The 57671-nt window shown below is 40.8% G+C and carries 47 protein-coding genes (2 of these 47 cut by a window edge); 37 read left to right on the top strand and 10 right to left on the bottom strand.

Going from position 1 to position 57671, the window contains the following annotated elements:
- The 5 genes from ACFVSW_RS07875 to ACFVSW_RS07855 all read left to right on the top strand — a co-directional run.
- Positions 1-262, top strand: partial view of a VOC family protein gene (locus ACFVSW_RS07875; protein ID WP_387314334.1) — the 3' portion only. It extends 134 nt beyond the left edge of the window; the window shows 262 of its 396 coding nt (coding positions 135-396); the start codon falls outside the window, past its left edge; it ends in the stop codon at positions 260-262.
- A 24-nt stretch (positions 263-286) separates the two neighbouring features.
- On the top strand, positions 287-658 hold the full coding sequence (locus tag ACFVSW_RS07870; protein ID WP_387314331.1) for an MmcQ/YjbR family DNA-binding protein: 372 nt from the start codon (positions 287-289) through the stop codon (positions 656-658).
- Between the two features lie 349 nt (positions 659-1007).
- Positions 1008-1976 carry an NAD(P)-dependent alcohol dehydrogenase gene (locus ACFVSW_RS07865; protein WP_387314328.1) on the top strand — a complete coding sequence of 323 codons (969 nt, stop codon included), beginning with the start codon at positions 1008-1010 and terminating at the stop codon, positions 1974-1976.
- Between the two features lie 207 nt (positions 1977-2183).
- The gene (locus tag ACFVSW_RS07860; protein WP_387314325.1) at positions 2184-3293 is read left to right on the top strand and encodes an FtsZ/tubulin family protein; all 1110 of its coding nucleotides are present in this window, start codon (positions 2184-2186) and stop codon (positions 3291-3293) included.
- Positions 3294-3443: 150 nt separating this feature from the next.
- Positions 3444-4199, top strand: coding sequence for a class I SAM-dependent methyltransferase (locus tag ACFVSW_RS07855; protein WP_387314322.1), 756 nt, complete (start codon positions 3444-3446; stop codon positions 4197-4199).
- A gap of 97 nt (positions 4200-4296) precedes the next feature.
- Here the strand turns inward: ACFVSW_RS07855 and ACFVSW_RS07850 are convergent, their stop codons facing one another.
- The gene (locus ACFVSW_RS07850) at positions 4297-4764 is read right to left on the bottom strand and encodes a cupin domain-containing protein (RefSeq protein ID WP_387314319.1); all 468 of its coding nucleotides are present in this window, start codon (positions 4762-4764) and stop codon (positions 4297-4299) included.
- 501 nt (positions 4765-5265) lie between these two features.
- Here ACFVSW_RS07850 and ACFVSW_RS07845 point away from each other — a divergent pair.
- The 3 genes from ACFVSW_RS07845 to ACFVSW_RS07835 are packed head-to-tail and all read left to right on the top strand — an operon-like array spanning position 5266 to position 7503.
- The gene (locus ACFVSW_RS07845) at positions 5266-6045 is read left to right on the top strand and encodes a transporter substrate-binding domain-containing protein (RefSeq protein WP_387314316.1); all 780 of its coding nucleotides are present in this window, start codon (positions 5266-5268) and stop codon (positions 6043-6045) included.
- 35 nt (positions 6046-6080) lie between these two features.
- Positions 6081-6746 (top strand): amino acid ABC transporter permease, encoded by a 666-nt coding sequence (locus ACFVSW_RS07840; RefSeq protein ID WP_387314313.1) that lies wholly within the window; start codon positions 6081-6083, stop codon positions 6744-6746.
- A gap of 13 nt (positions 6747-6759) precedes the next feature.
- On the top strand, positions 6760-7503 hold the full coding sequence (locus ACFVSW_RS07835) for an amino acid ABC transporter ATP-binding protein (RefSeq protein WP_387314310.1): 744 nt from the start codon (positions 6760-6762) through the stop codon (positions 7501-7503).
- Between the two features lie 88 nt (positions 7504-7591).
- On the opposite strand, the gene ACFVSW_RS07830 is transcribed toward ACFVSW_RS07835, so the two are convergent.
- Positions 7592-8740 carry an acyl-CoA dehydrogenase family protein gene (locus ACFVSW_RS07830; RefSeq protein WP_387314307.1) on the bottom strand — a complete coding sequence of 383 codons (1149 nt, stop codon included), beginning with the start codon at positions 8738-8740 and terminating at the stop codon, positions 7592-7594.
- A gap of 403 nt (positions 8741-9143) precedes the next feature.
- On the opposite strand from ACFVSW_RS07830, the gene ACFVSW_RS07825 reads away from it, so the two are divergent.
- Positions 9144-10844 (top strand): metallophosphoesterase family protein, encoded by a 1701-nt coding sequence (locus ACFVSW_RS07825; protein WP_387314305.1) that lies wholly within the window; start codon positions 9144-9146, stop codon positions 10842-10844.
- 147 nt (positions 10845-10991) lie between these two features.
- On the opposite strand, the gene ACFVSW_RS07820 is transcribed toward ACFVSW_RS07825, so the two are convergent.
- Positions 10992-11900: an EamA family transporter gene (locus ACFVSW_RS07820; protein WP_387314303.1), complete on the bottom strand. Its 909-nt coding sequence runs from the start codon at positions 11898-11900 to the stop codon at positions 10992-10994.
- A gap of 375 nt (positions 11901-12275) precedes the next feature.
- On the opposite strand from ACFVSW_RS07820, the gene ACFVSW_RS07815 reads away from it, so the two are divergent.
- The 5 genes from ACFVSW_RS07815 (at position 12276) to nagE (ending at position 20583) form a co-directional block, all read left to right on the top strand.
- Positions 12276-14189 (top strand): Xaa-Pro dipeptidyl-peptidase, encoded by a 1914-nt coding sequence (locus ACFVSW_RS07815; RefSeq protein ID WP_387314300.1) that lies wholly within the window; start codon positions 12276-12278, stop codon positions 14187-14189.
- Positions 14190-14403: 214 nt separating this feature from the next.
- Positions 14404-16005 (top strand): FMN-binding glutamate synthase family protein, encoded by a 1602-nt coding sequence (locus ACFVSW_RS07810; protein WP_387314298.1) that lies wholly within the window; start codon positions 14404-14406, stop codon positions 16003-16005.
- 343 nt (positions 16006-16348) lie between these two features.
- Positions 16349-18064: a metallophosphoesterase family protein gene (locus ACFVSW_RS07805; RefSeq protein WP_387314296.1), complete on the top strand. Its 1716-nt coding sequence runs from the start codon at positions 16349-16351 to the stop codon at positions 18062-18064.
- 384 nt (positions 18065-18448) lie between these two features.
- The gene (locus ACFVSW_RS07800; protein ID WP_387314294.1) at positions 18449-18937 is read left to right on the top strand and encodes a PTS sugar transporter subunit IIA; all 489 of its coding nucleotides are present in this window, start codon (positions 18449-18451) and stop codon (positions 18935-18937) included.
- A gap of 197 nt (positions 18938-19134) precedes the next feature.
- Entirely contained in the window at positions 19135-20583 is a 1449-nt protein-coding gene (nagE, locus tag ACFVSW_RS07795; RefSeq protein WP_387314292.1) for an N-acetylglucosamine-specific PTS transporter subunit IIBC, read from the top strand.
- Between the two features lie 49 nt (positions 20584-20632).
- Here the strand turns inward: nagE and ACFVSW_RS07790 are convergent, their stop codons facing one another.
- Positions 20633-21451 carry a PRD domain-containing protein gene (locus ACFVSW_RS07790; RefSeq protein WP_387314289.1) on the bottom strand — a complete coding sequence of 273 codons (819 nt, stop codon included), beginning with the start codon at positions 21449-21451 and terminating at the stop codon, positions 20633-20635.
- Between the two features lie 240 nt (positions 21452-21691).
- Here ACFVSW_RS07790 and ACFVSW_RS07785 point away from each other — a divergent pair, with 240 nt between their 5' ends.
- A complete protein-coding gene (locus tag ACFVSW_RS07785) occupies positions 21692-22306 on the top strand; it encodes an SAM-dependent methyltransferase (protein WP_387314285.1) in 615 nt (204 codons plus the stop codon).
- 153 nt (positions 22307-22459) lie between these two features.
- Positions 22460-23458 (top strand): DUF418 domain-containing protein, encoded by a 999-nt coding sequence (locus ACFVSW_RS07780; protein ID WP_387314283.1) that lies wholly within the window; start codon positions 22460-22462, stop codon positions 23456-23458.
- A 340-nt stretch (positions 23459-23798) separates the two neighbouring features.
- Here ACFVSW_RS07780 and ACFVSW_RS07775 read toward each other — a convergent pair whose 3' ends face one another.
- Together ACFVSW_RS07775 and ACFVSW_RS07770 are read right to left on the bottom strand one after the other, a co-directional pair.
- Complete coding sequence (locus ACFVSW_RS07775; protein WP_387314280.1) at positions 23799-24284, bottom strand: hypothetical protein; 486 nt, start codon at positions 24282-24284, stop codon at positions 23799-23801.
- A gap of 130 nt (positions 24285-24414) precedes the next feature.
- Entirely contained in the window at positions 24415-26064 is a 1650-nt protein-coding gene (locus tag ACFVSW_RS07770; protein WP_387314277.1) for a M20/M25/M40 family metallo-hydrolase, read from the bottom strand.
- A 302-nt stretch (positions 26065-26366) separates the two neighbouring features.
- On the opposite strand from ACFVSW_RS07770, the gene ACFVSW_RS07765 reads away from it, so the two are divergent.
- The 4 genes from ACFVSW_RS07765 to ACFVSW_RS07750 are packed head-to-tail and all read left to right on the top strand — an operon-like array spanning position 26367 to position 29993.
- Positions 26367-27317, top strand: coding sequence for an ABC transporter permease (locus tag ACFVSW_RS07765; protein WP_387314275.1), 951 nt, complete (start codon positions 26367-26369; stop codon positions 27315-27317).
- Positions 27310-28260 carry an iron chelate uptake ABC transporter family permease subunit gene (locus ACFVSW_RS07760; RefSeq protein ID WP_387314273.1) on the top strand — a complete coding sequence of 317 codons (951 nt, stop codon included), beginning with the start codon at positions 27310-27312 and terminating at the stop codon, positions 28258-28260. The genes ACFVSW_RS07765 and ACFVSW_RS07760 overlap by 8 nt, the downstream gene beginning before the upstream one ends.
- Positions 28257-29018: an iron ABC transporter ATP-binding protein gene (locus ACFVSW_RS07755; RefSeq protein WP_387314270.1), complete on the top strand. Its 762-nt coding sequence runs from the start codon at positions 28257-28259 to the stop codon at positions 29016-29018. The genes ACFVSW_RS07760 and ACFVSW_RS07755 overlap by 4 nt, the downstream gene beginning before the upstream one ends.
- 18 nt (positions 29019-29036) lie before the next feature.
- The gene (locus tag ACFVSW_RS07750) at positions 29037-29993 is read left to right on the top strand and encodes a siderophore ABC transporter substrate-binding protein (protein ID WP_387314267.1); all 957 of its coding nucleotides are present in this window, start codon (positions 29037-29039) and stop codon (positions 29991-29993) included.
- 55 nt (positions 29994-30048) lie between these two features.
- Here ACFVSW_RS07750 and ACFVSW_RS07745 read toward each other — a convergent pair whose 3' ends face one another.
- The gene (locus ACFVSW_RS07745; protein WP_387314264.1) at positions 30049-30585 is read right to left on the bottom strand and encodes a ribonuclease H-like YkuK family protein; all 537 of its coding nucleotides are present in this window, start codon (positions 30583-30585) and stop codon (positions 30049-30051) included.
- Positions 30586-31006: 421 nt separating this feature from the next.
- Between ACFVSW_RS07745 and ACFVSW_RS07740 the strand changes: the two genes are divergently transcribed.
- Entirely contained in the window at positions 31007-33388 is a 2382-nt protein-coding gene (locus ACFVSW_RS07740) for a M14 family zinc carboxypeptidase (protein WP_387314262.1), read from the top strand.
- Positions 33389-33485: 97 nt separating this feature from the next.
- On the opposite strand, the gene ACFVSW_RS07735 is transcribed toward ACFVSW_RS07740, so the two are convergent.
- A complete protein-coding gene (locus ACFVSW_RS07735; RefSeq protein WP_387314259.1) occupies positions 33486-35885 on the bottom strand; it encodes a M14 family metallopeptidase in 2400 nt (799 codons plus the stop codon).
- Between the two features lie 517 nt (positions 35886-36402).
- Here ACFVSW_RS07735 and ACFVSW_RS07730 point away from each other — a divergent pair.
- Positions 36403-36567, top strand: a complete 165-nt coding sequence (locus ACFVSW_RS07730; protein ID WP_387314256.1) for a hypothetical protein — start codon at positions 36403-36405, stop codon at positions 36565-36567.
- Positions 36568-36920: 353 nt separating this feature from the next.
- The gene (locus ACFVSW_RS07725; protein WP_387314254.1) at positions 36921-37511 is read left to right on the top strand and encodes a biotin transporter BioY; all 591 of its coding nucleotides are present in this window, start codon (positions 36921-36923) and stop codon (positions 37509-37511) included.
- Positions 37512-37664: 153 nt separating this feature from the next.
- On the opposite strand, the gene ACFVSW_RS07720 is transcribed toward ACFVSW_RS07725, so the two are convergent.
- Positions 37665-38912 (bottom strand): GGDEF domain-containing protein, encoded by a 1248-nt coding sequence (locus ACFVSW_RS07720; protein ID WP_387314252.1) that lies wholly within the window; start codon positions 38910-38912, stop codon positions 37665-37667.
- A 338-nt stretch (positions 38913-39250) separates the two neighbouring features.
- Here ACFVSW_RS07720 and kynU point away from each other — a divergent pair, with 338 nt between their 5' ends.
- The 5 genes from kynU (at position 39251) to ACFVSW_RS07695 (ending at position 43554) form a co-directional block, all read left to right on the top strand.
- Positions 39251-40543: a kynureninase gene (kynU, locus tag ACFVSW_RS07715; RefSeq protein WP_387314249.1), complete on the top strand. Its 1293-nt coding sequence runs from the start codon at positions 39251-39253 to the stop codon at positions 40541-40543.
- Positions 40544-40825: 282 nt separating this feature from the next.
- Positions 40826-41206, top strand: coding sequence for a GntR family transcriptional regulator (locus ACFVSW_RS07710; protein WP_387314247.1), 381 nt, complete (start codon positions 40826-40828; stop codon positions 41204-41206).
- The gene (locus ACFVSW_RS07705; protein WP_387314244.1) at positions 41203-42099 is read left to right on the top strand and encodes an ABC transporter ATP-binding protein; all 897 of its coding nucleotides are present in this window, start codon (positions 41203-41205) and stop codon (positions 42097-42099) included. Before ACFVSW_RS07710 ends, ACFVSW_RS07705 begins: the two co-directional genes overlap by 4 nt.
- Complete coding sequence (locus tag ACFVSW_RS07700) at positions 42086-42838, top strand: hypothetical protein (RefSeq protein WP_387314242.1); 753 nt, start codon at positions 42086-42088, stop codon at positions 42836-42838. The genes ACFVSW_RS07705 and ACFVSW_RS07700 overlap by 14 nt, the downstream gene beginning before the upstream one ends.
- On the top strand, positions 42835-43554 hold the full coding sequence (locus ACFVSW_RS07695) for a hypothetical protein (RefSeq protein ID WP_387314239.1): 720 nt from the start codon (positions 42835-42837) through the stop codon (positions 43552-43554). The genes ACFVSW_RS07700 and ACFVSW_RS07695 overlap by 4 nt, the downstream gene beginning before the upstream one ends.
- A 66-nt stretch (positions 43555-43620) precedes the next feature.
- Here ACFVSW_RS07695 and ACFVSW_RS07690 read toward each other — a convergent pair whose 3' ends face one another.
- The gene (locus ACFVSW_RS07690; protein WP_387314236.1) at positions 43621-44682 is read right to left on the bottom strand and encodes a YeiH family protein; all 1062 of its coding nucleotides are present in this window, start codon (positions 44680-44682) and stop codon (positions 43621-43623) included.
- 220 nt (positions 44683-44902) lie between these two features.
- On the opposite strand from ACFVSW_RS07690, the gene ACFVSW_RS07685 reads away from it, so the two are divergent.
- The 9 genes from ACFVSW_RS07685 to ACFVSW_RS07645 form a co-directional block, all read left to right on the top strand.
- A complete protein-coding gene (locus tag ACFVSW_RS07685; protein ID WP_387314234.1) occupies positions 44903-45787 on the top strand; it encodes a LysR family transcriptional regulator in 885 nt (294 codons plus the stop codon).
- 266 nt (positions 45788-46053) lie between these two features.
- Positions 46054-47346, top strand: coding sequence for an AAA family ATPase (locus ACFVSW_RS07680; RefSeq protein WP_387314232.1), 1293 nt, complete (start codon positions 46054-46056; stop codon positions 47344-47346).
- 376 nt (positions 47347-47722) lie between these two features.
- A complete protein-coding gene (locus ACFVSW_RS07675; protein WP_387314230.1) occupies positions 47723-48955 on the top strand; it encodes a Zn-dependent hydrolase in 1233 nt (410 codons plus the stop codon).
- Between the two features lie 169 nt (positions 48956-49124).
- Complete coding sequence (locus ACFVSW_RS07670; RefSeq protein ID WP_387314228.1) at positions 49125-50582, top strand: PstS family phosphate ABC transporter substrate-binding protein; 1458 nt, start codon at positions 49125-49127, stop codon at positions 50580-50582.
- A 207-nt stretch (positions 50583-50789) separates the two neighbouring features.
- Positions 50790-52343: a response regulator transcription factor gene (locus ACFVSW_RS07665; protein WP_387314227.1), complete on the top strand. Its 1554-nt coding sequence runs from the start codon at positions 50790-50792 to the stop codon at positions 52341-52343.
- Between the two features lie 11 nt (positions 52344-52354).
- Positions 52355-54127: a sensor histidine kinase gene (locus ACFVSW_RS07660; protein WP_387314224.1), complete on the top strand. Its 1773-nt coding sequence runs from the start codon at positions 52355-52357 to the stop codon at positions 54125-54127.
- 178 nt (positions 54128-54305) lie between these two features.
- Complete coding sequence (locus ACFVSW_RS07655; RefSeq protein ID WP_387314222.1) at positions 54306-55595, top strand: ABC transporter substrate-binding protein; 1290 nt, start codon at positions 54306-54308, stop codon at positions 55593-55595.
- 408 nt (positions 55596-56003) lie between these two features.
- Complete coding sequence (locus ACFVSW_RS07650) at positions 56004-56864, top strand: carbohydrate ABC transporter permease (RefSeq protein ID WP_387314639.1); 861 nt, start codon at positions 56004-56006, stop codon at positions 56862-56864.
- Positions 56861-57671: the 5' portion of a carbohydrate ABC transporter permease gene (locus ACFVSW_RS07645; protein ID WP_387314219.1), read on the top strand. 14 nt of this gene lie beyond the right edge of the window; the window shows 811 of its 825 coding nt (coding positions 1-811); its start codon is at positions 56861-56863; the stop codon falls past the right edge of the window. Before ACFVSW_RS07650 ends, ACFVSW_RS07645 begins: the two co-directional genes overlap by 4 nt.

The following is a 57671-nucleotide window of genomic DNA, read 5'->3' as shown; positions in this document are numbered from 1 at the left end:
TGGAGATGAAAATGAACTTGGAATCAATGGTGCTTTGATGCAGCGGCAAAGTGCTCCGCCGGAACCGAACCAAGCTTTAAATGGATTTGCTTGTACAATGGGAGTGGAAGATTACGATTTAACGGAAGCAAAAATCATTGAGAATGGCGGCAAGGTCGCAATGTCCAAATATGCTTTACCTGGAATGGCGTGGCAAGGGTATTATATCGATACCGAAGGCAATATATTCGGAATTCACCAACCCGATGTGAATGCAAAATAGACTCTATGATAGGTGCTTAAAAACATGAAATTACAAGAAACGGAAGGCATGCTTGAAAACTTACGCAATATCTGTCTGGCAATGCCCGAAGCTGTTGAACATATCGATGGTTTCGGTCACAATACTTTTAAAATCAATGGAAAATCATTCGTGATTTCAGGTGAAAGCGACAAAGGATTCAGCTTATCGTTCAAGTCAGATCGGGAAACACAAGAATTGCTGCTGCAGAAGGAGTATTTCTTCAAAACTCCTTACATAGGACAGCACGGCTGGGTATCGATTCAAAATCCGCATGCGGAAGACTGGGATGAATTGACCGATTTAATTCAAGAAGCCTATTTACGTGCGGCACCGAAGCGTATGGTTAAGCAATGGAATGAGCTGCATAAAAAGTGAAGAAAACATGTTGAAATGGTCGCTAAAATTGTATTAAAAAGCAATTGAATCATCGAGGCAGCAGATCTGTCACCCCTTAAACCATGACCTTACATTAAGAAAAACGGAAACCGTTGCATTGTCCAAAAGACAGGCGCGGTTTTTCTTTATTTATTTTCCCTTTTTTTAAAAGCCTCATTAAGAGAAATTTGTCACAAATAATATTGGAAGGTTTTATGACTTATTAGTGCAAAAATATTTTTTACATGAATATCTTTTTGAATAGGGACTCTTTCATAGGTTTTTAGTACTAATTTTTAATTGTTGGAGGGTAAATTGGACAAACCGAATGAAATGAGGAGGGGGAGTTTTGAAAGCTATAGTTTCTAACAAATATGGTTCACCTGATGTTCTTGAATTAAATGAGGTCGAAAAACCTATTCCTGAGGACAATCAAGTACTGGTAAAAGTTCACGCAGCATCGGTAAATTTCGGTAATTTGGTTCTTTTGCGAGGGAAACCGTTCGTAGCCCGCTTTGCGTTTGGGCTTCTAAAACCAAAATACTCCATACCAGGTGGGGACATAGCAGGCAGGGTTGAGGCGGTTGGCAAAAACGTTAAACAGTTCCGACCAGACGATGAGGTGTTCGGAGACCTATCCAGGTCTGGTTGGGGAGGGTTTGCCGAATATGTAGCTGTTCCCGAAAATGCATTAGCACTTAAACCAGCCAATATGTCATTTGAGGAAGCTGCAGCGGTACCGATGGCGTCAGTAACAGCGCTGCAGGGTCTACGGGATAAAGGCAAGATTCAGTCGGGGCAAAAGGTTTTGATAAATGGTGCTTCTGGAGGTGTGGGGACTTTCGCGGTACAAATTGCCAAATCATTCGGGGCAGAGGTAACAGGTGTGTGCAGCACGAGAAATTTAGAAATTGTGCGATCGATTGGTGCTGACCATGCCATTGATTATACAAAAGAGGATTTTACTAAAAAAACGCAGCGTTATGACCTGATTCTAGGTGCAAATGGATCTCACCCGATTTCAGCCTATAAGGGTGCATTAAGTCCCAATGGGGTTTTTGTTCACGTCGGGGGTTCTGGCGCTCAATTATTCCAAACTATGACCCTTGGACCTTGGATTTCAATGACCGGAAGAAAGAAAATGGGCAGCCTTTTACAAAGAGCAAACCAAAAAGATCTGTTATATGTGAAAGAACTCCTTGAAGCTGGCAAAGTAAAACCTGTTATTGATAGACGTTATAAGTTGAGTGAGGTTCCCGAAGCTTTCAAGTATTTTGAAGCAGGGCACGCACAAGGAAAAGTTGTCATCACCATGTGAAGGGTGACAAAATAAAGCAAAACTCTAAATCCCTTTGTAAAACTAACATTGAATCGAAATGTATTACTTATGTAAATCGCCCCATTTCTCGGCCGGTGATTGGGACAAGGAGCCTGTCCCCTCTAACTAATTTCATGCATTTATAAATGAAAAAGTCTAATTTTATAAATCATGAGTATTATTTTAGAAAGAGAAGGAGGCGATCTGATGAAATCTATTGGGATTTTAGGCGTAGGCCAGGCAGGCGGGAATATTGCTGAGATAGCATCAACTATGGGTTTTCAAACAGCGCTTATCAACACGAATCAGCGCGATGGCTTAGTGAACACGAAGGTAGAAAAGAAATATTTTGTTCCAGGGTATAATGGTGCCGGGCAGGATCGATCAATTGGATTAAGGGCGGTTAATGAAAATTATCGCGAGATCATTGACTTTGTTCATCGTTCCTTTAAGAATATAAAGCTTTTGCTAGTGGCTTTTTCTACCGACGGAGGCACCGGATCAGGTATGAGTCCGTTATTAATTGACCTGTTTTTAGACCAACTCCCTGGAGTCAACATTGGTGCGATTGCAATTGTGCCTGACCGTAACGTGTTAGCAGGTAACCGAATCAATGCTGCCGAGTGCATCGAGGAGCTTTCCAAAATAGACTCGCTCTCATCAGTGTTCCTAGTCGACAATGATCAGATGCGAAAGTTGAACCCGCAATCCAGTAAACATCAAATCTACCTTTCTACTAATCATCAAGTTATGGAAGCAATTAATAATGTGCTCCAAGTAACGAAAAAGAGTTCTGTTTATGGAAACTTCGATGAAACAGACCTGATGAATATCCTCTGTACAAGAGGAGTAACGATTATCTCATCAGCAACATTAACAGATGCCAAGACGACGTCAGACGTTGCTAGTAAAATACAACAATCTTGGGCGAACTCAATCTTTTGTCCGGTGGAATCAACAGGTGTCATTCGCGCAGGTTTAATCTATGAAGGGTCAGAGAAAATGGCTAAACTCATTAATGTCCCTGCGGTTTTTGAAAGGGTGGGAGAACCGCTGGAATTGTTCGAAGGAACCTATATCTCTGAAGCTGATCCTACGATAACGACAATCTTAGCGGGGCTCCCGTTTCCAGCACGGCGAATGCTGGCAATTGAAGAATCGCTCGAAAAGAACAAGGACCGGTTACAGAACTTAGTTAATAAAGAATATACTCAGAAATATGAGTCGCGAATATCTTGGGCTTCCAACCTGAAGGCTAGACCGCAGGAAAGAAAGACAGGAAGTATTTCATCGAAGTTATCGAAGTATCAGAAGTAAATATTTTTAGGGTCAGACCCCCGGCAGACTAAAGCGTTTCCGTGCCGGGGGTCGGGCCCTTTGTTTTATATATTAAAATTATCTGATAATATAGTTATAAGTGAAAGTTAAAATTTTCCTTCTGTATAATAGTAGAGAAAGGGTGATTGTATGAAATCGACGGAAAAATTTACGGATAAGGCAGAGGTGTATGCAAAGCATCGTCCTGGCTATACACATGAATATATCGAATATTTACTTACCGCAACTAGCTTAAATGAAGGAAATGTCGTGGCAGATATCGGATCAGGTACTGGGATATTAAGTGGGCAATTACTTGAAAGCGGCTTAACTGTCTTCGGGGTGGAACCCAATGATGATATGAGAAGGAAAGCAGAACTTGCGTTGAAACAGAATGGCCGTTTTATTTCGGTGAACGCGGCTGCAGAACACACCACTTTAGATGATCAAAGTGTTGATTTAGTAACCGCAGCACAGGCATTTCACTGGTTCGATAAAGAAAAGTTTAAACAGGAATGTCAACGGATATTAAAGCCAAATGCGAAAGTTGCCCTCGTATGGAATAGTCGGGATGGATCAAGTGTTTTAAACAAAGAAAGTGCGGAGATATGTCAAAGATATTGCCCTAATTTTAAAGGTTTTAGTGGCGGAATAGAGGAAACCGAAGACGTATTTAAACAGTTTTATAAAGATGGAAAATATGACTTTCGCCGTTTTCGCAATGATTTGGAATTTGACTTTGCAGGGTTTTTGGGTAGGTACTTATCTGCTTCTTATGCTCCGAAAAAGACCGACAAGGAGTATGAGCCCTTTGTTTCTGCCTTTACCGATTTATTTAAAAAATACAGCAATAACGGAAAAATTATCATTCCCAATGTCATTCGCAGTTATTTGGGAGAGGTATAAAGCATTTATATAAAAACTCCCATTTCATTTGAATGGGAGTAACCTCTATACAAGGCTTTTTATTTCCATTGAAACCATTTGTACGCTACAACAATCTTTACTTCATTTCTATCCCATATTTCGCAGCAATCGTGGTCAAGGTTTGAATTGCTTCAGGGCTAGGTGGACCATCTGGAGCAGGAGGTAATTGTTCTGGGACAGGCTCACTAAGTTCGTTAATAAACTGCTCAAATCCAGCGGGATAAACAGTTAGTAATACTTTTGCTGTTTCCGTGTTAACTTTAAAGGTATGCTTAATCCCTTTAGGAGCATATACATACGTTCCTGGAGCAGCGTGAATAACAGTATCATCTACGTAGTAAGTTATTTGACCTTCAAGTACATAAATAGTTTCATCTTCTCTCGTATGAGTGTGTGGTGGTGGTTCAAACCCTTTTCTTTCCTCAGTTAAAATTGTCGCATACTTGCCTTTTGTATCATCTCCGCTAACTAAGACGGTAGCTTTGTTTCCTAAAAACAAAATTGTGTTGTCCTCAGATGCTCGACGAAAAAATGGTGTCTCCAAAATTTCGACCTCCTCCGCAATTAAACCTTGGAATAATAATATGCTGACGTATACACTATTATTCTTCTTGTACTTTTAAAAGGACAAAGCTGTTCTTGAACGAACCTGACCTTTACTTTAAGTACATCATTTCATAATCTTTTATTAACATAAATATCCAATGATTTTTCATGAACCCGGTACTCTTCTTATGGTCTTTTTTTTCTATCACTTTGAAGTGCATCAATGACAAGACGGCACATTTTTCATTTTAAGATGGTTTTGAATTTATATGAAAATAGAAGACTTACAGATCACCTGCAACTCTTCATTCATTAACGAGCCCTAAGAGGGCTTTTTTTCATTATATAAGAATAGATAAATTCGACATCGAGAATGCCTAGCTTCAAAAGGAACCATTACAATACTGGGTTTTACGGCTTTTTCCCCCATGTGATTAAAACTCATAAGTTATGGGTAAATAACAGTATCGCATAAAAAAGAGAGGAGAAAAAATCAAGCATGAGAAGACCATACATATGTTTGCTATTTAGCTTGTTTATGATTAGTATGCTGACTGCCTGTGCCCAAAAAGACCAGCTTTCAGATGGAACCAAGCTGATAGACAAGGAAAAATTTACTTTTGCAGCTTCTGGTGAATTTAAACCCTTTAGCTATCTGAATGATGACCTATCGATGACAGGTTTCGATATCGAGGTAGGGAACGCTGTCGGAAAGGAACTGGGGCTTGAACCAATCCAGAAGAGAATGAAATTCAAAGGGCTCATAGAGGGTATCAAAACAGGCAGAGCAGATGCAGCCGTTGCCAGCCTCACCATCAACCCCGCTCGTGCCAAACAAGTTGCCTTTTCCACTCCGTACTACTACTCAGGACCACAAATCTTTACAAGGCCTGACAGCAAAATTAAAACAGTAGAAGACTTAAAAGGGAAAGAAGTGGCCGTAGCGAAAGGGTCCACCTATGCAGAGGCTGCCAAAAAATATACGAGCAATCTTAAAATGTACGATAGTGATATTACGGCGTTAAAGGCGCTTAGCATTGGGCGGCATGATGCTGTTATTACCGATTTTGTAACTGGGAAAAGTGCAAAGATGGAAGGTTATGAAATTAAAGGGGAGCAGCTAATTGAGCGAAGCGAGCAGGCGATTGTTGTTCCAAAGGACAATCCCGAGCTCCTTAAGCGAATAAATGATGCACTTCAAAAGCTTCGTGACAATGGCACACTAGCCCGAATCAGCAATAAGTATTTCGATGAGGATATAACGAAAAAACCAGAATAATAGATTGATAACCAGACAGAAAGGAAGTCGTGAGTTTGCCAAGTTTTTCACATTTTTTTCATATATTGAACAGCAGTAAGGGACTTTTCATTGATGCAATGTTTTTAACCTTAAAGCTTACTTTAGTTTCTATTTTGATTGGAATTATATTTGGATTGTTCTTTGCACTGTTAAAAATTTCGAGGATTAAAATACTTGAATATGTTTCAAATGCTTATGTATTCTTTGTGCGTGGAACGCCGCTTATTGTCCAGATTTTCATTCTGTATTTTGGCTTCAGCGGCATATTTCTTATTCCCGATTTTTGGGCAGCTGCTCTTGCGCTTGCATTTCATAACGGTGCCTATATTGCAGAAATCTTCCGCGGAACAATTCAGTCGGTTGATAAAGGGCAAATGGAAGCGGGCCGTTCCCTTGGAATGACTAGAGGTGTTACGATACGTCGCATTATTCTACCGCAGGCCTTCAGGAGGGCACTGCCTCCCCTTGGCAACCAATTTATTATTGGTCTAAAAGATTCATCGCTTGCAGCCTTTATTTCTATGAATGAATTGTTTAATGTTTCGACGACGCTAGGATCCAATAATTTTGATGAAATGACCTACTTGCTAATTGTTGCCATTTATTATCTTGTGTTAGTTGCATTGTTAACGATGGCAGTGAGCATGTTTGAAAAGAAATTAGCAGTCAGTGATCGATAGGAGGATTAAGATAGTGAGTGCACGAGAAATGATTCGAACAGAAAACTTAAATAAATCTTTTGGGAAATTGCATGTGTTAAAGGATATTGATATGTCTGTCTACGAAAGTGAGGTTGTTTGCCTTGTCGGTGCCTCGGGTTCTGGTAAGAGTACATTACTAAGATGTCTTAACTTTCTGGAGAAAAAGGACAATGGAGGGATTTTTATCCGCGGGGAAAAGGTATCACCAAATACCCATAACCTTAACGATGTCCGTCAAACGGTTGGGATGGTCTTTCAACATTTCAACCTCTTTCCACATAAAACAGTTCTTGAAAATATCATTGAAGCACCGACCGTAGTTAAGAAACTTTCTAAGACTCAGGCGACTGAAGAAGCTATGGAGCTTCTTCGAAAGGTGGGCCTCGAGGATAAGGCGGATGTTTATCCGAGCAAATTGTCCGGTGGGCAAAAACAGCGTGTTGCGATTGCAAGATCACTTGCTATGAAGCCGGATATTCTGCTTTTTGATGAGCCGACATCAGCCCTTGATCCTGAGCTAGTAGGAGAGGTGTTAGCGACCATGAAGGAGCTTGCTGATGAAGGAATGACTATGGTGGTTGTGACCCATGAAATGGGCTTCGCCCGTGAGGTTGCCGATTGGATTGTTTACATGGATGATGGCAAAATAGTTGAAAAAGATAGACCATCAGAATTCTTTGATCATCCGAAGGAAGAACGTACAATAGAATTCCTTAAAGCGACTATGCTTAAATAGAAACGCTTCATCTAAATTTAAAGGGATCAGACCCCCGGCGCACTAAAGGATTATAGTGCTGGCGATCTGATCCCTTTATTTTTCCGCTTTATTGTTTAATTGCAGACAATGCTAATTTTTTTATCGTCATATCATCCATTGGCGGATTGTGCAGCCCTGCCCTTACATCGCGGTAGTACCGCTGCAGGGGATTTGTGCGTTGAAGACTTTTTGCCCCGACAATCCTCATCGCTTTATCAACTATTGTTATCGCCGAATTTGTAACCGTATGCTTGACAACCCCCAGCTCATTTTCAAGGTATTCTCGGCGCGCTTCGTCATCATAAGCCGTTGCAACGCTATAGATAAGATGTCTCGCTCTAATTAACTCTAGATCAATTTCCCCTAACAGTTGTTGGACATTTGGTAATTGGCTAATTGGTCCATTTAGACTATTTGGTGCATGGTGATTGGCAAAATGGACAGCGTAATCGCGTGCCGCTTGGGCAATACCTAGATAACAAGCAGGAATGTGAAGGATCCAGCCATTTAGTTTGCCACCGCGCGGCAGTTCCGGAAGCTCAACAAGCTGTGTATCATCAACCGTGACATTTTGCAGGACAAGATCATGGCTTCCTGTACCCCGCATGGAAATAACATCCCAGGTCTCATCAATCGTTAGTCCTTCTAAATCCTTATGCAGGAGAAAGAAGCCTACCTTTTGCTTTTCTTCAATCCAAGCTGAGGTTAGAAAATATGTTAAGACCGGCGACATGGTCGTAAAAGTTTTCCGTCCTGTTATCACCCATGCTCCATCCTTCTTGACAGCTGTTGTCCCAGGACGTCCGCCTCTAGTTGGACTGCCTGTTTGCGCTTCACTTACGGAGCGGTTTACTAGTGCCCCATTAAGAACTTCTTTTGCAAATAAATTCAATTTCTCAGGTTCCCAAAGTTTTCTTTCAAAAATCTCCCCGACGACCCCAAGATTCCAGCCAATCGAAAGAGCGGTAGCTCCATCGAAGCTTGCTAGTGTTTCTTGAAGGAGGACCATATCATAGACTTTTAAATCGTCTCCGCCGAAAGCAGCTGGAAGGGTAATACTTGTATAGCCCATCTCCACTAAATCCTGAATATTTTCTTTTGGAAAAGATGCCAATTCATCAATTTCTGCCGATTTACTTTTAAAAATAGCTTCTTTCTGATGCAATTTTTGTAACCATGTCTGTTGAATTTCTGTTTTGACGAATAAATTAAGCACGATTTCCCTCCTTGTTACCTGTTAGTTTATCATCAGTGTTATTTTATAATCCCGATATGTTTTATAGGAAGAAATAATAACGAAGCGCAATCAAACTGTCAAGAAATTAAAAAATTTTATAAAAATTCCGACTACTCATAAATGTAGTATTAATGATTCTATCACGAAGATTCATATAGTCGCTGAAATTTTTACATAATTACTACCCGAGCTTAACAATACCTCAATGAATCATATGTATCGTATTAATAAAAGAGAAATAATTTAATAGATTCAAAATATGAATTGTTTTATAATGGAAATGTTCGAAAAATGAAATTAAATTCATCATTGAAGCTCTATTAGTTAACCCTGCTGAAGGAACTTGATATCTTTCAGCATAGAATAGAAAGGAGCAAGAATAATGAAAGATAAAATTATTGGCGAAGAAGTAACACCGAACCATCCTAAGGAAATGAATCGCCGCGCTTTTTTGCAAAAGACAACGATGGTTGTCGGCGCTGCTGTGGGCGCAACACTAGTAAACTCATTAACGGGTTTGCCTGTCAGTGCCATATCCAGTTCGTCGGTGTTGAATTCCAATGGAAACAACCCGGATTTAGTTTTTCCGGTTATTAGTGATGTACATATTAAGTCAAGCGACAATCAAACGTTGGACAAGTTTGTCACGACATTAGAGCAATTAAATCTGGCTGCTCCCAAACAAGATGCTTTTGTCGTAGTCGGCGATTTAACGGATAACGGCTATACGGTAGAGTATGATAAATTTTTCAATGTCTATAATTCTAAAAAACAAACACAAGCTGTTTCGATGTTTGCCATCGGGAATCATGATTACTGGAATGGCTTATCGGTTGCCAATGCTCAAAACCTATTCCTCGAGAAATCGGGGATGGAATCGATCTACTACCATAAAGTGATTAAAGGCTATCATTTTATTATCCTTGGGACGGAGGATGGAGTAACAGAGGGAACGTTTTCAGAGCGGCAAATTGGCTGGCTGGCCGAACATCTCAGAGAGGCGGCAGCTGAAGACTCGCATAAACCTATTTTTGTTTTCCATCATCAGCCTATCAAAGGAACAATTTATGGAAGTGAATGGGGCTTTAAAAAAAATAGAGATCTGTTCTATGATACTTTGAAACCCTATCCACAGGTCATTTCTTTTTCCGGTCATACCCATTATCCGTTAGATGATCCAAGAATCATCCATCAAAAGGATTTCACCTCGATTGGAACCTCAACGGGTGCTTATTTATGGCTGGAAACGGGAAGGATTCAGGGGGAAGTACCGGAGGGAGCAGATATCTTGAATCAGGCGCTGATTGTCGAGGTACACCATAACAAGGTATTGATTAAGCGCCGCGATATTCATAACAATGATTGGACGGGGGAGCCGTTTGAAATCAGCTTCCCTGCTAAGCAAAATAAATTTAAATACACGGACGATCGCGATAAAAAAGCCCCTTACTTTACAGCTGATGCGATGATTTCCATCGCTCATGACAAAACGGCAGCTGCAGGTCTCGCGATCATGCTTACCCAGGCAAAGGATAATTTGCTTGTCCATGATTATAAGCTAAAGGCTAAGAACGTGGAAACAGGAGAAGTTGAGAAGGAATTTCTCGCCTTTTCTGAGTTTTATAAGGATCCTATCCCTAACCCATTAACACTAACGATTAATGGTTTAAAATCGAATACTCTTTATGAAATTGAAGTATTTGCTCTCGATGCCTTTGCAAATGAAAGTCACAACTCACTGAAAGTGCTTGGCAAAACATCACAAGGCCCAGCAATAACGCTTTCGAAACATATATTAACTGGAACTGATGATAAAGTAGATGTATTTGTCGAACATGTTAGAGTTCCAAATGGGGACTGGGTTGGTCTCTATGAAGTGAGTGAAAAGCCAGGAAGTGTAGCCTCGATTTGGTGGATGTACACAAAAGTGACTGATGGTACATTCAAAGTCACGTATGATCCAAAAAATAATTCTTATCCTGCACGATACAAAGAAGGCGGAACGTATAAACTCGTATATTTCTATGGCAGCGGCTATGATGCTGTCGCGGAAACGACATTTACCGTGGAGAGCAAAATATAACCGAAATAAACACGAAAAAGTCCATCCTTAGAGATGGGCTTTTATCGGCTAATAAGAAGGGATAAACTTTCACACCGCAAGTTTATCCTTTCTCATAATTGGTGTCAGGCACCACTCGTGGACAATTGTCCGCCTGGGGTGGACAGTCTATAGTTCATCTGCGAAACCGAGCAATGCGATTCCTAAGATGACTATTACTATCACGGCATAGTGCTGTTTGCTCAGTTTTTCTTTTAGGAAAATTCTTGATAAGATAATCGAAAATATGCTATAGGACGCAATCAGCGGTGCTGCGATAATGGCGTTCTTTGCCATGGCGAAGACATAGAAGAACTGGCCTGTTGTTTCCAAGATAGCAGCATATCCTTTGTCGCGTTCTTTGAAAATCTGGAATTTTTCTTTTTTGATTACTTTAAGGAAAATGAATGACAGCACGGCACAAATAAAAAAGGTAAATTCGTATGCAAGTAGGGCAGCATCCTCGCTAATGAGTTTCAACTCATCCAGATAAATTCCATCCGCAAAGGTTCCGAGTCCATCAAGAATACAATAGATAATCGGGAAGGTAATCGCCAGGAAACCAATTTGATATTTTTTGTCAATCTGAATGTTTGTGAGTTTGAGAGCTGCTGATTCGGCTTTCTTTTCTAAAATAGCCAGACCAAGTACACCTGCGGTAATAATGGCCACACCTGCTATGTGAACGATGCCCAGCTCGTGCGGGAAAAAGATAAATAATAAAATAGCTGTTATGGCTCCTGAAGAGTTCTGCACAGGTGAGGCAATAGAGAGCTCGATATAACGTAAGCCAATATAACCGACCGTCATTGATAAAATGTAAAAGGCCGATACAGGCAAGTATTTTACTAGATCGATAGGGTTAAATGCCAGCCCTTTAATGAACAAATAGGCCGTTGCGTGCAGACCCATAACCAAGCCGACCATGATGACAATTTTAAGATGGCTGAATTTATCATTGCTATCCGTGCCTTTTTTATAAAATAGGTCAGCCCAGCCCCAAGCAAAGGTTGTTAAAAGTGAAAAAACAAACCACATTGTAATTGCTCCTTATATATAGTTTTATGTAATGGTAATGAGGTCCAGTGAAATGCTAGATTCCAAAACTCTATCATTATAAACCAATGCCGAAACCAATTCTATCTAATTTATAGGTTAAAGGGTTTTTTTAGTTAAAGTAGATTCATTAAGGTGGATTACTAGAAAGTTTAACTGAAATAGCCCAAATGGCTTAAGTCCTGCTTTTCAACAAAAAGAAAAGTGGGACTTTTTCGTTATAAAGCTTGATCGAAAAATAGCACTTTTCCCCTGATTTTACTTCTTTGCTATAGTTTTACAAACTTTTTAAAAATTCAGTTATATAATAGAGGATGATGTTAACTGTCTCAAATCATGCATAAAGGGGGAAAAGTAGTGAGGAAAAAAATCTTGTCTATCAGTTTGTGCTCTGTTCTTTCGCTTTCATTAGTAGCAGGAGTAGATACTTGGACAGTAAATGCGGAAAGTAAACAAAATCAGGCAACTGTAACTACATCCAAGTCAAACGGTAAAGAAAAGGTCCAGGAGTGGAAAGGGATTCCTCTAAATGGATTGATTCCGGAAACAGCGTCAGAGGCAACAAAAATTGAACTTGATAATGGGATGACAAAACCAATCTACTCTACCGACGAAGCAATCATTGAAAACTTGTTCGTTGAAACAGAGGTCGACAGTGACAGAGACGGTAAGCGTGACCGGGTCTCCATTAAAGTATACCGGCCTAAAACAGAGCCTGGGATTAAAGTTCCCGTCATCTATGAAATGAGTCCCTACCGATCAGGAATCCTCGATGTTCCAGTTTTTAATGTCGATGTGGACTTAATACCAGTTAAGCACCCTGGTAACGGGAATGGACGTGGCGGCAAGCCATTTGCGTTAGCAGAAGGACAAGCAGCCAATCTTGGTTCCTTAGGTAACTACTATGTTCCCCGTGGTTATGGAGTTATTCTTGCGGAGAGTATTGGGACAGGCAAATCGGATGGGTGTCCAACAACTGGCGATGAACGAGAAATTCTTGGTACAAAAGCAGTTATTGATTGGTTGAACGGCAGGGCTAAAGCATATTCCGAGGATGGAAAAGAGATTTCGGCTGATTGGTCAACAGGGAATGTGGGAATGACAGGTACATCATACAACGGAACATTGCCAAATGCGGTAGCGGCAACCGGTGTGGATGGACTGAAAACAATTATTCCGGTTGCGGCAATTAGCAGTTGGTACGACTACTATCGTGCTAATGGAGCTGTCATTGCCCCGGGCGGCTATCAAGGTGAGGACACAGATAACATGGCTGAAGCTGTGTTAACGCGGAAAAATCCTCAAGTATGTAAGGATGTTATTGCCGAGCTAAAAGCTGCTCAAGACAGAGATACTGGTGACTATAGTGACTTCTGGGCTCACCGCGATTATGTCAAGGATGCCAAAAAGGTGAAGGCTAGTGTTCTCGTCGTTCATGGTCTTAATGATTGGAACGTCAAGACAAAACAATTCGCGCAGTGGTGGGAAGCATTAGGAAAAAACAATGTCCCTCGTAAATTGTGGCTCCATCAGGGAGCGCATTCAAGTCCTTCAGGGAATAATTGGCCACAGACACAAAATAAATGGTTTGACTATTATCTGTATGGAATTGAAAATGGGATAATGAAGGAGCCTGCCGTTGACATCCAGCGTGAGGATAAAACTTGGAGCAAGGAAGCAAGCTGGCCGGCACCAGGAGCAGTAGCTACAACGCTTCATTTAACAGGCATGGGAAATGATTTAGGGTCATTACATCTAAATCCTGTTCCTAACCAACCGCATAATACGCAAACAATCATTGATGATCCTATGAAAAAGGCAAATACACTTATAGCAAATCCAGAGTTAAATTCTTCAAACCGGTTGGCTTATGTGACGCCTGAATTAACTGGTGAGGCTCGGTTGAGCGGGACGCCTAAATTAAGTATTCGAGCAAGCATTGACCGTCCTGTTGCAAACCTAACAGCTTTGCTTGTTGACTACAGTAGTTCCAATCCTGTCATTGTATCGCGCGGCTGGGTCGATCCGCAAAATCTTCATTCAGCAGATCGTTCCGAATCTCTTGTGCCGGGCAGAGACTACACCTTTGAATGGGACATGCAGCCGAAGGACTATGTATTTAAGGCGGGACACCGAATCGGTATTGTTCTCATCGCCAGTGATTATGACTATACTATACGTCCAAATGCTGGTACAAAAATATCGATTACACCAACTCGCAGTGAAATAACATTGCCAATTGTCGGCGGTCGTAACGCCTTTAATCAATAAACACAAACAAAAGAGGGCTTAGTCTAATGACTAAGCCTTCTTTTGTTTAAGGATATTCTCCTGTTAAAAAGAGAACTAGAACTCAAAATATCTAACCCTTGAAAGGTAAATTCACGCGCCATCCAGCTTAACCTGGTCAGAAATCCCCTGTTGTATAAAAATTACCAATTTCGTCTACATTAGAATGAAATTAATTCTATTATAGGGGGTTCTCATGAATACCGCAGATGTTTTAATCATCATCTTGTTTACCTTTATTGCCCTTGTATTATTAGCCCTAGTTCTTTTTCTTGCTTATTTGTTCATGTTTGACCGCAATCAGAAGAGGCACTCGATTTTAAGGAATTACCCTGCATTAGGGCGTTTTCGCTATTTTTTTGAAAAAGTGGGTCCGGAATTTCGGCAATATTGGTTCAACAGCGATACGGAGGGGAAGCCGTTTTCCAGAGATGAATACGAACATATTGTAAAAGGTGCTAAATATATGCGTGATGTTGTGGCATTTGGCTCGAAACGTGATTTTGATGAAGAAGGTCTTTTTGTCCGAAACGATATGTTTCCAAAATTAACAGAGGAAATCAAAATGGATAACGAAACAATGGTCAAAACCAAAAGATACATATTATTGAAGGATCCGCTTTTTTCACAAAGGGAGGAAAAGTGGGAGGATGAGGAATCACCTGCCTATTTACTCCAAGATGATGATGCTGTTGTGATTGGTCCGAATACGAAACAACCTTTCGTTCTCCATGGTCTGATTGGTATGTCGGCGATGAGTTATGGAGCACTCGGGAAAAATGCGGTTACCGCATTATCGAAAGGATTAGCCTTAGCAAAGGGTACCTGGATGAATACCGGGGAAGGGGGGCTATCTCCTTACCACTTAGAGGGTGGGGTTGATATCATCATGCAGATTGGCCCCGCCCTGTTTGGTATCCGTGATAAAAATGGTGAAGTGGATTGGGATGAGCTAAAAAGAAAAAGCGAAATTCCGCAAATAAAGGCATTTGAACTGAAACTTGCCCAAGGCGCCAAAGCTCGCGGCGGCCATATTGACGGCGAAAAGGTCACACCGGAAATTGCCGAAATTCGTAAAGTGGAACCGTATAAATCTGTTGATAGCCCGAACAGGTTTCACCAGTTTAGCGATGTTTCCTCGATGTGTGAGTTTATCGATAAAATCCGCAATCATACTGGCAAACCGGTAGGAATGAAGATTGTGGTCGGCGGCAATGATAGCGTCGAAGATTTAGCTAAATATATGAAGGAAACGGGCAAAGGACCAGACTTTATAACCGTTGATGGTGGTGAAGGGGGGACTGGAGCATCCTATCAAGAACTGATTGATAGTGTCGGCTTACCGATTAAATCTGCTCTTCCCATTTTGGTCTCCACACTGCAAAAATATGGGGTCCGCGATCGCGTGAAAATCATTGCTTCAGGTAAACTGTTCACCCCTGACCGAATTGCGATTGCTCTCGCTATGGGGGCGGATCTAGTCAATATCGCCCGCGGTTTTATGATTACGGTTGGGTGTATTCAAACATTGAAATGTAATTCCAATGCCTGTCCTGTCGGGGTTACAACAACTGACCCTGACCTTCAAAAGGCACTTGTGATTGACGAAAAAAAATACCGTGTGGTGAATTATCTTGTCACCCTAAGAAAGGGGCTCTTTCGAATAGCTGCTGCTGCCGGTTTGGATTCCCCTGTTCATTTCCGGCCAAGGCATATTAGTTACAAAGATGATAAGGGTGTCGTGACATCGCTCGAAAGAATCCTTGGGGATATTCAACAACAAATTGATGCAAGGTAGTAGAGGCTGTTCCAAAAGCGCATTTTTAACGAGCCTTCGGGACAACCTTCAAGGAGAGCGGTAATGAGCGGCAAAAATAATCTGTATTTGAAAGAGTGCCTGATTTCTTAAAGAATCAGGTGCTTTTTTTGTTTGGAAAATGGATCGGATAGTTAATTCAAAAAATGAATATTAAATTTAAAAATATATTCATATATTGAAGGTGTTTAGTCGTAAAATGTCGAATTACTCTTTAAACTGATTTACTGAAGGAATAAAGATGCTATTTTTTATAAAGAATGAAAGGTATGAAATAGCAGGTGAATGGCCACCCCTTCAGTTTTAAAAGGAAGGAGTAAGATTAATGACAGACAAAAAAATCATAAACGATGAAGGTATACAGGGACCTAAGGACCCTTTTAATGAGGGGATGGATCGACGCGTCTTTTTACAGAAGACAACGAAGATGGTGGGGGTTGCCGTTGGAGCATCTCTTGTAAGCTCACTAACAGGCGGACTGCCGGTTAGTGCTGTATCAAGTTCCTCCATCATGAACTCAAATGGAAATAAACCAGATTTAGTTTTTCCGGTGATTAGCGATGTACATATACAATCGAGTAATAATTTTAACTTGGATAAGTTTGTCACTACGCTGGAACAATTGAATCAAGAAGTTCCGAAGCAGGATGCCTTTGTGGTGGTTGGTGATCTGACGGATAACGGTTATGCATCAGAATACGATAAGTTTTTCACCGCTTATAATGCCAGAAAACAAACTAAAGCTGTTTCGATGTTTGCCATCGGAAATCATGATTACTGGAATGGATTATCGGTTCCTAATGCTCAAAAGCTATTCCTAGATAAATCTGGAATGGAATCAATCTACTACCATCGGGTAATAAAAGGCTATCATTTTATTATCCTTGGTACTGAAGATGGAGTAACGGAAGGAACTTTTTCTGTTAATCAAATTGGCTGGTTAGCGGAACAGATCAAGCAAGCAAATGCCGATGATCCGGATAAACCGATTTTTGTTTTCCATCACCAGCCGATTAAAGGGACAATTTATGGAAGTGAATGGGGCTTTTCGAAAAATAGAGACCTTTTTTACGATACCTTAAAAGCTTATCCGCAAGTCATTTCTTTTTCCGGTCATACCCATTATCCGTTAGATGATCCTAGAATCATTCATCAAAAGGATTTTACATCGATTGGAACCTCGACAGGGGCCTATTTGTGGCTTGACAGTGGCAGGATTCAAGGGGAAGTGCCGGAGGGGGCAGATGTTCTAAACCAAGCATTAATTGTTGAAGTACATAAAAACAAAGTAATATTGAAGCGGCGCGATATTCATAACAATGATTGGACAGGCGAGCCATTTGAACTCAACTATCCTGCTAAGAAAAATAAATTTAAATATACCGAAGACCGAGACAAAAAAGCACCATTTTTCACGAATGACGCGTTGATTTCAATCGTTCATGACAAAACAGCGGCTTCCGGTCTTGCCGTCATGTTCACGCAAGCGAAAGATGACCTGCTTGTTCATGATTACAAAATAAGTGCGATTAATGTTGAAACAGGGAAAGAAGAGAAGGAAATGCTCGCCTTTTCCGAGTTTTACAAGGATCCAATCCCGAATCCGCTTACCTTGCCAATCAATGGATTGAAGTCGAATACGTTTTACGAGATGAAGGTCCATGCTATTGATGCATTCGGCAATGAAAGTCAAAACTTTTTGAAGGTGATGGGGAAAACATCACAAGGGCCAGCTATAACCCTATCTAAAGAAACGTTAAATGGAATCGATGATAAAGTAGATGTTGTTGTAGAAAATGTTAGAGTCCCTAATGGCGATTGGATTGGTCTATATGAAGTAGGTGAAAATCCAGGGAAAACAGCGTCCATTTGGTGGATGTACACGAATGTCACCGACGGAACATGTAAATTCACATATGATCCAAAAAAGAACAGTTATCCGGCAAGATACAAAGAGGGCGGAGCGTACAAATTCGTTTATTTCTATGGCAGCGGGTATGATGCTGTTGCTGAAACGACGTTTACGGTTGGGAGTTTGTAGGATCCCAAATCCCCTTAATTATTTAATAAGGGGATTTTTTTCCACGCTTTAAATTAAGGCAGCAAGCCTTGTGCTGCCTTTTTCCGTTTGTCTGAAACATGCCCAAATCGGGGGAATATTTGATGAGTGCGGGTGAACCGGCGCTCTTTTTTTCTTCTGTTGGTGTAAAATCATAAAAAATGTTACCGCTTACATATTGTTTTATTAGGAATTAGTGGTATGATTAAGTTGTGCAGTTTAATATTGATCACATGTTACTGATACGATCAGGCATGGTGGTAAAAATGAATGGATGCTAAATCCGTTTATTTGTACCTCCATGCCTTTTTTGTTGTTTTTTAGCATCTTTGGGAAACATAATCAAAAAACAAAGGAGTAATTGATATGCGTTTTAACTTTTTCAAAAAAGAACCAGTTGAATTTTACACACCAGTAAGTGGCAAGATCATTCCGCTTGAGGAGGTTCCAGATCCTGTTTTCAGTCAAAAGATGATGGGAGATGGGCTGGCTGTGGTACCGTCAGCAGGAGATATTGTTTCCCCAGTAAAGGGAACCGTTATTCTTGTGGCAGCAACTAAGCATGCAGTTGGTCTCCGTGCCGACGATGGTACAGAAATTCTCATTCATGTTGGCTTGGAAACCGTTGCTTTGGAAGGAAAGGGCTTCAATGTTGCCGTTAAAGACGGGGACAAGGTTTCAGCCGGACAGCTACTAATGGAGGTTGACTGGGAATATATTAGTACAAATGCCAAAAGCACAGTTACGCCGGTTGTGATTACCAACAGTGAAGAAGGCAAAAAGCAATATGTTTTCACCGAGGAAAAGGAAGGTACTGCCGGCAAGACGGTTCTGTTTACTGCAGCCGTTAAGTAATGTGTGTGCAGTGAAGGGCTGCTCTCGACTGGCAGCACTTCACTTTTTTAAAAGTATGCCTTAAGGAGGTGATTGGTAAAAAAGGTAATATTTAAACAGGGCTGCTATACGTCAAATTTTTGCCGAAATCATTTATTTTCATTGGTCGTATTTTCGGATGTTTAGTAGTTTTATCAAAATTAATTGGAGGTAATAAGATGAAGAAGTATTTTCAAAGACTTGGCCGCTCGTTGATGCTGCCTGTAGCCGTATTACCGGCTGCCGCCATTTTAATGGGTATTGGTTATTGGATCGACCCTTCAGGTTGGGGAGCTGACAGTCCTGTTGCTTCGTTCTTAATTAAAGCCGGCGGTTCCATTATTGACAATATTCCCATTCTCTTTGCTGTCGGTATTGCACTTGGGATGGCAAAAGAACGGGATGGCTCCGCCGCACTTAGTGGTTTGGTTGCCTTCTTAGTTGTAACAACCTTGCTTTCAAAAGATTCAGTAGCGATGCTGCAAGGAATTGATGTAGCAAAAGTTGACCCAGCTTTTGGCAAAATCGGAAATGCCTTCGTCGGTATTCTCTCAGGTATTGTTGCATCGATCATGTACAACCGATTTAGTCAGGTTAAGTTACCAGATTTCTTGGCCTTCTTTAGCGGCAAACGCTTAGTGCCAATTATGACAGCGGTTTCAATGATTGTTGCTTCAGTTGTATTGTTCTTTGTATGGCCTGCCATTTTTACAGGTTTAGTTTCTTTCGGTACAGGAATTAGTAAGTTAGGTGCTTTCGGTGCAGGCCTTTATGGCTTCTTCAACCGACTATTAATTCCTACAGGGCTGCACCATGCCTTGAACTCCGTGTTCTGGTTTGATGTTGCCGGAATTGATGATATTAAAAACTTCTGGGCAAGTAAAGGGGAAAAAGGTGTTACAGGGATGTATCAAGCTGGATTCTTCCCTGTGATGATGTTTGGCTTGCCTGCAGCCGCGTTAGCGATGGTTCATACAGCAAAAACGAGGAAGAAAAAACAAGTGGCATCGTTGATGTTAGCGGCCGGATTCGCTGCCTTCTTTACTGGGGTAACGGAACCAATTGAATTTGCGTTTATGTTTGTTGCTCCAATGCTTTATCTTGTTCATGCTGTGTTAACAGGTCTTTCTTTAGCAATTGCTGCAGCGTTCCACTGGACTGCCGGTTTTGGCTTTAGTGCCGGATTTGTTGACTTTGTGTTAAGTTTAAAAATACCAATTGCTAATCAACCATATATGTTACTTGTTCAAGGTCTAGTGTTTGCGGTCATTTATTACTTCTTATTCCGCTTCATCATTACAAAATTCAATCTAATGACTCCAGGTCGTGAAGAAGATGATGATGATGAAGAAGAAATTTCACTTGCTAAAGGTGACAGTAAATTTGCAGTAATGGCAGCGCAAATTTATGAAGGCTTAGGCGGCGATGCGAACGTTACTGCAGTTGACAATTGTGTCACACGTCTAAGAATGGAAGTAAAAGACATGAAAGCCGTCGACCAAAAGAAAATTAAGGCGACAGGTGTACCAGGGATTAATATCGTTGGACCGGAAAGTATTCAAGTTATTGTCGGAACAAACGTACAATTCGTTGCTGATGAAATTATGAAAATCCGGAAGAAAAGATAAAAAGTGATTGATAAAAAACGCTTGGACACAAATTGGGTCCAAGCGTTTTTTATCGCTTTCGCAATCTTTCAATATGAAGGGTTAAATATCCAAGTTCATGCTCTGGCAGGAGAGTCTCGTAATTTTTCGATAGGCTGTTGGCGACTTTCTTTGCACAGTTATAGGCGGCAGGGAATTTATTGGTGATCATTTTCAGCATCTCGTCATCGATTGTGTTCGGCTCAGGACTGCTGATTCGAGAAATGGCAAAACGAAGATGAGTTATTAAGCGCTGGTAGGAAAGGTCATCATCGTCAATTTCAATGTTTAAGGAGTCCTTAATCGTCTGAACCATGCTCCCGATGATGGCAGTTTGCCTTAGTGTTTGCTTCATATCACCGCCTTGCAGGTTAGCGGTGTGCAGATGAAGTGCGATAAATGCCGCTTCATCAACCGGCATTTTAATGTTTGTCTTTTTTTCGATATGCTGGATTGCCCACATTCCGATATCATATTCTCTTTTATAGAGGATTTTTATTTCGTGTAAAAGCTTATTCTTCAGCTTAATTCCATCACGTACCCGTTCAATGGCAAATGATAAGTGATCGGTAAGGGCGATGTGAATATGGTCGTTTAATTTGGCTCCTAGGGATTCTTCAGCGTGAGTGATAATTTCTTCTGAGAGGGCAAAATGTTCTTCGGGTATTTGGAGTAGCAGCTTCTGAAATTTCTCATTTTCTTTCATGACAAATAGTTTCTCAATCTTTCCCGGGTTAATCATATCATTTTTCCTTTTTTGAAAGGCAATTCCTGCGCCAATGGCAATCTTTTCTTGATTATTATCGGAAACCACAACGGCATTGTTATTGAGAATTTTTTTTATTTTCACCTGAAAACAGCTCCTAGTTTTTTCTGCCAAACAGAGGATTAATTATTAAGAATTTGATTGGAATGATTCTACACATTCTTCAATATTTATAGACTTTCGACATTATACCACTTTTTCCTTCTTTCTTGGCTGTTAGTCAGGAAAAATCGACTGCAGTCTCTATATAAATGTCTTTTTTTCAAAAAATGGTTTAATCTTAATGAAGCTAGTGTTAGAAATTTACTTAAATAGGTGTAAGCGATGAAAGAATATTATTATGATAAATTATTGAACATTAAAACGAGCGGGGACCTGCATGGGGGTCCTTCCAGCCAGTCGTTGCATTATCATCCTTTTGAACCGACGCCATATAGTGCGCTTGAGGAATTATTTCGTCATTATCACGTGAAAAGCAGTGATCGGGTGGTTGATTTTGGGTGCGGGAAAGGGCGGTTAAACTTTTATATCCATTATTTCTTTCATGCTTCGGTGACCGGGGTGGAAATGAATGAGACCCTTTATCAGGCGGCCGTCGAAAATCTCGGGAGTTATGTGAGGAGAACGAAAAGCAGTCGGGATTCCATTCAGTTTTATTGCTGCTTGGCGGAAGAGTTTGAGATTGAGGCAAGCGATAATCGCTTTTATTTCTTTAATCCGTTTTCGATTCAAGTGTTTAGAAGAATCGTAAACAACATCCTGCTTTCAGTGGAAACATGTGAGCGTGAAATTGAGATGGTGTTATATTACCCTTCCGAGGATTATATTTATTTTCTAGAGAACGATACATCATTTGAATTAAAGAGGGAAGTCATCCTGCCATTTTTATACGAACATAATTCAAATGAGCGCTTTCTGATCTATCGGCTGGAATATTAGGGGGTGTCATAGGGGGTGTCAGGCACCGCTCGTATATTGGTGTCAGGCACCCTTCGTGGACATTTGTCCTCCTGGGGTGGACGCTTTGCGTTTGGGGTGTCAGAAACCACATTAACTGCACTGCATTAATGGCATTGTTATAAGGAGGGGGCTATGGATTTCGATAAACGGATTGATACGCTGGATTATTTGCGGGGATTTGCGTTGATGGGCATTATTTTTGTGAATATTATCCCAATGTTGTCTGTGCCGCTGCCTGCGCCTCATACCATAAATGCGTCTTACTGGAGGTTCCTATATTTGTTTGTGGAAGGGCGCTTTTATACGATTTTTACCTTTTTGTTTGGGGTTGGGTTTTATATGTTTATCACTCGGGCGGAGGCGAAAGGAAGGAATGGATACGTTTTATTTCTAAGGCGGATGATTGCCTTATTTATCATCGGATATGTCCATGTCCAATACCTTCCGGGTGAAGCGCTAACGATTTATGCTGTTTGCGGCATCTTAATTATGCCATTTTACAAAGGTAATAAAATGGTCAATCTAATCTTTGGCATTGCGATGTTAATTGTTTTGGGCATCTTTTCTTTCAAACTCTTTATGGTTCTTCCGCTTATGTTATTGGGAATTGCCGCAGGGCAATTTCATGTGTTCGAGCAACTGGCTAAAAGCCGTAATAAAATTGCGATTTTTACGAGTATCATGTTGGTTTTAAGCATCATAGGCCTAATCTATCAGTATCAATATGCTCCGATTGTTTTCGGCGATGGATCGGATGCGAACTTCCAGAATACCAAGCGCTTTTTAAGCATCGGAATTACCATCGGTCCGATGGTCTCGGCTTTTTACGCGGGGCTCCTGATTTGGCTATTACAATTCACACTTGTCCAGAAATTATTATCACCGTTAAAAAGCTACGGACGAATGGCATTAACAAACTATGTTTCACAAACTGCCTTCGTTTTACTCGCGGGGAAGGTACTGCATTTATTCAACAATATTACCTATATCCAATCGCTATATTTGTGTTTAGCCATTTTGGGGGTCCAGCTAATTTTTAGCCTAGTATGGCTGCGCTTCTTTCGCTTCGGGCCATTAGAATGGGTATGGAGAGTAGTAACCTATTTTGAAATACCGCCATTAAGGAAGTAAACAAATAAATAGGCCGTTGTCTGATATTACTACAGCCAGTTTAGAATAAGGAAAAAAATAATCCACCCTTGTTTGGCTGATAAAGGATGGATTGTTTTTTGTTTTGACCACGTTCCTTTTTTTCATTAGGCTGTGTTAAAAGAGAATGCTGATTTCCGTTCCAGGCGCGAGCGGTTCGCGGGGCGGGCGGTGAGCCTCCTCGGCGCTAAAGCGCCTGCGGGGTCTCACCTGTCCCGCTGCTCCCGCAGGAGTCTCGCGCCTTCCACTCCAATCAACATTGTGTTCAAAATCAACAATGTTCTTTAACACAGCCTTTCATTAAATTAAGCGGATTGGGAGTCTATTCTTCAATTTTTACATCATGTTTCTTTGCCAGTGTATTCAGCTTATTTTTGTAATCAAGAAATTGTTTTTCGGCGTCAGCCAACATATCGTTGGCCTCTTCAATTAGAGCAGAGTCCTGATCTTCTATAGCCTGCTTAATTTTTTCAAGGGCTTTAAACTGGATTTCAGCCCCCTTAATAAAAATCTCATGGATTGCCTTTACCTCATCCGTTTTGATTGAAACCGAGTTAAGCTCTCTAATTAATTCAGTATAATTCGGAAGGACCACTTTCGTTAAAGCATCGTACATCGTTTGATCATCCTTAAAGTTTGCCCCCGAAATCCCCTCATAGGCAGAGACAGCAGCCGCTTCCAATTTCGCAGCCTGTTTCATTTCTTTGTTCGCATAGTTAAGTAGGTCGTCTTTCACTGGGTCGCCGCCAAAGCATCCTGCCAATAAAAAAATCATCGGAAAAACAATGGATATTAACGCTTTTTTCACTCCCTTCACCTCCTATTGCTCAATTTATGATGCGCAGGAAGTCCAATATGTGCTGGAAAAATAATGATTTTGTTGAAGCATGGAAAAGGGACTCATCCCCTTAATGAGATCAGTCCCTTGCTTACTAAATTTAATCGGCTAGTAAACTTTTTGTCACGTTTCGAATCAGTCTAGGCAATACTCCGAAGCTATAAGGCTTGTAGACGCGCTCGGTCCAATTGTGCCCGTTTTTTCCATAAACCCCAATATTAATAGCCGGGATGTTCAGTTCCTTCATCGCCTCGAGCGGTAACGGAAACAACTGATCCATAGCGGGAAAGTTATTTTTCAAAGAAAGCATTTCCGCTTCTGACCCATTAAAGGTCATAAAACTTCCATCTGATAAATAAGGAAAGTATTTCTTTAATTGAAATTGTTCGTTTACGAGTAAGGCTTCTTTTTCTAATTCTGCCTGCACCTTTGAGTAAATCCGATTGTCCTCTTCCATATGGTTGGAGGGCAGGAAAGGCGGGGCATAAAATACAATCACACGCGGCTTTTTCTCCGGATCGAGGTTTTGCAGTGCCTCGACGATGTGGAATGCCAGCATCCGGTCATCATGGTCATCGCGGTTAAACTTTTTGTATGTTTCCTGAATGGTCACATCTGGATGTAAGTTCAATTCGTTCAGATAATGAATATAATCCTCTAAGCTAGTGACCTCCATTGTCCAATCTAGCTGTTTAGCTGGGAGAGCGTTTACATTACAGAATTGCAGATAGGTATTTTTCTGTCTTTCAGCCTGTTCCGTGCAGATCTGCTTCGTTATTCCGAGCAGATCGTTCATAACCTGCTTTGGTGATTTTTCGTAAACAAAGTAATTAAAATATAACTTACTGCTTATGGCTGTCTGGACATCGTAGCTTTTTTTATCATCCCTTAGAAACAAACAACTAGGAGGCAGGACCAGTTCACCTTCGATATTTTCAACAAGCCCAAGGTTTTGGGCAATTTCGAGATTGAGGGCAGAGGCAATAATGGTGGGATCGATGGCGGAAACACTATCACCGACATGCGCCTCTCTGCCGAAAATATAAAAGCACGGGAGCAGCTTTCCGGCCACACCTGTATAAATGTATTTATTTTCGTCCCCGCCATATAAAGGCGTAATGAAATCGTCATTAATCGCAGCCGTAAATTCCAAGGAGTATTCTTCTTTTAATCTCTTAAACTCGGTTAGTGCGCTGCGAATCCCCGCGTGCTGGCTTTCTTCGTCGGGATTAAACAACACTAGTAAATTCCCGCTTAATTCTTCAGGATGTCTTGAAAAATAAAGGAGATTGACGAGGTGAACAGCAATGCCGCTTTGCATATCAAGCGATCCTCTCCCGAACAGCCACTCACCTGACAAGGCATCCTGTTGGACATCCTTATCGGCGCTATAGCCTGCAAAGTAGGTTTGGAGTGCATCGGTATCATGGGAGATAGGCTGCAAAGCGCCAAAATCTTCAGTTCCCACTGTATCGAAATGAGCATGGTAAATGATTGTCTTTTCCGTTCCGTTTGCCGCTTTGACAAAGGCAAAGACATTTTTACGCTGGAGCTCGTCGTGTTCAATCGTTTTTGTCCAAGCTTGCTTCCGATGTTGTTGGAAATATGGGAACGAGTGAATTACATCCAATAAATACTGTGCCTTCTCATTTTCCCCATCCGTTCCGTTATAGCTTTTCAGCTTGATAAGTTCGCGTGTCAAATACTCTGCCTGCTGTGCCGTTTCTAAAAATTGAAGGTTTGAAAACATACGGTTTCTCCTAATAACCAAATTTTTCCACTTAAGTATAAGGGGGAAGTTGGAAGGTAGGCAACCACTTTCTTGATTGTGGAAAAGGGAAAGTTCCGCATCATTTTTGGCGTTTATAAGGTGTAACATTTTTTGGTGGTGCCGCTTTTGATTTGAATTTCTTCCCCCTTTACAATTGATAGAAATTCTCAATTAACCGTTGACGTAAAATTTCTCAATGGTATAATCAAGTTAATAAGCAAGTGATAATGATTTTCAATTTCATCTATGATGCTGGAAAAATAGAAATATTGGAGACAGTCATGAAGAAACGATATTTACTAGTTGTGTTACTTATTTTATCAGGGATTTCTTTGTTTGTTGGGGTAAGCAGTCTATCACCATTGGACCTATTAGATTTTCAATCGGAAGAAACGCAAATTTTCCTTATCAGCCGCATGCCGCGACTTGTTGCGATATTACTGGCCGGGGCGGGAATGAGCATTGCTGGTTTGATTATGCAGCAGCTCAGCCGGAACAAATTCGTCTCACCGACAACAGCAGGAACCTTGGATGCTACTCGGCTTGGAATCCTTGTGGCAATGTTGTTGTTTGCAAACGCATCGATGCTTGAGAAAATGGTGGTTGCATTCCTGTTTGCGCTTGGCGGAACATTCTTATTTATGCAGATTCTCGACCGGATTAAGTTTAAAGATGCGATTTTTATTCCGCTGGTCGGGCTGATGTTTGGAAATATTTTGTCCTCTGTGGCAACCTTTTTCGCTTATCGTGCTGATGTCATTCAAAATATGTCGGCGTGGCTGCAGGGTGATTTTTCGATGATTATAAAAGGTCGCTATGAGTTGCTATACATAAGTATTCCAATCTTAATTATAGCCTATTTATATGCAAACCGTTTTACCGTAGCAGGAATGGGCGAGGACTTTTCGAAAAATTTGGGTCTTGGCTACCGCCGGGTTGTGAATATCGGGCTGATATTGGTCGCCTTGATTACGACAACAGTTGTTTTAACCGTGGGAATTATCCCATTTCTTGGCTTAATCATTCCGAATATCATCTCGATCTTCAAAGGGGATCATTTACAAAAAACATTACCCCATACTGCCCTCGCAGGAGCCATCTTTTTGCTGGTTTGTGATATTTTGGGGCGTGTCATCATCTACCCTTATGAGATTTCGATTAGTCTCATGGTTGGAGTTATTGGCAGCGGGATTTTCTTAATCCTTCTTTTTAGGAGGAAAGCATATGCGTAATTCGATGAAAATGGCTAGTCTCGCCTTGATAGCGGCGGGTTGCTGTGCCCTCTACTTATTTCATGATTTAAATGGCAGTTTTGATTATGCGCTGCCAAGAAGAGCAATAAAAGTGATGGCAATGGTGATAACAGGATTTACCATCGCCTATGCCACCGTTGTTTTTCAGACGATCACCCATAATCGAATTTTAACCCCGAGCATAATGGGGCTGGATTCCCTATACCTGTTATTACAAACATTGATTATATTCTTCCTCGGTTCCGGTCACATGATAGTTGTCAATAAACAAGTGAATTTTCTTCTTTCTGCAATTGTGATGGTTGTATTTGCTCTATTGTTATATCGGTTTTTATTTAAAAAAGGCGGACAGTCGATTTATTTCTTATTGCTGGTTGGGATCATCGTGGGAACCTTTTTCTCAAGTATTTCGACGTTTTTCCAAGTGCTGATTGACCCAAATGAGTTTCAGATTGTCCAAGACCGGATGTTTGCTAGTTTTAATAATATTAATGGTGATTTAGTGTGGCTTGCCCTTGTCATCATTGGGCTTGTGACGATTTATGCTTGGCGTTATTTAAAATATCTTGATGTGTTATCGCTTGGCCGGGAGATGGCGATAAATCTAGGCGTTCCCTATGATGCGATTGTGAAAAAAATGCTGGTAATTGTGGCGATTTTCATTTCGATTTCGACGGCATTAGTTGGTCCAATTACTTTTTTTGGCTTAATTGTTGCCAACCTGTCGTACCAATTTTTTAAAACACACAAACACAGGGTGCTCATTAGCGGTTCCGTTGTCATGAGTATAATCGCTCTTGTCGGCGGGCAATGGGTGGTCGAACGGGTCTTTACGTTTTCGACGACATTGAGCGTCATCATTAACTTTATCGGCGGTGTCTATTTCATCTATTTATTATTAAAGGAGAGGAAGACTGGATGATACAAGTGAGGTCATTGTCGAAGTTTTACGGGAAGAAACCGGTTGTGGAAGAGGTTTCGGTGGATATTCAACCTGGAAAAATTACTTCCTTTATTGGACCGAATGGCGCGGGGAAATCAACACTATTGTCGATGGTCAGCCGGCTGCTTGATGCTGATACGGGCGAAGTGCTTGTCAATAACACGGATGTTCGCAGTATGAAGTCACAGGAATTAGCTAAGAGGGTTTCAATCTTAAAGCAGTCGAATTACATGAATGTCCGCCTGACGATTCGCGAGCTTGTTTCCTTTGGGCGCTTTCCCTACTCGAAGGGACGGTTAACGGATGAAGATGAACGAATGGTCGAGCAATCGCTCGAATATATGCACCTAACCGAAATGCAGGACAGCTTTTTGGATGAGTTATCTGGCGGTCAGCGGCAGCGGGCCTTTATCGCGATGGTGATTGCCCAGGATACTGACTACATTTTGCTGGATGAACCGCTGAATAATTTGGATATGAAGCACTCTGTTCAAATTATGAAAATATTACGCCGGTTAGTGGATGAACTGGGAAAAACCGTCGTCATTGTGCTACATGATATTAACTTTGCTTCGGTTTATTCGGACCGGATTGTCGCGATGAAGGATGGCAAGGTCGTGAAGGACGGACCGACAGAGGAGATTATTCAGTCGGAGGCGTTAAGCGAGATTTACGATATGGATATACCGATTCGAGAAATGAATAACTGCAGAATCTGTGTTTATTTTAATTCATAATAGAAAGAGGGATTGATGATGAGAAAGTGGAGTTTACTAGGATTGATTTTTAGCGTGATTTTCGTATTAGCTGCCTGTGGGGGTGCTTCAAAAGAGGAAGGCAAGTCGAAAACGGCTTCAACGGATACAAAGGAAACAGCAGAGAAAATGACTATTAAGCATAAATACGGAGAGGCGGTAGTTGGAAAAAACCCTCAGAAAGTGGTTGTATTTGATTTTGGTATCTTAGATACCCTAGACGAGTTAGGTATCGATGTCACCGGTGTCCCACAAGCAACGGTTCCAGCCTATTTGAAAAAATATGCCGATAAAAAATATACGAATGTCGGGAGCTTAAAAGAGCCGGATTTTGAAGCAGTTCATGCTTTGAAACCAGATGTTATTTTTATCTCGACACGTCAAGCGGAATTATATGATCAATTTGCAGAGATTGCACCAACGGTATATGTGGAGATTGATTATACAAACTATATGGACTCTTTTGAGAAAAATATGAAGTTAGTAGGCAAAATTTTTGGAAAAGAAGACAAGGTGGCCAGTGAATTAGAAGACATTAAAGCGACCGTTGAAAAGGTAAATCAAAAGGCGTCTGGACTCGATCAAAAAGGGCTTATTCTGTTGGCGAATGAAGGAAAAGTAAGTGCCTATGGACCAAGCTCCCGCTTTGGAATCATTCATGATGTATTTGGATTCGGCGCTGCCGATAAGAAAATTGAAGTTTCTACTCATGGTCAAAGCGTAACTTTTGAATACATTATGGAGAAAAATCCAGACGTATTATTTGTCATTGACCGCGCAGCAGCCGTAGGCGGAGAAGTCGGCGCAAAAGAAATCATTGAAAACGAACTAGTAAAGAAAACAGCAGCATATAAAAATGATAAGATCGTCTACCTAGACGCAGACGCTTGGTACCTAAGCGGCGGCGGCTTAAAATCCATGAAAGTAATGGCTAAAGAAATAGAAGACGCATTATAAATGAAGGAAAGGGTGTCAGGCACCATGTGAAAATTTCACATGGTGCCTGACACCCTTATTTTGTGTAACGGTTCGCATAGCTTGAGGCGACGAAGGCGTTCGGTTTGATTATCGGTTCGACACCCATGGATTCGATCCTTGTTACCATCTCTTTTACAAATTCCCTTGTTTTATTTCGTTTCCCTGCACCGATATCGATATGACCCTCCATTGTGAAGGTTGCACCTTGATAAAGATAGGGAAGAACAATATTGATCAATTCACTTTTTCTTTCGTCCGTGAACATTGAAACGATCTCCTCAGTTAACGATAGCTCAAGCGATATCCGCTCATGTAAATGCGTCATTCTTCTTGGCACAATCACTTTTCTTATGCACGCCCACACTCCGTTTCCTTTATTTTGAATCACAATTCCAGTGATAAAAATGGTCTGTGATTTATGGACCTGGGAATCTGTGCCAATCATTAAGCGATGGTTCCCGCTTGGATTTCGTTTCATGAATGCAACAATCCGTTCAAAGACCCGTTCAAACGGCATTTCATTCTCCTGAAGGTTTTGAAATGAATGGTGATAATCCTGAGATTTTTTCATTGAAGCACCACATCTTTCCCTTCCATTTAAAAGGTTTATTTCTCTGTTCTTATACGTATCTTATGGAAAGTGGTTTATAGTCGTGCAGCCATTGAAAGGATTAGTACTTCAAAGTCTGCAAAAACTGCCACCAAAATAACCTTTGTTATCAAGCACTATTCACGTATGTACGCCACAGGTGGACAATTGTCTTTTTGTGGTGCCTGACACCGTTAATCCTATTCTAAATGTAATAATAAAGAATTTTGTTCATAGAATGGAAGTGTGTGGATTTTTTGTTCCTTTTTTCCTATGTCTTCCTTTTTTTTATTGAATGTTTAGGAAAAAGGTAGGATGGTATTTTATTAGTTTTCTTATTAAAATAAACAGGACTAATAAAAATGCGTAAATATTAATAAAAATGCATAAGTGGGGGTTAATGATGAAAAAGAAGAAAACGGTAGCAGGCCTCTTGGCCGTAGGGTTGTTAACAAGTGTACCTTGGACGATGGGATTTGCTGAGGGACCAAAATGGACAAACGTTAATGTATATGAAGAACAGGATGGAAGTAAGTTTAATAGTGAAAACTATGACTTTGTGAAATTCTCGCAAATTGGTTCAAAATTGAAAGCGATTGAGAAACAATCAAATCGCATTAAAGTGGAGGTTCGCGGAACATCAGCGGATGGAAATCCACTTTATGTTGTAACGATTGCTGATCCTGGTTCTCATGGCAAGTTTGGGAAAATTCAATCACTGAGAAAACAAATGTTTAAAAACCCAGGGAAAGCTCAAGATTGGATTGCTAATAATCCAGACTTTAAAGTGCCGATTATGATCAATGGTTCCATCCATGGGACAGAATTTGCGGGAACGGATGCTATCCTGCAGCTAATTGAACGCTTCGCCACCGAGAATGACCAAGAGACGAAAAATATACTAGAAAATAACATCCTCATTTTCAACGTCGTGCAAAACCCCGACGGACGTGTGGATGCTACCCGTTTTAATGGCGAGGGTATTGACTTGAACCGTGATTTTATCACCCAGTCCCAGCCAGAAACAAGAGAAACCGTTGATCTCATTAAAGAATGGAACCCGATGGTATTTCTTGATACGCATGGATATGTGAAAAACTACGCACCAAACCGACAAGGATTAATTGAACCTTGTACGCCGCCGCATAATCCAAACTACGAGTATGACCTGTACAACAAGTGGGCTTACAAGCAGGCTGAGGCGATGGAAGCTAACATTATGAAAGAAAAAGATAAATTTACAGATAGCACCCTATATAAAAATATGCAAGGCGTTTATATTCCACAGCGGAATGACAAGGATGGCTGGGATGACTACCCGCCAATCTTTACGCCAATGTACGCGATGTATCATGGGGCTTACGGTCATACATTAGAAACACCAACAAATGATTGGAATGGCGTACGCTGGATGTACAACGCCATCATTGGTGCACTTAATTTTGCGACAGAAAACAAGCAGGCGATGATTACGGACCAAATTGAAATGTTTAAGCGTGGTATCAATTTTGACCACCCTTTCCACAAGGATGGATTCTTCCCGAAAGCTTATATTCTTCCGGTGGATGAGAAAGATCCAACTGTCACACATAAGGCCGTTAATCATTTAATCAATAACGATATTGAAGTCGTTCAAGCTCCAAAAGCATTTGTAGTGGATGGAAAATCATATCCGAAAGGTACATTTATTGTAAAAATGGACCAAGCAAAAGCCGGATTAGCAAACACGATGCTGTGGGATGGCGAGGATATAACCAATACAATTAATGCTATGTACGATATTTCCGCATGGAGCCTGCCAGAGCTTTGGGGATTTGAGGCGATTCCTACACAAAGTTCTGTTGATGTAACGACAAACAAGGTAAACAAAATTTCGGAGCAAGGGTCCGTATCCGGAAAGGGTCCGTTCTTGATTCCGAACAGCTCCGTCCAAGCTGTTAATCTAGTAAATACTTTACTCCAACAAGGAGTGGCGATAAAACGCGATTCGAAAGGCAATTTTTACACAGATGCGGCAGCAAATAAAATCTCAGCAGCTGTAAAGGAATCAGGCCTGCAAATCGAATCCGCCGCGAAGATTCCAGCAGATGCCGCTTCATTATCCAGCTTAAAAGTGGCAATTCTAAAGGATGGCGGTATTAGCAAAGTTCAGTCCCATAGCGGAACAAAGCTGTCCTTAAAGAGATTAGGCTTCCAGGTGACAGAATTGACACCGGTTGAAGTAGCGGAAAACGGCTTAAATGGGTTTGATGTGTTCGTTTACAGCGGCTCATCCAGCCTGATTAGTGTGATAACAAGTGCATCCAACAAAGAATTCGGCCCTCAAGATAAGGCCCAAGAAACGAAGTTAAGAGCGAACATTACTAATTTTGTCGCTCAGGGCGGTAAATATATCGCCGTAGGCGGAAATGCTTCACAGGCAACAAAAACGCTGGGACTAACGGACGACACGATAAATGTTGGCGGTTCCGACAGCAACGGAATTGTCAAGGTTGATTACGAAGGAACCGGTCTAACAGGCGGCTATGGACAGGGGGATATCGGATTTGTCTATCGCCCGACATGGTATACCAATACTGGAAATGATAAAGTAGTCGCGAGGTATGCAAGTTCTAATGATTTCTTCCAGGCCGGACACTGGAAAAATAACATAAACGCTAAAGGTCAAGCCGTGATGGTCAAAGAGCAGGATAAGGATGTAACTTTAATTGGTCTCGAAGCGGGCTTCCGTGATCATACAGATTATTTATTCCGACTGCTTTCAAATGCCATTTTTGAAAAATAAATATGTTCCAAAAGCCTGGTTCTATATAGAGCCGGGCTTTTGTGATTTTATTGAAAAATAAAAAGGCTGACCCCGGAGGATCAACCCTTTTACTGCTTTACTTAATCGTAAGTGTTACAGAGTTATAATTCTTGCCATTGCCAAGCGGGTTGTAATTTTTCTCAATGTTTCCGGCTGCATCAACTGCAAAATAATTAATCGTTGTTGTTTTATCAATTTTTAATGTTTCTTCAAATTCCCGGGTTCCGCTTAATTGGATTTTCTTAGATTGGAAAGTTGGACGGCTGCCATCAAGTGTATAATAGACGGTAGCAGGTTCGCTCGTTTCAATCTTAACCTCAACCGGACCTGTGTATTTCCCGTTTCCAGGTGTAGCCTTAGAGGAAGGCGGCTGATGGTCTTTTGAACTGTTGTAGGCTACTTTAATTAAGCCAATCAACCCGTTGGAAAATTCCATTGCCTCTTCATGACCCTCTGCAAACGCAGGCTGGAATCCAACTGCCTGCCATCTCTTTGTATCCTTATTCCATAAATCGGCGCCTACTTCGAAGTTCCAGGCGTAAATCCCTTTTTCATACCATAGGTAGTCAGCAGAGTTACCTGCAGCAGAGTACAGTACATCAGGAATTGGACCGGTACGGCTTGGCAGAATGACCGTTCCACGGTGGTCTTGAATGTCGTTTAACATGAGATCAGATGCAGCCCAATAGAAGGCTTCCTGACCTGCTGTCGGACGAGGTAATGTTACACGTTTAGAATCGTAAGCACCAGGTGACCACATGAAGTAACCGCCATAGCTATGAATATTCATCGCAAACTTGATGTTCGGATTTTTATCAGCAAGCCAGACAAGGTTTCTTGCTTCCGGCTCGGAGTTTTCTGCAGGTCCGGCGTAAGTATCACTGGTACAACTTGCTGATGCACCGATATATCCATCAAACAAGGAGCCGACAGAATGGTTGCGGTTCAGGTCAACTCCCCAAGCATTACGGTTCCCAGGGTCAGAGGCAGTTGGACCACAGTGATTGGTCATATTTCTCCGCTGCATATTGTAATCATTAAAACTGTAATTGGCTCCATCAGGGTTTACCGACGGAACAAGGAAAATATCCAGGTTGTCAACAAGCTTTCTTGTTTCGCTATCGTGAGCATAGTTGCGAAGCAGACGTTCCGCAGTTTCGATTGTCACAAGTGGTGTCACCCATTCACGGGCATGTTCCTGAGCGTAGCCAAGGACCCCTGGTTTCGATCCGTCACGATGCTTACCGATTCGGATTGCTTTTACCGTGAAAGGATCACGTGAAACATCTGCTGGTGCTTTTAATCCGTCAGTTAATTTTGCAGTAATTGGTGCAACAACACCTGTCCCAGCATTACCGCGATATGTAGTCGCGGTGACAAGTTGACTAGCATTGGTATTTAATGCACTGACCACTTGTGCGGCAGTACTTGTAACTTTACCTGAAGAATCTGTGGCTAAATCTACTAAAATCTTTTTACCATCCACAGTCACTTTTAGTGGTGAATTATTTTTTCCAGGATTCTGGAATTCTACCGATACATCATTTCCGCCTTCATGGCCCCATGCTTTTGAGGAAACGACGACTGCAAGATTGGTCGTACCGCCAATGGTCGCTTGAGCGAGACGTCTGTATCCGTTTGTTTTGTTCGGCATATCAATAATTTCTACTAATTTCGGAAACTCTTTCGCTAGTTTTTCCGCGCGCTCATATAATTCATTTGGTGCCATATAGTGGTCAACAAAGTCCGTGACATAATCTGTTTTTGGATGTTTCGGCTCTTTCCCCAGCCATTCCGTTACGGAACTTGTTGCGGTTCCGCCAAGGTTACTATCAATTTTGACAGATGTAGGTATTGCGGTAACTGGCACCATCAAATAGTGATAGATATATTCTCCGTAATCAACGAATCTAGAAAGTGTGGCTGATTTTTCAACTCCATCCTCGGTCCAGGTTGCTTTAAGTGCTGTGCTTGCTGTCGCTCCGGCACTCGATTTCACTTCAAGATACAGGAAGGTGGCGGACTGATTAGTAAAATGATCCGCCCGAAGAACCTTAAGTGTATCCTCAGAAGCCGCCAAACTAGCTTGTAGTTGAACAGCAGATTGCCGCTCGGCAGCTCTTGTATTCCATTCATTTTCTGTGATTAGGGTATCCTTTACATTAATGCCAAATGTCTTTAACATCGCAATCTCTGTTGGTGTGACAACGGCATCGACTTCATAGATACCGTCATGTTGTTCAATTCTGTGGGTAAGGTCAATGCCGAGCTCAAGAAGCTTGTCTTTGGCCTGATCATTCGGTACTTCTAATTGAACAATTGAGACAGATTCCTCGGCAGGCAGCGGCTGGTCAGGCTGTTCGACCGCTGCTGTTGGAATACTTAGACCAGGGTAAAATGTAGAGAAACCCAGGCCGGTTATGGCAGTCATAACCATTAAACTCCTTTTCCATTTTAGCTTGTTCTTTTTTGTCAAAAAACTGCACCCCCAAATTTTTATCAAATTTTAGTACAAGCTTATTTTAAACTGAATGTTCGTAATATTTTGTCGTTAAATTAGAGTGCTACTAAATTTCTTCCAACAAAAATTTTAGTAAAATAATTATGTTCATTATTTTAGTAAATTAAAAAGCAGGAGAATTTACCTATTTTAAAAGACCTGTGACATTTGGAAATTCTATTCGTTTTTGAGGTTTAGATTTGCTAGTTGTTATTTCGTAATACATTCCGTAAATTGGAAATTGGTATGCGGGTGTTGTTTTTTGTTTAATGTTGTAGCTTTATGTCGAATTTTGTAAAAGAAAAGATGCAACGGGAGTAGAAAAGTATATCGGTGGTTCATGTAATCAGAAACTTTTCAACTATAAAAATAGTCCAGCTCCAGCACACTTTTATTGTTTTTATGAAAAAAAACCATTAAATGCCTATCAATATTTGTGCCAGTCCAACATTAAATAAAGAAAGGAAATTATTATCGATTAGGATGGATGAAAATGGCAAAGAGAAACCGGGGAAAAACCATCAGCTATCTGCCGCAAAATGGACGGGGGACATGTCCACTCTGTGAAAGAACAAGAATAAAACTGCTCTATCCATACAAAACAGAAACAAACCAAACCATCAAAGTCTGCAAAAACTGCCGTCCAAAAGATAAATAGGGTGTCGTTCAACGGGGTGTCATCAACGGGTGTCAGGCACCGTCCGTGGACATTTGTCCGCGTGGGGTGGACACTGTAAAGATTGGTTAGTGCCTCTCTCGTTTAACGCAAAAAAGGATTGAGCTTTAAGTATTGCTCAATCCTTTCTTTGTTAATACCGTTGGTTATGATTTTTTGGATACTCTGACAACGTTGAGAACGCTAGCTGCTAAACAAATAGATTGATACTTGCCACCAGCCAAGCCATTCCGCTTTTTATTGTTAACCAAAATAAATTTATAGTTGACAATACCTCCTCTAACCATTTATTTTAAATTAATAACAATTTATTTTGGGATAGGAGATTGAAAAGGATGAAGTTAAGGGCACTTGATATAACACTGGTTGGTATGTTCGTGGCACTTATGGCGATTGGGGCTAACATCACCTCATTGGCTCCGTTTATGGTGGTAGGCGGGGTACCAATCACACTACAAACATTTTTTGCTATATTAGCAGGGGCAATATTGGGAAGTCGTTTAGGTTCCATTGCGATGATAGTTTATATGTTAGTTGGTTTGGCAGGGGTACCTGTTTTTGCGAAATTGAAATCAGGACCATTTATGGTTATAGATCCCACATTCGGCTTTATTATTTCATTTATTTTAGTTGCTTTTATCATTGGGAAAGTGGTGGAAAGGAAAAAAACTGTGGCCGCATTTATTATGGCCGCTTTAATCGGCATGGCCGTCAACTATCTCTTCGGAACAAACTGGATGTACTTTGCCTATAAAATCTGGGCAGCGGCACCAGCAGGCTTTACATACAAAATGGCATGGCTCTGGATGGTTCCCCCGCTGCCAAAGGATATTATCCTAGCCGTATTTGCAGGAATGATGGCCCACCGGCTAGAAAAAACCGTCCTATCAAAAGGCCAATTCAAACAATTAAAACGCGTTTCCTAAATAGTGTCTTAAATGGTGTCAGGCACTTGAAAAAGATAGTGTCCACTGGAGGCGGACAAATGTCTTTTTGTGGTGCCTGACACCCAAAAGACACTAAAACCCAAAAAATGACACTAAGTCCATGCACAAAAAAAGTGGCAGAACCATTTTTGGTTATACCACTTTTTTGCTTAGGAGGCCGTTGAGGGCGGATACTTGGTTTTTTCCGAGCTGTTTGGATTGGAGCATTAGTTCGTCGGCCAGGATATAGGCTTTTTCCATTGAGGTCTGTTCATTCGCTTTGTAGAAATAGAGCCCGAACGATGCGGTGTAGGATATAGTCGTCATTTCCCCGTTATACTCTACTTGTACGGAATTATTTGCAATTCCGCCAAGAATCCGGTTGATCACATCCACGGTCTGGTTAAAATTTCTTTTCCGAAGACAAAGCGTAAATTCTTCACCGCCGCTTCTGAAGAGAAAATCATTATGACCTAGATAGCTTTTTAACGTTGCGGCAAAGTGCTGGATTACTTTATCGCCCACGGCATGATTGTAGTTGTCATTAATGCCTTTAAATTTATCGATGTCGGCAAGGACAATACCGATATCCTCCCCGGTTTGATTTAACTCTGCCATCTTTTTATCCATGAAGGTGCGATTGAAAACGCCTGTCAAAAAGTCCGTATAGGCCATTTGCTCAAACTGGTCCCGCTCCAGCTTATTTTGAATACTTTGAGATTTTGAATAAAACGAGAGGTTAACAATATAATTTAAGATAAATAGGCTGATAATCATTTCCCATTTTCCGTCTTTAAGAAAAAGAAATAATAGACCGTTCGTAATCGCCACTTTCCCGTAATCTAGTAAACTTATGTCTCTAAAAATAAAATCGATGCCCTCTTTAAATGATTTTTGTTCTCCTAAAGTAACAAATAAAATCAACATAATCGCACCTGATAAATAGGAAGAAAGACAAACTAATCCAAATAACAGAATCCAATAGACAAAAGGGGAAGATTGGAAACTTGAATAAAACTGCTGGAATAAAAAATAAGCAATCGAGTTTGTTATCACAAAGGAGCCAATGTTGTAAAAAGTATCAAAAAACTCATTAGGATCAGCCGTTTTTGTCCACTTTCGATAAAAATAAACAGTAAATCGATAAAGGGACTCAAAGATGAAAAGGCCGAACGGACCGGCAAATAAAATGAGAGATAAATCATAGCTAATTCCATATTCAATATTGGTATTGCCATTCTTAAAGAATATCCGTAGGCGAAAGTATAGGCTGGAGAAAAACCAGAATACAATTAATGCCACCATAAAGCTGGTGTTGTCTGTCAAAATACCAGATGAGAAAAAAGCTATGACCACGGAAGTAAAAAATAACGATAATTGGTAAATCCTAGTTTTCAACATAACGTTCCATTCACTTCCTAGTATCATCTTAATGTAGGTAACTATATCGAATTTAAAAAGATTACAATGATGGACCTGTCTATACTTCTATTGTACAAAATTTCCTGAAAATAACAAACTACTTTTTTTCTAAATCATTGGTTGCTTGAAAAAATCCACGTATAAAATTCAGAATGATTAGACAATTAGTGCTGAACAGCAGGGTTATGTTTTATACTATGTTATATAGCGATGATGTGAGGTGCGGTTGTTTTTTTAAAAAAATAAGTTTGTACTTCCTAGTTTACTAAGGAATGCGCCTGTATTCCAAGTTGATAGAGAAGGGATGATTGTTTACGATGGAGGAGTTTTTACTAGATGCTTCAGAAGCCTATGCAAAATCACTGGATGAAAAAGCGGAATTAACAAAGTTTCGCGACGAATTTTACCTTCAAAAGGATCATTATTATATGGATGGAAATTCATTAGGCATATTATCCAAACGGGCTGAGGAAACGCTGTTAACTTCCCTTGAAGACTGGAAGAATTATGGGATTGATGGCTGGATGGGCGGGAAGCAGCCTTGGTTTTCCCTATCTGAAAAAATGGCAGGGATGCTTGCACCTTTAGTGGGTGCCAAGGAAGAAGAAGTGATTGCAACTGGTTCTATTACCGTCAATATTCACCAGTTAATGGCAACCTTTTATAAGCCTGAAGGAAAAAGAAAGAAAATTTTAGCAGACGAGTTAACTTTCCCGTCGGATATTTACGCCCTTCAAAGTCAGTTGAGGATAAAGAACCTTGACCCTGTTGAGGATCTCATTTGCGTGAAAAGCAGGGATGGGCGAACCCTCAATGAGGAAGACATTATAGCGGCGATGACGGAAGAAGTGGCGATCATTTTGCTGCCATCTGTACTCTATCGCAGCGGCCAGCTCCTGAATATGGAGCTCTTAACAAAGGAAGCCCATAAGCGCGGAATCATCATTGGTTTTGACCTAGCCCATTCCATTGGGGCGATGCCGCATGACCTGCATGACTGGGGAGTGGACTTTGCGGTGTGGTGCAATTATAAATATTTGAACGGCGGGCCAGGCAGTGTCGGGGGACTTTTTGTTCATGAAAAGCAGCTTGGAATTCTTCCAGGACCGGGGATGGGAGGCTGGTTTGGTTCGAAAAAAGAGAAACAATTTGATATGGAGCATGTCCTCACGCCTGCTGAAACAGCAGGTGCCTTCCAAATTGGCACACCGCATATATTAAGCTTAGCGCCGATTTTGGGATCGTTAGAAATTTTTCAGGAAGCAGGAATCGAAAATATTCGCAGAAAATCTTTAAGTCTGACCCGGTATATGATGGAGCTGATTGATTATGAACTGCGGGGTATGGGGTTTTCCATCACAAACCCAATGGATGACCGCTATAGAGGCGGGCATATCAGCCTTGAACACCATGAAGCAGCGCGAATCTGCAAGGCGTTAAAAGACAACAAGGTTACACCGGATTTCCGTGCGCCCAACGTCATCCGTTTAGCCCCGATTGCCCTTTATACCAGCTATCATGACATCTGGAAGACGGTGCACATTCTAAAAACCATCATGATCGAAGAACAATACAAAAAATTCAGCAACGAACGGGAAGTTGTCGCATAAAGAAGATATGTCTACAAGTTAATGTAGCTGATGTACAAATCCCCTATCCGAAATTTAGGAATATCTTATATTGAGGAGAAATGTCTCAGCCTGGATACACAAAACGAACAAGAAGAATTATTAAAGGTTTCATAAGGCTCTGACCTTGGTGTGGGATTGCCCCAGGGTAAGGGCCTTTTTATGGTTGTAAAAAAATTCCGTGAAGGTAATTGTTTATCATTACCAATTATGATATACTACATTACATCACTAATGCACTATATCAGGGGAGGGGTGAAAAGATTGGTTCTTAATCTGGACGGAACGAAGCCGATATATGTCCAAATTTCAGAGTGGCTGGAGAACGAGATTTTGAATGGAAATGTTGCGAGTGAACAAAAAATTTACTCCCAGTATCAACTTGCAGAGATTTTTAATATTAACCCGGCAACGGCGGCAAAGGGGCTGAACATTTTGGCAGATGAACAGATTTTAATGAAAAAGCGCGGGCTTGGGATGTTTGTCACGAGCAACGCTAAAGAAATGATTCTGACCAAGCGGAAAAACCAAACGTTGAAGCGGCTTGTACAGGAAATTGTTTTGGAAGCGGGACGGCTTCAAGTAAGCAAAGAGGAATTAATCGACATGATCAAAACGGCTGACATAGGGGGGACAGAGCAATGACTGTAATTGAATGTCGTGGACTGACGAAAGTATATGGCGGGGCAAAAGCATTAAACAATCTTACTTGCAAAATTGAAGAAAATAAAATTACTGGACTCATCGGGCGGAATGGTGCTGGGAAAACAACCTTGCTAAAAATTATTGCCGGTTATTTGAAGGAAACTTCTGGGGAGCTGAACGTTTTTTCCGAAAATCCGTTTAACAACCTGCTGGTTTCGGCGAATGTGATTTTTATTCATGATCAAATGAATCTACCTACAGCCTTAAATCTTAAGGAAATATTGGAAGCAGCAGCGAGCTTTTATCAAAATTGGGACCATGATTTGGCGAACCGACTCTTAGAGTATTTCTCCCTCAACCCATTACAGCATCATAACGGATTATCTAAGGGAATGACAAGCACGTTTAACGCCATTTTAGGATTGGCCGCCCGAGTGCCGTTAACCCTTTTTGATGAACCGACATCAGGGATGGATGCGGCAGTAAGGAAGGATTTTTACCGTGCCCTGCTCAAGGACTATCTCGCCCACCCAAGGACCATCATTATTTCGAGTCATCATTTGAATGAAATTGAAGATTTGCTAGAAGACATTCTCCTCATGAAAGATGGGAAAGAACTGCTTCATCTGCCCATCGCTGACTTAAAGGAATGGGGCATTGGCCTTCAAGGGAAGACGGCTATTGTGGATGAATGGACACTGAACAAAGAACTTATTTATACAAAAACTGTTGGTTTCGATCAGTCGTATGTGGTGGTTCGGAATGATTTTTCCGAAGCGGAACGGAAACAAGCACGTCTCGCTGGAATTGAGTTTACTTCGGTTCCCAGCAGTGACTTATGTGTCTATTTAACTAGTAAAACGAAAGGGGGAATTGATGATGTCTTTAACTAGGGTCAGGTTAATTGATATTGTGAAAAAACAGTATGTTTATAAGCTAAAAGCGTATAGTCAGGTATTTATGTCACTGATTTTCCTACAATTGCTAGCTGTTTTCTTTTCCATGAACGGGATTGGAGGAGGGGGCGGCAGTCATGGAAGTATCCAGGTAAAGTACAGTTATTTTTCAGGCGATTATGTTGTCGCCTTTACGATGCTGTGGGGGTTTATTATGGCCATTACCATTACAACGAAGGCGCATCGAAATGATGATTTCGTATTTGTAACCAACCGCGTCAGCAGTAATCTATCCAATGCCTTGTTTTTGCTAACTGCCAGCGTCATTGGCGGGGTTACAGCGCTGTTGTCTTCTTATCTAATCAAGGTGATTGTGTTTTACTTTATTAACGATGTATTTATTAAGAGTACAGCGGCATCCATGTCAGCCCCGATGGAACTGCTTTTAGGTATATTTTCTACCATTCTTTATGTCTTTCTCTTTTCTGCTTTAGGTTATTTGGTTGGAACGCTTGTCCAGATTAGCAAAGTGTTTGCTGTCTTGTTACCGGCCGCATTCTTCGGAGGATTAATCCTTGATGGGCTCAGAGGAAAGTCCGGAATCATAGCAAATCTATTTGCATTTTTCTTTACGGAGTCTTCGCTGGCTTTATTTAGTGTCAAAATAATCGTGACTGCGGTGTTGCTCTTTGCTGTTGCGATTGCGTTGTCCAATCGAAGGGAGGTCAGGCTATGACGGCAATTTTACTACCTCTACTAATTGCAATAGTTTTCATCGGAATCTCGGTTGTCGCCGCTATGGGAGTTAACAGAAAAGTAAACAAGACAGGGAGATTTTCTTATAGTAAGCGTGTTTATTGGATATTCAGCAGCTATGTGGTTATTTTATTGGCCGGTATGGTATTCGCCTCTGTCCATCCCTCAATCATAATAGACGGTTGGAAAAAGGCGTCTGGCGAGGATTTTGATAGAGAAGGTCTAGAGTTGTACGATGCCGCCGTTGAGGGGAAAATCGACCAAGTGGACAGCAAATTTTTGCGAAAGAAATGGGATTTCAATTTACAGGATAAGAAGCTTAACCTGGTAGTCCAAAATGATGAGTATTTAAATACTTCTATCATTGTCGAAAGAAAAAATACAAATGATGGCAAGCTGGATGCGGTGTTTTATCAAACCGGTTCCAGTGTGAATGGGATGGATATATCGGAACTGGCAAATCCACCTGGCTTAAAGCTAGCGGGAGATCAACTAATAATTATGAAACCAAAAGAGGGTAAATTTGAGTACTCAGAGTTTGCCAATGTATTCTCCATTAGTCAATTTACAGGAGAAGCATCCTTATTCGAGCATCATTCCGACTTTACAGGAGGACAAAGCATCCTCTACCTGCGCATCCCGAAAGACCTTGAACTGCACGATCAATCGAACCAAGACATTCAATTTGTTGAGTAGGCAAGAGGAACAGGTACTCCTGTTCCTCTTCACATATCTATTAAACCACTAAAATCAGACGATTATTTAAGCAATAAAGTACGCAGCGATTGATAGAATGACTGATGTAATCAACATCGCAATCAGCGGCCTGGCTGCCTTCGTCCGGAGGTCGCGCAAGCTTACATTCAAACCAAGACCGACCATAGCAGTGGTTAAAATAAAGGTTGTTGCATTTGCAATCCCATCCATGGCCGCCTTCGAAACCGGAATCGATTTGCCAAGAACATAACTTCCAAACAAACTCATTAAAATAAATCCAATCAGAAACCATGGAAATTCAATTTTCGTATCTCCGGTATTTCCGGTGCTTTTTCTTTTTACCCAATACATAAGAATAAAGCACAAGGGAACAAGCAGCAGTACCCGGCCTAATTTAGCCAGTAATGCAATTGCTAATCCATCCGGACCTGCTGGAGCACCGGCTAAAGCAACGTGGGCAATTTCGTGAAGACTGATCCCGCTCCAAATTCCATAATCAAGCGCTGATAACGGAAGAAACGGGCGCAGGATGGTATACGTAATCGAAAAAATCGTCCCAACTAACGCAATAATTCCAACACCAATAGCGGTATCTTCATCCTTTGCTTTGATGATTGGCGAAACGGCTGCAATAGCCGCTGCCCCGCATACTCCTGTACCGATTCCCAGAAGCATAACGAGGGAAGATTCAGCTTTCAGTAATTTTCCAAGCCAAACAGTAAATAATATTGCGAAGGCAATGACACCAACATCCCGCGCAAGCAGCCCCAGCCCTTGATGGAGCACAATATCGATATTTAGTTTTAAGCCGTATAAAATAATTGCAAAACGTAAAAAACGTTTCGAGGAAAATTGGATCCCGGCGCGGATTTTTTCCGGATATCCGAGAAATTGCCGATAAATAACCGCAATCACGATCGCACAAGCGAGCGGGCCAACATGATCAAAACCAGGGACTTTTGATAACGCATAACCGATTGCCGCGATCACAACGGTAAACGCGATTCCTGATAACCATAATCCTACGGAGGATTTTGATTCGGGCCTTTTTTGCGGCTGCTCAGCCTGTTCATTCAAAGGTAAAGTTCTAGCACTTTGGCTCCCCATTCAAATCACCTCAGTTTATTTTCTCTCCTCAGCATACTCCTGTTTTATGCATAAGGGAAATAAAGATATATAATGGGGATGATAAGTAAATCTATATAAATGAGAAAAGCACAAACGCCTGTTTAGCGAACTACTAGCCACTGGGCTGCTTGCGCTAGACAATTCTCAAAGTCGAATGATATAAATTCCGATACTATAAAAAACGTTAAGGAGCAAAGCGATGGATCAGCATTTAGCGGTATTTGTAAAGGTTGTCGAAAAGGAGAATTTTTCGAAAGCGGCGGAGGAGCTGCATATGACGCAGCCTGCGGTCAGCCAGTATATTAGAACCTTAGAAGAATCCATCGGCACGAGGCTGCTAGAGAGAAGTAATAAATTTGTGCGCCTCAATCAGGCTGGGGAGATTGTTTACCATCACGCAAAAGAAATCTTAGCGCTATATACAAAAATGCAGTCACTGGTCGATGACCTGACCAATAAGGCGAGCGGACCTTTAGCGATTGGCGCGAGCTATACATTTGGTGAATATATCCTGCCGCATATTATTGCTAGAATGCAGCGGGAATACCCTCAAATCAGTCCGTCCATCAAAATCCAAAATACAAAGGAAATCATTGAGCTGGTGAAACTGCATCAACTAGATATTGGCATCATTGAAGGATTTTTTAAAGAGGATACGTTAAATTCGGAAGTCGTATCTGAAGATAATATGCTTATTGTTGCTCCGCTTGGACATCATTTATTGACTGAGAAACGGGAAAATAGAATGTCTGATTTAGCGGAAGAAACATGGATTCTACGAGAAGAAGGCTCCGGCACAAGGGAGGCTGCTGAAAATCTGTTTCGGATGTCTGATTTTACTCCGAAAAAAATCCTCGAATTCGGAAGCACACAGCTGATTAAGGAATCGGTTGAAGCGGGGCTTGGAATCAGCTTGTTGTCTCAATGGGCAATCGAGAAGGAACTAACCAACGGCTATATCGGAAGGATTGATGTCCAGGGAATGCCATTTAAACGGAATTTTTCAATCCTAACGCATACCTCCTATCAGACAAAAGCATTGAAGACATTTATTGGAACATTAAGAGGGTATGTCGCGGAATGAGAAAAGCGCAATCCTATAAGCGGAGGGTTATGAATGTTTATCCGTATTATTGCAGAATATATTCTTCGGTTTTACAGAGTTGGAAAGTTGACCTTTGAGTAGATTTTCCATTTACAAAATGTGTAAGATGGTACAAAATAAATGAGAGATTTCCGGCCTTTGAAGGTGTTTTAGAAATCTATCAAAAATTTGGACGTAAGCGGATACAATTGATTTACTAAACAATCAAATAAAATAGAAGATATATTTTTTAAAAGGAGAACGGGATGGAAAATAACAAAGTGCTATTTAATATTGAAAAAATAGACCGTGAAACATTGCCCCATTATTATGACTATGGCAAAATTGTTTCTGCCATTCAACAAAAGCTTCGAGATGAAGCAGGTTTTGATTTTCAGATGTATTCTGATGAGGATACATCCAATGAGATTTGGGATATTCTTGAGGAAGATTTGAAAGAGGAATCTCCTGAGGTGAGGCTGATTAGCCATATTTATCAGGAAGGCGAGACCAAGACAATTTCGTCTAACCATACTGAAAAGGCATTAGAATTCATTGTCAAACCGCGGGTTGTCAATGGTCTTTATTATTACCCTCATTACGGAGTGGCGCTTTCAAGGGTGCTTATTTTTCAAAGTGATGGGGAAATGAATCACGATTTTATTTTTGCTGAAAATGATGCTTGTTTAGTTTCGTTTTTGCAGTATGTTTTGAAACGAAAACGAGACTATATTAAAAACTATGTTACCGTTTTCACGGATACCGAAGATGGTGTCGAGACGGATATCGAAAGTATCACCAGTTTGGTAAGGAGGGACGATGTTTTTCTCGAGGAAACGCTCAAGAAGGAAATCTATCGCTCAATTGATGAATTCTTCACTGAAGGCCGTGAATTTTTTAAAACATATGATATTCCGTATAAACGAGGAATTCTATTATACGGAAAGCCGGGAAATGGAAAGACGACACTCGTGAAGTCAATCGCCAGCAGCATAAACGCGCCTGTGGCCTATTGGCAGATTACCGAATTCAGCTCAAGCTATACGATTAAAGAGGTGTTTAGTTCAGTGTTAAAATTGGCGCCGATGGTATTGGTGATTGAGGACATTGACTCGATGCCTAATGGTGCCCGCTCAGTGTTTTTGAATACGTTAGACGGGGCAACCTCAAAGGAAGGGGTTTTCCTCATCGGCACGACGAATTACCCGGAAAAAATTGATCCGGCCTTGATGAACCGGTCGGGACGGTTTGACCGCGCCTATGAAATCAAACTGCCGACGAAGGAGCTTCGTTACCACTATTTAATGAACAAAAAAATTGCGCGCATTCTTTCAGAGCAAGAGATTGAAGAGGTCGTCGATGCAACTGTGGACTTCTCTTATGCCCAGTTGAACGAACTGTACACATCCATCGCACTGGAATGGCATTACGAGCAAAAAGTCGACATCGCACGCGTATGTGCTGATCTAAAATCAATCCAACATAAACAGCAAAAACAAACCTGGGAAGAAACCTTGGCATCATCATCCATTGGATTTGCACCATTCACAAATGAATAATGGTGTTATTGGTGTCAGGCACCACTCGTGGACATTTGTCCGCCCTGGGTGGACAGTTTGGTTCCTTTTAAACAACTGAGATACCTAGTTTAAATGGCTAGGTGTCTTTTTTTTGAAGAATCATACATACTATCAAACAATATAGCGGAAGGATTTTATGTTTTGTCTAGTGATAGTAAATAGATGTATTGTATAATAGAAATAACTGAATATTTTTGCAAATTGTATAATAAAATTACTTTGGGAATGGAACGGCTTATGTAATGAAGGTCGTTTCCGTTACTAGAAAACTGAATTTCTGCTTTTTAGCTCCATGAGATTTATTAACACACATAGAAACGTTCTTAATCTCATCTTTAAAAGGGAGTGTTTAATCATGCAAAAACAAAAGCTATTGATTAACGGAGAAAGACTGAAGCAGACACTTGAACAATTTGCCGATTTTGGCAGGACAGAAAATAATGGGGTCACTAGGTTGTCATTATCTGAACAAGATTGTAAGGTAAGGGATTATTTCCGTTCCTGCTGCGAGGAGTTAGGAATGACAGTCGCGGTCGATGATATGGGCTGCATGTATGCCACTCTTGAAGGCAGCGAAAATAAACCTCCTATCCTGATTGGATCCCATCTAGATACGGTAAAAAAGGGCGGCCGCTTTGATGGGGTGCTAGGTGTTGTGACTGGTCTGGAAGTAGTTAGAACGCTAGTGGAAAATAACATCAAGCCGCGGATTCCAATTACGATTGTGAATTTTACTAATGAAGAAGGCGCAAGATTCGAACCTTCAATGATGGCTTCAGGCGTACTCTCAGGGAAATTTGACAAGTCCGTTATGTTGAAAAAGAAAGATGCTGAAGGAATTACCTTTGAGGAAGCCCTCAAGGCCAGTAGCTTCGAAGGGGATATTAAAAACCGTCTGAAAGAAGCGACCGCCTTCCTAGAATTACATATTGAACAAGGCCCGATTTTGGAAAATGTTGCTCTTTCTATAGGTGTCGTCGAATGTGTCGTCGGGATGGCGTGCTTTGAGATTGAAGTAACCGGTGAATCGGACCATGCCGGTACAACCCCAATGAACATGCGAAAAGATGCTCTGTTTGCAACTAATAACTTAATCAATGAAATCCGCCAACGCTTAAGTGCGTTAGATGAAGAATTAGTCTTCACAATCGGCCGGGTGAATGTGTATCCGAGTATCCATACCGTCATTCCTAATAAGGTAATCTTTTCGCTGGAGGCACGGCATAAGGATCCGGAAATCGTCAGCACCTATAAGGACTTTGTTCAACGTCTGCCGCATTTAGGAGTCAATGAGGGCTGTGAGGTTAAAGTGACAAAATTATGGGAGCGGGATACTGTTTGGTTCGAACCTGAAATCTGCAATTTGCTTGAAGAATCGGCAAAGTCGCTGGGCTATTCCAATCGACGGATGGTCAGCGGTGCCGGCCATGATGCGCAATTCATTGCAAGCTTCGTCCCAACGGCAATGCTTTTTGTTCCAAGTATCAACGGAAAAAGCCATTGTGAAGAAGAGCTAACGACTTGGGAAGATTGTGAAAAGGGTGTAAATGTCGTTTTAGATACGGTCTTAACACTGCTCTCAAAATAAGATTAATTTTTGAAAAAAAGACTTTTTCGCCTAGCGAAGGAGTCTTTTTTTGAGAAGAAAGTCTGTATTTTACAAAAACTTTGTTGTAAATCAGAAAATAAAAGTGTAATATTACACTATGGAACAATGTGGAAAATACATATATTTTACAATGAGAGGACGGATAAAAATGGGGAAAAAGCTTTTGCTTTTTTTTGTAAATTTTGGTGTCATACCATTTGTGTTGTCTATTTTTGCTTTTATCATAATGAGTACGGGACTAAATGATATCATGATTGCTTCACTCCTGCCTTTAAGTATAGGCGGCATTCTAGCAGGTTTTTTTGTCAGCAAAAGACCGCAGCAGTCGGGCAAATTTCAAGGGCTGTTCATTCTCTTTCTTCTGCCACTTGCCTTTACGGCTGTATTATGGGCTGCTTTTATGCTGATCAGCGGCGGGTTTTATGGCGCGAATTCCTGGTCTTACTATAGTATTTTTCATCTGGCGTTGGGACCAATCTATTTTTTTGCCATGTTTAGTGGGGAAGGAAGACTGTTTCTATGGGCACCCTTGACGTATGAGTTAGCGTTTGTTACGGGGGTAATTTTAGCAGGGTTAATAAACAAGGTTCGTCCTGCTTTTAATAAGCGGCAATTCCTGATGGTTTTGTCGGTGTTTGTCGTTGCGATGGGTACGGGCACCGCTGTTCAATGGCAACGCAGTCAATCTGTCTTGCCCTCCTATGGTTTTAAATATGGCGGCGGCTACTCCAGTACCGACTTAACTCCATATGAGGTAACGAATCCTGATAATAAGCTTCCAAAGTTGACAACCCCGCCGGCCTTTACAATTAAGAACCCTAGTGAAATGCCGATTTTGGACGGGGCAGAAGCGGCCTTTCCGGTTTACTCTGCCTTTGCTAATGCAACCTATGAAAATATAAAAAATGTGATAGGCGAATCCAGCGAGGTCGTTAGTTTTACGAATACGATTTATGCCTATGAACGGTTATTATCGGGCGAAGTGGATATTTACTTTGGCGCCGTCCCATCTAAAGAACAGCAAGAAATGGCGGCGAAGGAAGGAAAAGAGCTGGTAATGACGCCGATAGGTAAGGAGGCATTTGTTTTCTTTGTTAATCCAAGCAATAAAGTGGACAGCTTAAAAGTTTCCGAGATTCAAAGTATCTATTCTGGAAAAATAAAAAACTGGTCTGAGGTGGGCGGGAAGAATAAAAGAATTATTGCCTTTCAACGGCCGAAAAATTCCGGCAGCCAAACTTTATTGGAAAAAATTATGGGCGATACCCCAATTATGAAGCCTCTAAAAGAAGATGTACCTAAAGGAATGGGAGGGATCATTGAACAAGTGGCTGATTACAGGAACTATGACAATTCGATCGGATTTTCGTTCCGCTTCTTTGCGACCGGAATGAAGGCGAATCCGGATATTAAACTGCTGGCGATTGATGGTGTGGAGCCCAACCCGGAAAACATCGCAAGCAGCAAATATCCGTTCACAGCATCCTTATACGCCATCACACTCAAGGATAACCCTAAGCCAACTATCAAACCGTTCCTTGAATGGATGCAAGGACCACAAGGGCAGGAGATTGTTGAAAAAATTGGTTATATAAAAATACATTAGAAAACGATGACCCTATCATGATAAATATCCTTCTTACCCTAAATCAACAATAGGAATTAACATAGCCTATGTGAAAAAAAGCCGTCTATATCGACTCGCAAGGCTGTACCTAGACTGCTATTTTAATACTCTTCCAAATTAAGTAGCGTAGTATACAATAAAATTAGGAACTCTAAATGATATGTCACTATATGGGGGGATACTACATTGGCAGCTGGACAACTATGCAAAATACTAATCGTAGACGATGAAATATTAATAAGGCAAGGAATTAAGCATTATCTTGATTGGGAAAAGGAAGGTTTTGTAATCGTTGGTGAAGCTTCTAATGGTCAAGAAGCACTTGAAGTAATTGAAGGTACAGACCCGCATATCATCTTGACCGACATCGTGATGCCCATCATGGATGGTGAAGAGTTAACGAAAATTGTGAAGAAGAAATATCCGCAAATTGAAATTATTATTCTGAGTAGTTTTGGAGAATTCGACTATGTACGGTCTGCCTTCCAAAGTGGTGTTGTTGATTATATATTAAAGCCAAAGCTCGATGGACAGAGTCTATTAAAAGTCTTGAAGTCTGCGGCTAGCAAGATACCAGCCATACAGGATTGGGACAAGGAAGGTAGAGCACAACTCTCCATAAGACATATTATTCATAAATTAATTTCTGGTTATGAGGTTAATTATGAAGTAGAGTCAATAACTAACGTGTTTCCAAAGAGCCATTATTGTTTAGTAGGTTTTGACCTGAAAAGGCATCCAGATAAAAATAATGCAGAGTTACTATCAGCGTTAAAGAAAAAAATAGAGTTCGGAATAGAGGTTTATTTGGGAAAGACGGCTTATTATTCTTTTACCTACGAGCAAAATATCCTAGTATATCTTCTTAATATAAACAGTGACAATAAGAAGGATGTTCTTACGCTGGCTCAACAGGCAACTGGATATGAGCCTGGTATTGGTGTGGTCTTAACAGAGGAGTTTGAGGACTTTTCTCGGATGGGGATTGTCTTTAAGACAAGTCTTCTAAAGCTAATAGACTATCGATTTTATTTATCTAAGCGGTCATCATTATTCAAACAGGATCTGCCGGAGCCCCCATCATGTGACACCTTTAATCTTGATTGGTTTACGAGTGAAATGAAGAGAAAACACTTTGACTCAGCTTTCGACTATTTGCTGGAGCATGTGGCTGCATTATCAAAGTGTTATACGTTTGATATTTTTGAATACAAATCATTTTTTGGAAACATTATTTTTAACATTACAATTCTTCTAGGGAACATGGAGTATGATGTGAAAGAATTGGAAAGCAGCAAATATACATATTTCAATTCTATTGACGACGTAAGCACGGCTGAAGAAGCAGTTCAACTATTGAAACGTTTTATTGCAGAGGTTCATAAATGCCTAGTAGCAATGCCGAACCAACAGGAAAATATCAACATGAGGAAGCTGCAAGAATATATTATCGACCATTATGCAGAGCAAATTACCTTAACGGAAGTAGCGAAGCACTTCCATTTCAATCCTTCCTATCTTTCAAGTTATTTCTCTACTCACAATAAGGAAGGGTTTATTGAATATGTAAATAAAATTAGAATTGAGGAAGCAACGAAACTTTTAATTCATGAGGATATAAGTATCTCTGAAATAAGCAGTATGGTTGGTTACTCTGATCATAGTTATTTCTGTAAGGTATTTAAAAAAATGAAAGGCTTGTCTCCTAGTCAATATAAAAGGAAGCATAAACTGAGTTAGGAGAGGCAGAAATGAGATTTATTCCGGATCGCTTTAAGCATAATGGCTTGTTTATAATCATGTTCTTGATTACGGTCATCATGATCATCATTGTTTCTGTCACCATCACCTGGACGACCATTCGCATGTCAGAACAATTTTTTATTGAAAAGTTTGGTATTACAAATTCGAAAGTAATGGGTCAGGTAAAGGAAAGCTTTGAATCACTTAATTATTCAGTCGTCGTTGCGTCAAATAATCTCCTTCAAAGCGGGAATATCAAAAGAATGCTTTCGGAAGAACAGTCCAATACCGAGAAAATGAGCTCTTTTTATAGTTTGAGTCAGCAAATGAAACATATCAAAGACAATTTAGACCCCTATGGGATTGAGATTGTTGTCGCGGGTAAAAATGGAGTTAATTATGCGACTGAGCGTTACTACTGGCCAATATCGGATCAAGAGTTGAAAACGAGTGAAATCACCCAAAATACGCTGAATGAACCAAAGAGGCTTTTGTATCAATATGATCAACGACCAAATAAGACCGAAGCATCAGTAGAAAATAATGTGGTTGTTGCTTCCAAAGCTTTCATGGACCGGATATCCGGGAATGTATACGGATCGATGTATTTTGCGATCCAAGAAAGTGAATTTAGAAGATTGTATTCAAGCTATACAAGCCCTGGGAATGATGTATTTATTTTGGACAGGAATGGTTCCATTGTCTCAAGCAATCAGGCAAAAATGATTGGGCAAAAAGCAGACAATCTCCGTAGCTATGCGGAAAAGATCAATAAGAATCCCCAAAAATACATTATTGAAAATTTTATGGGAAAAGGTCAGATCATTTTTATGGAGTATTTGCCATCCTTTGATATGTACTTGTTCAATGTAATAGACAAACAAAAAGCAATTGGCAATTTAATAAACAAAAGAGAAATTGTGCTCATCTCGATGGCAATCGTTTTTGTTGCTCTTTTCATTGTGTTTTTAGCATCAAGAAGATTGACGAATTCCTTATCAAGGCTGGTAAAGCAAATTGAGAATGCTCCAAAATATGACTTCGATAAATATGTTTCTGAATCCGGAACATATGAAACGAGGCAAATCGGCAATGCCTTTAACACGATGCTCGATGAACTTCATGAATATGTAGATCAACTTGTAATCGCTCAAAAGCAACAACGGAATGCAGAACTAGCTGCCCTGCAGCAGCAAATAAATCCGCATTTCCTTTATAATACCTTAACTTCCATTAAATTTATGGTACAACAGGGTGGAAAAGAAGATGCTGTGGCGACTATCAATGCGTTCATATCCTTACTGCAGAATACGCTTGGTAATGTAAGTGAAACGGTTACGGTGCAGCAGGAAGTGGAGAATTTAAAAAACTATGTATTCATCAACCAGAAACGATACGGGAATCGGATTAAAGTGAACTATTTCGTGACGCCAGAATGCTTGGATTATCAGATCCCTAAATTAATCCTGCAGCCTTTTATGGAAAATTCATTTTTTCATGGTTTTAATCAAAAGCCAAATGGATTTATTAATGTTCTTATTTGGCAAGAGGGGAACAACCTGATTTGTGAAGTGGTGGATAATGGTGACGGGATGGATGCCTCATCAGAAGGTAAACTCCCAAGTACAAAAAGGAAGAAACAGCATTTTTCAGGTATCGGTGTAAGGAATGTGGATGAACGAATCCAGCTGATTTATGGTGACCCATATGGTGTTACCATTTCAAGCAAACTTGGCGAGGGGACAAGGGTTCGAATTGAATTTCCAATTAAAAGCATATAAAGAATTTCCTATTTTCTAAAAATAATCCAAATTAAATAATTGTAAACGCATTCAACTTATAAAAATAATACAATCTATCAGAAATATCGTCCTAACTGTTAAGTCCCGGCTGGTGATACCATAATACATGTAAGATAGGTAGCGCTTACAAAACATTATGATACTTGGGGGAATATCAATGAAGAAAATACTAGCACTCTTTTTAGTTAGTATCTTGATGCTAACTGCTTGTTCTTCTGGATCAAAAGAGACGGGTACTTCCGGCAAGGGAAAAGATACAAATGAAATAACGGTTTGGGCGTGGGACCCGAATTTTAACATTAAGGCAATGAATTTAGCAAAGGATGCTTATAAATCAGGAAATCCGGACCTTAAGATTAAGATTGTTGAAAATGCCCAAGATGACATTGTTCAAAAACTCAACACCAGTCTAAGCTCTGGTACTACAAAAGGGTTACCAAATATCGTATTAATTGAAGATTATCGTGCGCAAAGCTTCTTAAAAGCCTATCCGGACATGTTCCAAGAATTGTCTGATGCTTTTAATGCTGACGACTTTGCTCAATATAAAATGCCACCGACTAGCCTAGAAGGAAAGCATTATGGCGTTCCTTTTGATACTGGTGTAGCTGGATTATACGTTCGAACAGACTACTTAGAAAAAGCAGGATATAAAGCAGCAGATTTACAAAATATCGACTGGAATAAGTACATTGAGATTGGTAAAAAGGTGAAAGAAACTGCCGGAAAACCAATGCTTACACAAGATCCAAAGGATTTAGGTCTCATTCGGATGATGATCCAATCTAGTGGTTCTTGGTATTTGAAAAAAGATGGAACCACACCAGATTTAGCTGATAATGATGCTCTTAAGGAAGCCTTCAAAACATACAAAGCCATTTTGGATGCAGATTTAGTAAAACCTGTTTCTGACTGGAGTCAGTTTGTAGCCGGCTTTAATAGCGGAGATGTTGCCACTGTTCCTACTGGTAACTGGATTACAGCTTCTATTAAGGCGGAAGCCTCACAGTCAGGCAAGTGGGCCGTTATTCCAATGCCGAAGCAATCAGGAATTGAGGGTTCTGTGAATGCTACGAACTTAGGCGGAAGCTCATGGTACGTGCTCAATGTCCCTGGTAAAGAAAAAGCAGTTGATTTCCTTGCAAAAACGTTCGGTTCCAATGCTGATTTCTATCAAACTTTAAATAAAGAAATGGGCGCAATAGGTACGTACAAACCTGCAGCAGATGGCGAAGCATATAAAGCAGCAGATGATTTCTTTGGCGGCCAGAAAGTGGTTGAAGATTTCGCAAACTGGACAGCAAAGATACCACAAGTAAACTATGGTATGCATACGTATGCAATTGAAGATATTTTAGCAGTCGGAATGCAAGATTATCTTAAAGGCAAAGACCTGGATAAAGTATTAGCAGATGCCCAAAAGCAAGCAGAAGAACAAATAAAATAATACTTAAAGTAAAAATGAACACATGTAATCAATTTGAATAAGAAGAGCGCAAGCGCCCTGGTCAGCGGCGTATGGCCTGGAGCGCTCCAACTGAGATAAAGGAAACACGGTGAACGTAGTGAACCGATGTTGACTTATCGTAGGGCGGAGAGCGAAGGACATTAGCCGCTAGGGCGCTGGAGCTGGACAATTCTCAAAGTTCAATGATATAAATTCTAATACTATAAGAAAATAAGCCTTGGAACTTCGCCGGCTTCTCCCTTCGATTAAAAGAAGCGATCTGATGTGTCAGGCGAATTTTCGAGGCTTTTCTTTAACTAATAACGTGAGGAGCTGACTAAAGTGATAACAGCTAAAGCAAATAACCAACACGACCTTCAAACAGCAAAGTCTGGCCGGAAAATCCGAATGAAAAATGCTGTCATTGGCTGGTCATTTGTTCTAGTCGCTGCCGTGATGATCTGCTTGTTTTATTTTTATCCAATGGTTCAGGCGCTTATCATGTCTTTTCAAACAGGAACGGGTGCTAATTTAACCTTTACTGGCTTTGATAATTATATTCGTTTATTTAAGGACCCAACTTTCCTTACGACAGTAAAAAATACAATCATCTATCTCATCATTCAAGTTCCCGTGATGATTTTACTGGCTCTGTTTCTATCCGTTTTATTGAATAATAAAACGTTGAAGCTAAAGGGATTATTTCGTACAGCAATCTTCTTACCCTGTGTCACTTCTCTTGTCGCCTATTCTGTTATCTTCAAATATTTGTTTAGCCAAGATGGCATGATTAATATGATGTTGCTGAAGGTTTCGCTTATTTCAGAGCCGATTCAATGGCTTACCGATCCGTTTTGGGCCAAAATAGCGATTATTGCAGCCATCACTTGGCGGTGGACAGGTTATAACATGATTTTCTATTTATCTGCCTTGCAAAATGTTGATGAATCAATCTATGAAGCGGCAAGAATTGATGGGGCCTCACCGGTTCAGCAATTTTTCAAAATCACGATCCCAATGCTGAAGCCGATCATTCTTTTTACCTCCATCACCTCAACGATCGGAACGCTTCAGTTATTTGATGAAGTCATGAATATTACGAAGGGTGGACCGGGAAATGCGACGATGACGATTTCCCAATACATTTACAATTTATCGTTTAAATATACTCCTGATTTTGGCTATGCCGCCACCGTATCGTATGCCATTGTCATTATGATTGTTATCTTCTCCATCATCCAGTTTAAAGTGGCAGGTGATAAAAAATGAGTAATATGAAGAAAACATTCAGCTATCTTGTCCTAATCATTGCATCTATTGTCTCCATCTTTCCATTTCTCTGGATGATTGTTAGCTCGACGAATAAATCGGTTGATGTGACGAAGGGGAGATTACTGCCGGGGAGTTATTTTATCGAAAACTTTCACCATTTGCTGGACACCGTTGATCTAGTGCCTGCCTTGTTGAATTCAGCAAAAATCTCAATCACCACAACCATTCTGGGTTTAATTATTGCTTCATTGGCGGGATATGGATTTGAAATATTTAAAAGCAAGTCAAAGGATCTTTTATTTAACTTCTTGCTGCTATCCATGATGATACCCTTTGCGGCGTTAATGGTACCGTTGTTTAGAATGTTCGGCACGATCTCGCAAAACTTCCCGATGATTGGGATTGATACACTAACTGCGGTCATCCTTCCGACAGTTACTACCGCTTTTCTTATCTTTTTCTTTAGACAAAGTACAAAGATGTTTCCGAAAGAAATTCTCGAAGCAGGCAGGATTGATGGCTTAACGGAATTAGGTGTATTCTTCCGGGTTTATGTTCCTACGATGAAGACAACTTATGCAGCAGCAGCCATCATTACGTTTATGGCCAGTTGGAACAGTTATTTGTGGCCTCTTGTTATTTTGCAATCACCTGAGAATCAGACAATTCCATTGCTTATTTCCAACCTTGGATCAAGCTACTCACCCGATTATGGAATGATTATGACTGCCATTGTGATTGCAACCCTGCCGGTTGCCCTTATCTTCTTTATTATGCAAAAGCATTTTGTTGCCGGGATGATGG

It is taken from the genome of Neobacillus sp. NPDC058068 (genome assembly GCF_042885335.1).
Classification (GTDB): domain Bacteria; phylum Bacillota; class Bacilli; order Bacillales; family Cytobacillaceae; genus Neobacillus.
Note: the sequence above shows the minus strand (reverse complement) of the source record. Positions and strands in the feature narration are given on the sequence as shown.

Excerpts from the sequence above, each read along its gene's own strand:
- ACFVSW_RS07730 (WP_387314256.1), top strand. The coding sequence starts at position 36,403 with ATGGCAAAGAGAAACCGGGGAAAAACCATCAGCTATCTGCCGCAAAAT.
- ACFVSW_RS07870 (WP_387314331.1), top strand. The coding sequence starts at position 287 with ATGAAATTACAAGAAACGGAAGGCATGCTTGAAAACTTACGCAATATC.
- ACFVSW_RS07705 (WP_387314244.1), top strand. The coding sequence starts at position 41,203 with ATGACTGTAATTGAATGTCGTGGACTGACGAAAGTATATGGCGGGGCA.
- ACFVSW_RS07680 (WP_387314232.1), top strand. The coding sequence starts at position 46,054 with ATGGAAAATAACAAAGTGCTATTTAATATTGAAAAAATAGACCGTGAA.
- ACFVSW_RS07760 (WP_387314273.1), top strand. The coding sequence starts at position 27,310 with ATGCGTAATTCGATGAAAATGGCTAGTCTCGCCTTGATAGCGGCGGGT.
- ACFVSW_RS07855 (WP_387314322.1), top strand. The coding sequence starts at position 3,444 with ATGAAATCGACGGAAAAATTTACGGATAAGGCAGAGGTGTATGCAAAG.
- ACFVSW_RS07805 (WP_387314296.1), top strand. The coding sequence starts at position 16,349 with ATGACAGACAAAAAAATCATAAACGATGAAGGTATACAGGGACCTAAG.
- ACFVSW_RS07660 (WP_387314224.1), top strand. The coding sequence starts at position 52,355 with ATGAGATTTATTCCGGATCGCTTTAAGCATAATGGCTTGTTTATAATC.
- ACFVSW_RS07755 (WP_387314270.1), top strand. The coding sequence starts at position 28,257 with ATGATACAAGTGAGGTCATTGTCGAAGTTTTACGGGAAGAAACCGGTT.
- ACFVSW_RS07650 (WP_387314639.1), top strand. The coding sequence starts at position 56,004 with ATGAAAAATGCTGTCATTGGCTGGTCATTTGTTCTAGTCGCTGCCGTG.
- ACFVSW_RS07845 (WP_387314316.1), top strand. The coding sequence starts at position 5,266 with ATGAGAAGACCATACATATGTTTGCTATTTAGCTTGTTTATGATTAGT.
- ACFVSW_RS07720 (WP_387314252.1), bottom strand. The coding sequence starts at position 38,912 with ATGTTGAAAACTAGGATTTACCAATTATCGTTATTTTTTACTTCCGTG.
- ACFVSW_RS07780 (WP_387314283.1), top strand. The coding sequence starts at position 22,460 with ATGGATTTCGATAAACGGATTGATACGCTGGATTATTTGCGGGGATTT.
- ACFVSW_RS07800 (WP_387314294.1), top strand. The coding sequence starts at position 18,449 with ATGCGTTTTAACTTTTTCAAAAAAGAACCAGTTGAATTTTACACACCA.
- ACFVSW_RS07740 (WP_387314262.1), top strand. The coding sequence starts at position 31,007 with ATGAAAAAGAAGAAAACGGTAGCAGGCCTCTTGGCCGTAGGGTTGTTA.
- ACFVSW_RS07745 (WP_387314264.1), bottom strand. The coding sequence starts at position 30,585 with ATGAAAAAATCTCAGGATTATCACCATTCATTTCAAAACCTTCAGGAG.
- ACFVSW_RS07765 (WP_387314275.1), top strand. The coding sequence starts at position 26,367 with ATGAAGAAACGATATTTACTAGTTGTGTTACTTATTTTATCAGGGATT.
- ACFVSW_RS07670 (WP_387314228.1), top strand. The coding sequence starts at position 49,125 with ATGGGGAAAAAGCTTTTGCTTTTTTTTGTAAATTTTGGTGTCATACCA.
- ACFVSW_RS07820 (WP_387314303.1), bottom strand. The coding sequence starts at position 11,900 with ATGTGGTTTGTTTTTTCACTTTTAACAACCTTTGCTTGGGGCTGGGCT.
- ACFVSW_RS07860 (WP_387314325.1), top strand. The coding sequence starts at position 2,184 with ATGAAATCTATTGGGATTTTAGGCGTAGGCCAGGCAGGCGGGAATATT.
- ACFVSW_RS07655 (WP_387314222.1), top strand. The coding sequence starts at position 54,306 with ATGAAGAAAATACTAGCACTCTTTTTAGTTAGTATCTTGATGCTAACT.
- ACFVSW_RS07690 (WP_387314236.1), bottom strand. The coding sequence starts at position 44,682 with ATGGGGAGCCAAAGTGCTAGAACTTTACCTTTGAATGAACAGGCTGAG.
- ACFVSW_RS07685 (WP_387314234.1), top strand. The coding sequence starts at position 44,903 with ATGGATCAGCATTTAGCGGTATTTGTAAAGGTTGTCGAAAAGGAGAAT.
- ACFVSW_RS07810 (WP_387314298.1), top strand. The coding sequence starts at position 14,404 with ATGAATACCGCAGATGTTTTAATCATCATCTTGTTTACCTTTATTGCC.
- ACFVSW_RS07695 (WP_387314239.1), top strand. The coding sequence starts at position 42,835 with ATGACGGCAATTTTACTACCTCTACTAATTGCAATAGTTTTCATCGGA.
- ACFVSW_RS07785 (WP_387314285.1), top strand. The coding sequence starts at position 21,692 with ATGAAAGAATATTATTATGATAAATTATTGAACATTAAAACGAGCGGG.
- ACFVSW_RS07825 (WP_387314305.1), top strand. The coding sequence starts at position 9,144 with ATGAAAGATAAAATTATTGGCGAAGAAGTAACACCGAACCATCCTAAG.
- ACFVSW_RS07725 (WP_387314254.1), top strand. The coding sequence starts at position 36,921 with ATGAAGTTAAGGGCACTTGATATAACACTGGTTGGTATGTTCGTGGCA.
- kynU (WP_387314249.1), top strand. The coding sequence starts at position 39,251 with ATGGAGGAGTTTTTACTAGATGCTTCAGAAGCCTATGCAAAATCACTG.
- ACFVSW_RS07750 (WP_387314267.1), top strand. The coding sequence starts at position 29,037 with ATGAGAAAGTGGAGTTTACTAGGATTGATTTTTAGCGTGATTTTCGTA.
- ACFVSW_RS07770 (WP_387314277.1), bottom strand. The coding sequence starts at position 26,064 with ATGTTTTCAAACCTTCAATTTTTAGAAACGGCACAGCAGGCAGAGTAT.
- ACFVSW_RS07700 (WP_387314242.1), top strand. The coding sequence starts at position 42,086 with ATGTCTTTAACTAGGGTCAGGTTAATTGATATTGTGAAAAAACAGTAT.
- nagE (WP_387314292.1), top strand. The coding sequence starts at position 19,135 with ATGAAGAAGTATTTTCAAAGACTTGGCCGCTCGTTGATGCTGCCTGTA.
- ACFVSW_RS07675 (WP_387314230.1), top strand. The coding sequence starts at position 47,723 with ATGCAAAAACAAAAGCTATTGATTAACGGAGAAAGACTGAAGCAGACA.